Origin of the sequence: Bacillus sp. FSL R5-0576, assembly GCF_038004765.1 — a bacterium.
Lineage (GTDB): Bacteria > Bacillota > Bacilli > Bacillales > Bacillaceae > Bacillus > Bacillus subtilis.
Window position 1 is genome coordinate 1 of the sequence record NZ_JBBORU010000001.1, and the last position, 55,637, is coordinate 55,637.

At 42.4% G+C, this 55,637-nt stretch carries 71 protein-coding genes, 1 pseudogene and 2 other annotated features (1 of these 74 running past the window's edge); all 72 genes and pseudogenes read left to right on the top strand.

Going from position 1 to position 55,637, the window contains the following annotated elements:
• The first annotated feature begins 238 nt into the window (after positions 1 to 238).
• Complete coding sequence (ctsR, locus tag NX903_RS00005) at positions 239 to 703, top strand: transcriptional regulator CtsR (RefSeq protein WP_003225724.1); 465 nt, start codon at positions 239 to 241, stop codon at positions 701 to 703.
• 13 nt (positions 704 to 716) lie between these two features.
• Positions 717 to 1,274, top strand: a complete 558-nt coding sequence (gene mcsA / locus NX903_RS00010) for a protein-arginine kinase activator protein McsA (protein ID WP_014475591.1) — start codon at positions 717 to 719, stop codon at positions 1,272 to 1,274.
• On the top strand, positions 1,274 to 2,365 hold the full coding sequence (locus NX903_RS00015) for a protein arginine kinase (RefSeq protein WP_003235007.1): 1,092 nt from the start codon (positions 1,274 to 1,276) through the stop codon (positions 2,363 to 2,365). Before mcsA ends, NX903_RS00015 begins: the two co-directional genes overlap by 1 nt.
• Positions 2,362 to 4,794 (top strand): ATP-dependent protease ATP-binding subunit ClpC, encoded by a 2,433-nt coding sequence (gene clpC, locus NX903_RS00020; protein ID WP_014475592.1) that lies wholly within the window; start codon positions 2,362 to 2,364, stop codon positions 4,792 to 4,794. The genes NX903_RS00015 and clpC overlap by 4 nt, the downstream gene beginning before the upstream one ends.
• Before the next feature lie 91 nt (positions 4,795 to 4,885).
• Positions 4,886 to 6,262: a DNA repair protein RadA gene (gene radA / locus NX903_RS00025; protein WP_015252992.1), complete on the top strand. Its 1,377-nt coding sequence runs from the start codon at positions 4,886 to 4,888 to the stop codon at positions 6,260 to 6,262.
• A 3-nt stretch (positions 6,263 to 6,265) separates the two neighbouring features.
• On the top strand, positions 6,266 to 7,348 hold the full coding sequence (gene disA, locus NX903_RS00030; RefSeq protein WP_003225736.1) for a DNA integrity scanning diadenylate cyclase DisA: 1,083 nt from the start codon (positions 6,266 to 6,268) through the stop codon (positions 7,346 to 7,348).
• Between the two features lie 115 nt (positions 7,349 to 7,463).
• Positions 7,464 to 8,564, top strand: coding sequence for a PIN/TRAM domain-containing protein (locus NX903_RS00035; RefSeq protein ID WP_003235014.1), 1,101 nt, complete (start codon positions 7,464 to 7,466; stop codon positions 8,562 to 8,564).
• 14 nt (positions 8,565 to 8,578) lie between these two features.
• A complete protein-coding gene (gene ispD, locus NX903_RS00040; protein ID WP_014478616.1) occupies positions 8,579 to 9,277 on the top strand; it encodes a 2-C-methyl-D-erythritol 4-phosphate cytidylyltransferase in 699 nt (232 codons plus the stop codon).
• Entirely contained in the window at positions 9,270 to 9,746 is a 477-nt protein-coding gene (ispF, locus tag NX903_RS00045) for a 2-C-methyl-D-erythritol 2,4-cyclodiphosphate synthase (RefSeq protein ID WP_003225745.1), read from the top strand. The genes ispD and ispF overlap by 8 nt, the downstream gene beginning before the upstream one ends.
• 90 nt (positions 9,747 to 9,836) lie before the next feature.
• The gene (gene gltX, locus NX903_RS00050; RefSeq protein ID WP_014478617.1) at positions 9,837 to 11,288 is read left to right on the top strand and encodes a glutamate--tRNA ligase; all 1,452 of its coding nucleotides are present in this window, start codon (positions 9,837 to 9,839) and stop codon (positions 11,286 to 11,288) included.
• Between the two features lie 2 nt (positions 11,289 to 11,290).
• Positions 11,291 to 11,521, top strand: a binding site (T-box leader).
• 68 nt (positions 11,522 to 11,589) lie between these two features.
• Entirely contained in the window at positions 11,590 to 12,243 is a 654-nt protein-coding gene (gene cysE, locus NX903_RS00055) for a serine O-acetyltransferase (protein ID WP_003225749.1), read from the top strand.
• Positions 12,240 to 13,640 (top strand): cysteine--tRNA ligase, encoded by a 1,401-nt coding sequence (gene cysS / locus NX903_RS00060; RefSeq protein WP_086343359.1) that lies wholly within the window; start codon positions 12,240 to 12,242, stop codon positions 13,638 to 13,640. The genes cysE and cysS overlap by 4 nt, the downstream gene beginning before the upstream one ends.
• A gap of 3 nt (positions 13,641 to 13,643) precedes the next feature.
• Positions 13,644 to 14,075, top strand: a complete 432-nt coding sequence (locus tag NX903_RS00065; protein WP_086343360.1) for a mini-ribonuclease 3 — start codon at positions 13,644 to 13,646, stop codon at positions 14,073 to 14,075.
• Complete coding sequence (gene rlmB, locus NX903_RS00070) at positions 14,059 to 14,808, top strand: 23S rRNA (guanosine(2251)-2'-O)-methyltransferase RlmB (protein ID WP_014475598.1); 750 nt, start codon at positions 14,059 to 14,061, stop codon at positions 14,806 to 14,808. The genes NX903_RS00065 and rlmB overlap by 17 nt, the downstream gene beginning before the upstream one ends.
• A 6-nt stretch (positions 14,809 to 14,814) precedes the next feature.
• Complete coding sequence (gene rae1, locus NX903_RS00075) at positions 14,815 to 15,327, top strand: ribosome-dependent mRNA decay endonuclease Rae1/YacP (RefSeq protein WP_003235032.1); 513 nt, start codon at positions 14,815 to 14,817, stop codon at positions 15,325 to 15,327.
• A 62-nt stretch (positions 15,328 to 15,389) separates the two neighbouring features.
• Positions 15,390 to 16,046, top strand: coding sequence for an RNA polymerase sporulation sigma factor SigH (gene sigH, locus NX903_RS00080; protein WP_003225758.1), 657 nt, complete (start codon positions 15,390 to 15,392; stop codon positions 16,044 to 16,046).
• A 92-nt stretch (positions 16,047 to 16,138) separates the two neighbouring features.
• Positions 16,139 to 16,288 (top strand): 50S ribosomal protein L33, encoded by a 150-nt coding sequence (rpmG, locus tag NX903_RS00085; protein ID WP_003156421.1) that lies wholly within the window; start codon positions 16,139 to 16,141, stop codon positions 16,286 to 16,288.
• Between the two features lie 33 nt (positions 16,289 to 16,321).
• On the top strand, positions 16,322 to 16,501 hold the full coding sequence (gene secE / locus NX903_RS00090; protein ID WP_004399676.1) for a preprotein translocase subunit SecE: 180 nt from the start codon (positions 16,322 to 16,324) through the stop codon (positions 16,499 to 16,501).
• A 178-nt stretch (positions 16,502 to 16,679) separates the two neighbouring features.
• Entirely contained in the window at positions 16,680 to 17,213 is a 534-nt protein-coding gene (gene nusG, locus NX903_RS00095) for a transcription termination/antitermination protein NusG (RefSeq protein ID WP_003225764.1), read from the top strand.
• A 167-nt stretch (positions 17,214 to 17,380) separates the two neighbouring features.
• Complete coding sequence (gene rplK, locus NX903_RS00100) at positions 17,381 to 17,806, top strand: 50S ribosomal protein L11 (RefSeq protein ID WP_003156430.1); 426 nt, start codon at positions 17,381 to 17,383, stop codon at positions 17,804 to 17,806.
• A 94-nt stretch (positions 17,807 to 17,900) separates the two neighbouring features.
• A complete protein-coding gene (rplA, locus tag NX903_RS00105; RefSeq protein WP_003235040.1) occupies positions 17,901 to 18,599 on the top strand; it encodes a 50S ribosomal protein L1 in 699 nt (232 codons plus the stop codon).
• A 45-nt stretch (positions 18,600 to 18,644) separates the two neighbouring features.
• Positions 18,645 to 18,785 (top strand) — a sequence feature (ribosomal protein L10 leader region).
• Between the two features lie 65 nt (positions 18,786 to 18,850).
• Entirely contained in the window at positions 18,851 to 19,351 is a 501-nt protein-coding gene (gene rplJ / locus NX903_RS00110; RefSeq protein ID WP_003235042.1) for a 50S ribosomal protein L10, read from the top strand.
• 45 nt (positions 19,352 to 19,396) lie between these two features.
• On the top strand, positions 19,397 to 19,768 hold the full coding sequence (rplL, locus tag NX903_RS00115) for a 50S ribosomal protein L7/L12 (RefSeq protein WP_003156436.1): 372 nt from the start codon (positions 19,397 to 19,399) through the stop codon (positions 19,766 to 19,768).
• Positions 19,769 to 19,857: 89 nt separating this feature from the next.
• Positions 19,858 to 20,463 carry a class I SAM-dependent methyltransferase gene (locus NX903_RS00120; protein WP_003235045.1) on the top strand — a complete coding sequence of 202 codons (606 nt, stop codon included), beginning with the start codon at positions 19,858 to 19,860 and terminating at the stop codon, positions 20,461 to 20,463.
• Between the two features lie 245 nt (positions 20,464 to 20,708).
• The gene (gene rpoB / locus NX903_RS00125) at positions 20,709 to 24,290 is read left to right on the top strand and encodes a DNA-directed RNA polymerase subunit beta (RefSeq protein ID WP_009966326.1); all 3,582 of its coding nucleotides are present in this window, start codon (positions 20,709 to 20,711) and stop codon (positions 24,288 to 24,290) included.
• Between the two features lie 61 nt (positions 24,291 to 24,351).
• A complete protein-coding gene (gene rpoC / locus NX903_RS00130; RefSeq protein WP_004399688.1) occupies positions 24,352 to 27,951 on the top strand; it encodes a DNA-directed RNA polymerase subunit beta' in 3,600 nt (1,199 codons plus the stop codon).
• A gap of 178 nt (positions 27,952 to 28,129) precedes the next feature.
• Entirely contained in the window at positions 28,130 to 28,378 is a 249-nt protein-coding gene (locus tag NX903_RS00135; RefSeq protein WP_003225778.1) for a 50S ribosomal protein L7ae-like protein, read from the top strand.
• Between the two features lie 113 nt (positions 28,379 to 28,491).
• Positions 28,492 to 28,908: a 30S ribosomal protein S12 gene (gene rpsL / locus NX903_RS00140; protein WP_003225781.1), complete on the top strand. Its 417-nt coding sequence runs from the start codon at positions 28,492 to 28,494 to the stop codon at positions 28,906 to 28,908.
• Positions 28,909 to 28,949: 41 nt separating this feature from the next.
• A complete protein-coding gene (gene rpsG, locus NX903_RS00145) occupies positions 28,950 to 29,420 on the top strand; it encodes a 30S ribosomal protein S7 (RefSeq protein ID WP_003225784.1) in 471 nt (156 codons plus the stop codon).
• Between the two features lie 53 nt (positions 29,421 to 29,473).
• Positions 29,474 to 31,552: an elongation factor G gene (fusA, locus tag NX903_RS00150; protein ID WP_003235056.1), complete on the top strand. Its 2,079-nt coding sequence runs from the start codon at positions 29,474 to 29,476 to the stop codon at positions 31,550 to 31,552.
• Between the two features lie 119 nt (positions 31,553 to 31,671).
• Complete coding sequence (tuf, locus tag NX903_RS00155) at positions 31,672 to 32,862, top strand: elongation factor Tu (RefSeq protein WP_017695827.1); 1,191 nt, start codon at positions 31,672 to 31,674, stop codon at positions 32,860 to 32,862.
• Positions 32,863 to 32,960: 98 nt separating this feature from the next.
• The gene (locus NX903_RS00160; protein ID WP_086343361.1) at positions 32,961 to 33,917 is read left to right on the top strand and encodes an alpha/beta fold hydrolase; all 957 of its coding nucleotides are present in this window, start codon (positions 32,961 to 32,963) and stop codon (positions 33,915 to 33,917) included.
• Positions 33,918 to 34,153: 236 nt separating this feature from the next.
• A complete protein-coding gene (gene rpsJ / locus NX903_RS00165; RefSeq protein WP_003156464.1) occupies positions 34,154 to 34,462 on the top strand; it encodes a 30S ribosomal protein S10 in 309 nt (102 codons plus the stop codon).
• A gap of 39 nt (positions 34,463 to 34,501) precedes the next feature.
• On the top strand, positions 34,502 to 35,131 hold the full coding sequence (gene rplC, locus NX903_RS00170; protein ID WP_004399671.1) for a 50S ribosomal protein L3: 630 nt from the start codon (positions 34,502 to 34,504) through the stop codon (positions 35,129 to 35,131).
• A gap of 27 nt (positions 35,132 to 35,158) precedes the next feature.
• The gene (rplD, locus tag NX903_RS00175) at positions 35,159 to 35,782 is read left to right on the top strand and encodes a 50S ribosomal protein L4 (protein WP_004399658.1); all 624 of its coding nucleotides are present in this window, start codon (positions 35,159 to 35,161) and stop codon (positions 35,780 to 35,782) included.
• The gene (gene rplW, locus NX903_RS00180) at positions 35,782 to 36,069 is read left to right on the top strand and encodes a 50S ribosomal protein L23 (RefSeq protein WP_003156467.1); all 288 of its coding nucleotides are present in this window, start codon (positions 35,782 to 35,784) and stop codon (positions 36,067 to 36,069) included. The genes rplD and rplW overlap by 1 nt, the downstream gene beginning before the upstream one ends.
• Positions 36,070 to 36,100: 31 nt before the next feature.
• A complete protein-coding gene (gene rplB / locus NX903_RS00185) occupies positions 36,101 to 36,934 on the top strand; it encodes a 50S ribosomal protein L2 (RefSeq protein WP_003225795.1) in 834 nt (277 codons plus the stop codon).
• Between the two features lie 57 nt (positions 36,935 to 36,991).
• Positions 36,992 to 37,270, top strand: coding sequence for a 30S ribosomal protein S19 (gene rpsS, locus NX903_RS00190; RefSeq protein WP_003156472.1), 279 nt, complete (start codon positions 36,992 to 36,994; stop codon positions 37,268 to 37,270).
• A gap of 16 nt (positions 37,271 to 37,286) precedes the next feature.
• Positions 37,287 to 37,628, top strand: a complete 342-nt coding sequence (gene rplV / locus NX903_RS00195; RefSeq protein WP_003156475.1) for a 50S ribosomal protein L22 — start codon at positions 37,287 to 37,289, stop codon at positions 37,626 to 37,628.
• Positions 37,629 to 37,631: 3 nt separating this feature from the next.
• Complete coding sequence (gene rpsC, locus NX903_RS00200; RefSeq protein WP_003242001.1) at positions 37,632 to 38,288, top strand: 30S ribosomal protein S3; 657 nt, start codon at positions 37,632 to 37,634, stop codon at positions 38,286 to 38,288.
• Between the two features lies 1 nt (position 38,289).
• Positions 38,290 to 38,724, top strand: coding sequence for a 50S ribosomal protein L16 (gene rplP / locus NX903_RS00205; RefSeq protein WP_003225801.1), 435 nt, complete (start codon positions 38,290 to 38,292; stop codon positions 38,722 to 38,724).
• Positions 38,714 to 38,914: a 50S ribosomal protein L29 gene (gene rpmC / locus NX903_RS00210; RefSeq protein ID WP_003156482.1), complete on the top strand. Its 201-nt coding sequence runs from the start codon at positions 38,714 to 38,716 to the stop codon at positions 38,912 to 38,914. Before rplP ends, rpmC begins: the two co-directional genes overlap by 11 nt.
• A 22-nt stretch (positions 38,915 to 38,936) precedes the next feature.
• Entirely contained in the window at positions 38,937 to 39,200 is a 264-nt protein-coding gene (gene rpsQ / locus NX903_RS00215) for a 30S ribosomal protein S17 (protein ID WP_003225804.1), read from the top strand.
• A 40-nt stretch (positions 39,201 to 39,240) separates the two neighbouring features.
• Positions 39,241 to 39,609: a 50S ribosomal protein L14 gene (rplN, locus tag NX903_RS00220; protein ID WP_003225805.1), complete on the top strand. Its 369-nt coding sequence runs from the start codon at positions 39,241 to 39,243 to the stop codon at positions 39,607 to 39,609.
• A gap of 36 nt (positions 39,610 to 39,645) precedes the next feature.
• Entirely contained in the window at positions 39,646 to 39,957 is a 312-nt protein-coding gene (gene rplX, locus NX903_RS00225) for a 50S ribosomal protein L24 (protein WP_003156486.1), read from the top strand.
• Positions 39,958 to 39,983: 26 nt separating this feature from the next.
• On the top strand, positions 39,984 to 40,523 hold the full coding sequence (rplE, locus tag NX903_RS00230) for a 50S ribosomal protein L5 (RefSeq protein WP_003225809.1): 540 nt from the start codon (positions 39,984 to 39,986) through the stop codon (positions 40,521 to 40,523).
• A 22-nt stretch (positions 40,524 to 40,545) separates the two neighbouring features.
• The gene (rpsN, locus tag NX903_RS00235; protein ID WP_003156488.1) at positions 40,546 to 40,731 is read left to right on the top strand and encodes a 30S ribosomal protein S14; all 186 of its coding nucleotides are present in this window, start codon (positions 40,546 to 40,548) and stop codon (positions 40,729 to 40,731) included.
• Between the two features lie 31 nt (positions 40,732 to 40,762).
• Positions 40,763 to 41,161 carry a 30S ribosomal protein S8 gene (gene rpsH / locus NX903_RS00240; RefSeq protein WP_003241998.1) on the top strand — a complete coding sequence of 133 codons (399 nt, stop codon included), beginning with the start codon at positions 40,763 to 40,765 and terminating at the stop codon, positions 41,159 to 41,161.
• A gap of 29 nt (positions 41,162 to 41,190) precedes the next feature.
• A complete protein-coding gene (gene rplF, locus NX903_RS00245; RefSeq protein WP_004399690.1) occupies positions 41,191 to 41,730 on the top strand; it encodes a 50S ribosomal protein L6 in 540 nt (179 codons plus the stop codon).
• 32 nt (positions 41,731 to 41,762) lie between these two features.
• Entirely contained in the window at positions 41,763 to 42,125 is a 363-nt protein-coding gene (gene rplR, locus NX903_RS00250) for a 50S ribosomal protein L18 (protein ID WP_003225816.1), read from the top strand.
• Positions 42,126 to 42,149: 24 nt separating this feature from the next.
• The gene (gene rpsE / locus NX903_RS00255) at positions 42,150 to 42,650 is read left to right on the top strand and encodes a 30S ribosomal protein S5 (protein WP_003328273.1); all 501 of its coding nucleotides are present in this window, start codon (positions 42,150 to 42,152) and stop codon (positions 42,648 to 42,650) included.
• Positions 42,651 to 42,663: 13 nt separating this feature from the next.
• Positions 42,664 to 42,843: a 50S ribosomal protein L30 gene (rpmD, locus tag NX903_RS00260; protein WP_003156497.1), complete on the top strand. Its 180-nt coding sequence runs from the start codon at positions 42,664 to 42,666 to the stop codon at positions 42,841 to 42,843.
• Positions 42,844 to 42,873: 30 nt separating this feature from the next.
• A complete protein-coding gene (rplO, locus tag NX903_RS00265; RefSeq protein ID WP_003225819.1) occupies positions 42,874 to 43,314 on the top strand; it encodes a 50S ribosomal protein L15 in 441 nt (146 codons plus the stop codon).
• Between the two features lies 1 nt (position 43,315).
• Positions 43,316 to 44,611 carry a preprotein translocase subunit SecY gene (gene secY, locus NX903_RS00270; protein ID WP_144486940.1) on the top strand — a complete coding sequence of 432 codons (1,296 nt, stop codon included), beginning with the start codon at positions 43,316 to 43,318 and terminating at the stop codon, positions 44,609 to 44,611.
• Between the two features lie 55 nt (positions 44,612 to 44,666).
• Positions 44,667 to 45,320: an adenylate kinase gene (locus tag NX903_RS00275; protein ID WP_003241987.1), complete on the top strand. Its 654-nt coding sequence runs from the start codon at positions 44,667 to 44,669 to the stop codon at positions 45,318 to 45,320.
• Positions 45,317 to 46,063: a type I methionyl aminopeptidase gene (map, locus tag NX903_RS00280; protein ID WP_003225828.1), complete on the top strand. Its 747-nt coding sequence runs from the start codon at positions 45,317 to 45,319 to the stop codon at positions 46,061 to 46,063. Before NX903_RS00275 ends, map begins: the two co-directional genes overlap by 4 nt.
• A 65-nt stretch (positions 46,064 to 46,128) precedes the next feature.
• Positions 46,129 to 46,397: pseudogene (locus NX903_RS00285) on the top strand (ribosome-binding protein ybzG).
• Positions 46,375 to 46,593: a translation initiation factor IF-1 gene (infA, locus tag NX903_RS00290; protein ID WP_003156508.1), complete on the top strand. Its 219-nt coding sequence runs from the start codon at positions 46,375 to 46,377 to the stop codon at positions 46,591 to 46,593. Before NX903_RS00285 ends, infA begins: the two are co-directional and overlap by 23 nt.
• Positions 46,594 to 46,626: 33 nt before the next feature.
• On the top strand, positions 46,627 to 46,740 hold the full coding sequence (gene rpmJ, locus NX903_RS00295; RefSeq protein ID WP_003156543.1) for a 50S ribosomal protein L36: 114 nt from the start codon (positions 46,627 to 46,629) through the stop codon (positions 46,738 to 46,740).
• A 22-nt stretch (positions 46,741 to 46,762) separates the two neighbouring features.
• A complete protein-coding gene (rpsM, locus tag NX903_RS00300) occupies positions 46,763 to 47,128 on the top strand; it encodes a 30S ribosomal protein S13 (RefSeq protein WP_003235095.1) in 366 nt (121 codons plus the stop codon).
• Between the two features lie 20 nt (positions 47,129 to 47,148).
• A complete protein-coding gene (gene rpsK, locus NX903_RS00305; protein ID WP_009966385.1) occupies positions 47,149 to 47,544 on the top strand; it encodes a 30S ribosomal protein S11 in 396 nt (131 codons plus the stop codon).
• A 176-nt stretch (positions 47,545 to 47,720) separates the two neighbouring features.
• Positions 47,721 to 48,665, top strand: coding sequence for a DNA-directed RNA polymerase subunit alpha (locus tag NX903_RS00310; RefSeq protein ID WP_003225835.1), 945 nt, complete (start codon positions 47,721 to 47,723; stop codon positions 48,663 to 48,665).
• A 77-nt stretch (positions 48,666 to 48,742) separates the two neighbouring features.
• Positions 48,743 to 49,105 carry a 50S ribosomal protein L17 gene (rplQ, locus tag NX903_RS00315; RefSeq protein ID WP_003225836.1) on the top strand — a complete coding sequence of 121 codons (363 nt, stop codon included), beginning with the start codon at positions 48,743 to 48,745 and terminating at the stop codon, positions 49,103 to 49,105.
• 129 nt (positions 49,106 to 49,234) lie between these two features.
• Positions 49,235 to 50,080: an energy-coupling factor ABC transporter ATP-binding protein gene (locus tag NX903_RS00320; RefSeq protein ID WP_046159978.1), complete on the top strand. Its 846-nt coding sequence runs from the start codon at positions 49,235 to 49,237 to the stop codon at positions 50,078 to 50,080.
• A complete protein-coding gene (locus NX903_RS00325; protein ID WP_086343363.1) occupies positions 50,056 to 50,925 on the top strand; it encodes an energy-coupling factor ABC transporter ATP-binding protein in 870 nt (289 codons plus the stop codon). The genes NX903_RS00320 and NX903_RS00325 overlap by 25 nt, the downstream gene beginning before the upstream one ends.
• The gene (locus NX903_RS00330) at positions 50,922 to 51,719 is read left to right on the top strand and encodes an energy-coupling factor transporter transmembrane component T family protein (protein ID WP_086343364.1); all 798 of its coding nucleotides are present in this window, start codon (positions 50,922 to 50,924) and stop codon (positions 51,717 to 51,719) included. The genes NX903_RS00325 and NX903_RS00330 overlap by 4 nt, the downstream gene beginning before the upstream one ends.
• Positions 51,720 to 51,728: 9 nt before the next feature.
• Positions 51,729 to 52,472 (top strand): tRNA pseudouridine(38-40) synthase TruA, encoded by a 744-nt coding sequence (truA, locus tag NX903_RS00335; protein ID WP_086343365.1) that lies wholly within the window; start codon positions 51,729 to 51,731, stop codon positions 52,470 to 52,472.
• Between the two features lie 161 nt (positions 52,473 to 52,633).
• Positions 52,634 to 53,071, top strand: a complete 438-nt coding sequence (gene rplM / locus NX903_RS00340; protein WP_003241966.1) for a 50S ribosomal protein L13 — start codon at positions 52,634 to 52,636, stop codon at positions 53,069 to 53,071.
• A 20-nt stretch (positions 53,072 to 53,091) separates the two neighbouring features.
• Positions 53,092 to 53,484: a 30S ribosomal protein S9 gene (gene rpsI, locus NX903_RS00345; RefSeq protein WP_004399691.1), complete on the top strand. Its 393-nt coding sequence runs from the start codon at positions 53,092 to 53,094 to the stop codon at positions 53,482 to 53,484.
• A gap of 462 nt (positions 53,485 to 53,946) precedes the next feature.
• On the top strand, positions 53,947 to 54,714 hold the full coding sequence (locus tag NX903_RS00350; RefSeq protein WP_086343366.1) for a class I SAM-dependent methyltransferase: 768 nt from the start codon (positions 53,947 to 53,949) through the stop codon (positions 54,712 to 54,714).
• A gap of 185 nt (positions 54,715 to 54,899) precedes the next feature.
• Entirely contained in the window at positions 54,900 to 55,343 is a 444-nt protein-coding gene (locus NX903_RS00355) for a YbaK family protein (protein WP_003235118.1), read from the top strand.
• Positions 55,344 to 55,402: 59 nt separating this feature from the next.
• On the top strand, positions 55,403 to 55,637 hold the 5' portion of the coding sequence (cwlD, locus tag NX903_RS00360; protein WP_004399672.1) for an N-acetylmuramoyl-L-alanine amidase CwlD. It continues 479 nt past the right edge of the window; 235 of the gene's 714 nt are visible here — the first part of the coding sequence; its start codon is at positions 55,403 to 55,405; the stop codon falls past the right edge of the window.

Sequence of the window (55,637 nt, forward strand, 5' to 3'; positions counted from 1 at the left end):
AGCTAAACCCAGCTCATTGAGCTGGGTTTTTTGTATTTTGGTTTATTGGTATCATAAAATTCCACTTAACTGTATAATATAATAACTTTATACCGAATTTTAAATCAGCTATCAGGTTTTGTGGACCGGGAAAATGGAAATAATAAAGGATAGAGCGAGAAAGTTGAAAATTCTCGAGAAACGGCTTATAGTAAGATTAAAGTCAAATATAGTCAAAGTCAGTAAAGGAGGGGGTTGAGTGGGACATAATATTTCTGACATCATTGAACAATATTTAAAACGAGTGTTAGATCAAAATGGCAAGGAAATTTTAGAGATTAAACGAAGTGAAATTGCAGATAAATTTCAATGCGTTCCTTCCCAAATAAATTATGTCATCAACACCAGATTTACAAGCGAAAGAGGATATATTGTTGAGAGCAAACGCGGGGGCGGCGGTTATATCAGAATCATTAAAATTAAAATGAACAATGAAGTTGTCCTGATCAATAATATTATTTCTCAAATTAATACCCATTTGTCTCAAGCAGCCTCTGATGACATTATTTTAAGGCTATTAGAAGACAAGGTAATTTCAGAAAGAGAAGCAAAAATGATGGTCAGCGTAATGGACCGCTCAGTTTTACACATTGACTTGCCTGAACGTGATGAATTAAGAGCGAGAATGATGAAGGCAATGCTGACTTCTTTAAAATTAAAATAAGCGGGTGAAAAGATTGATTTGTCAAGAGTGCCACGAGAGACCAGCCACTTTTCACTTTACAAAGGTTGTTAACGGAGAAAAAATAGAAGTTCATATTTGTGAACAATGTGCCAAAGAAAATAGTGATTCATATGGTATAAGTGCAAATCAGGGTTTCTCTATTCATAATTTACTTTCGGGTTTACTGAACATGGATTCTTCATTTCAAAATGCAGGAACTCAAATGTTCAGTCACTCGGAGCAAATATCTGCTTGTCCGAAATGCGGAATGACTTTTCAGCAATTCAGAAAAATTGGCCGTTTTGGATGTTCTGAATGTTACAAAACATTTCATAGCAACATTACACCAATCCTACGTAAAGTGCACAGCGGAAACACTGTGCATGCAGGTAAGATACCGAAACGAATAGGCGGCAATCTTCATGTCAGACGGCAGATTGATATGCTAAAAAAGGAATTAGAATCCTTAATCCATCAAGAAGAATTTGAAAATGCAGCTCATGTAAGAGATCAAATTCGTTCATTAGAACAATCACTCAAAAGTACAGATAGTGAGGAGGAACAGGGGTAATGTCGCTAAAGCATTTTATTCAGGACGCACTAAGCAGTTGGATGAAGCAGAAAGGACCTGAAAGTGACATTGTACTCAGCAGCCGCATACGTTTAGCAAGGAACTTTGAGCATATTCGGTTCCCTACGCGGTATTCCAATGAAGAAGCCTCATCCATCATACAGCAATTTGAAGATCAGTTTTCAGAGCAAGAAATTCCCGGAATCGGCAAATTTGTTTTGATTAGAATGAATGATGCACAGCCTTTAGAAAAGCGTGTACTTGTTGAAAAACATCTAATCAGTCCTAATCTGACAGAGTCTCCTTTTGGCGGCTGTTTGCTTTCTGAAAATGAGGAAGTAAGCGTCATGCTAAATGAAGAGGACCATATTAGAATTCAGTGTCTTTTCCCTGGATTTCAGCTTTTAGAAGCAATGAAAGCCGCAAACCAGGTCGACGACTGGATTGAAGAAAAAGTTGATTATGCATTCAATGAGCAAAGAGGATACTTAACCAGCTGTCCTACAAACGTAGGTACAGGTTTAAGGGCTTCGGTCATGATGCATCTGCCGGCACTGGTTTTAACTAGGCAAATAAATCGAATTATACCGGCAATTAATCAATTAGGCTTAGTTGTTAGAGGAATTTATGGGGAAGGCAGCGAAGCAGTAGGGAATATCTTTCAAATTTCAAATCAGATCACGCTTGGTAAGTCAGAGCAGGATATTGTAGAGGATCTTAACAGTGTTGCTGCTCAGTTGATTGAACAAGAACGATCTGCCCGAGAAGCGATTTATCAAACTTCTAAAATCGAACTTGAGGATCGGGTATATCGGTCTTATGGGGTCTTGTCTAATTGCCGGATGATAGAATCGAAAGAAACTGCAAAGTGCCTTTCAGATGTTCGGTTAGGCATAGACCTAGGTATTATAAAAGGACTTTCAAGCAACATACTTAACGAACTTATGATTTTGACGCAGCCAGGGTTTTTACAGCAATACTCGGGAGGCGCTTTGCGTCCGAACGAAAGGGACATTCGAAGAGCGGCTCTCATCAGAGAACGGCTTCACTTAGAAATGAATGGGAAAAGACAGGAGGATGAATCGATATGATGTTTGGAAGATTTACAGAACGAGCTCAAAAAGTACTGGCGCTAGCACAGGAAGAAGCACTTCGGTTAGGTCATAATAACATTGGCACTGAGCATATTTTATTAGGACTGGTAAGAGAAGGAGAGGGCATTGCTGCTAAAGCTCTTCAAGCGCTTGGACTCGGTTCAGATAAAATTCAGAAAGAAGTAGAAAGTTTGATCGGGCGCGGGCAGGAAATGTCTCAAACGATTCATTATACTCCTAGAGCTAAAAAAGTCATTGAGCTTTCAATGGATGAGGCAAGAAAACTCGGTCATTCTTATGTCGGAACAGAACATATTCTTCTTGGTCTGATTCGTGAAGGAGAAGGCGTTGCTGCGAGAGTTCTGAATAATCTCGGTGTCAGCTTAAATAAAGCAAGACAGCAGGTGCTCCAGCTTCTAGGAAGTAATGAAACAGGATCATCAGCGGCAGGAACAAACAGCAATGCGAATACGCCTACGCTTGACAGCTTGGCAAGAGACTTAACTGCTATTGCGAAGGAAGACAGCCTTGACCCTGTAATCGGCAGAAGCAAGGAGATCCAGCGTGTGATTGAAGTATTAAGCCGCAGAACGAAAAACAACCCTGTTCTCATTGGGGAACCAGGTGTAGGTAAAACGGCTATCGCAGAAGGTTTGGCACAGCAAATTATCAATAATGAAGTACCCGAAATTTTGCGTGATAAACGTGTGATGACATTAGACATGGGAACAGTTGTTGCCGGCACAAAATACCGCGGAGAATTTGAGGATCGCCTGAAGAAGGTCATGGATGAAATTCGCCAGGCAGGAAATATCATTCTATTCATCGATGAGCTCCATACATTAATCGGGGCAGGCGGAGCAGAAGGTGCTATTGATGCATCTAATATTTTAAAACCTTCACTTGCTCGCGGCGAACTCCAATGTATTGGTGCAACGACTCTTGATGAGTACCGTAAATATATTGAAAAAGATGCAGCACTGGAACGCCGTTTTCAGCCGATTCAGGTTGATCAGCCATCTGTAGATGAAAGTATTCAAATTTTACAAGGTCTGCGTGACAGATACGAAGCCCACCACCGCGTTTCTATCACTGATGATGCCATTGAAGCTGCGGTTAAGCTTTCTGACAGATATATTTCTGACCGCTTCCTTCCGGATAAAGCAATTGACTTGATCGATGAAGCAGGTTCAAAGGTGAGACTGCGCTCATTTACAACGCCTCCTAACTTAAAAGAGCTTGAGCAGAAGCTTGATGAGGTTCGTAAAGAGAAAGATGCGGCAGTGCAAAGCCAAGAGTTTGAAAAAGCTGCTTCCTTGCGTGATACTGAACAACGCCTGCGCGAGCAAGTAGAGGATACGAAGAAATCATGGAAAGAGAAGCAAGGGCAGGAAAACTCAGAGGTTACTGTGGATGATATCGCGATGGTTGTATCCAGCTGGACCGGTGTGCCTGTATCTAAAATTGCCCAAACTGAAACTGATAAGCTTCTCAATATGGAAAACATTCTTCACTCCCGCGTCATCGGCCAGGATGAGGCAGTTGTAGCTGTTGCAAAAGCCGTCAGACGTGCGAGAGCAGGATTAAAAGATCCTAAACGCCCAATCGGCTCATTCATTTTCTTAGGCCCTACAGGTGTAGGTAAAACAGAACTTGCACGAGCACTTGCTGAATCCATTTTTGGCGATGAAGAATCCATGATCAGAATTGATATGTCTGAATACATGGAAAAACACTCAACTTCAAGACTTGTTGGTTCACCTCCGGGATATGTGGGATATGATGAAGGCGGTCAATTGACAGAGAAAGTCAGAAGAAAACCTTACTCTGTCGTGCTTCTTGATGAGATCGAGAAAGCGCACCCTGATGTCTTCAATATCCTTCTGCAAGTTCTTGAAGACGGGCGATTGACTGATTCTAAAGGACGCACAGTCGATTTCCGCAATACCATTCTGATCATGACATCAAACGTCGGAGCAAGTGAGCTGAAACGCAATAAATATGTCGGCTTTAACGTTCAGGATGAAACTCAAAATCATAAAGACATGAAAGATAAAGTGATGGGTGAATTGAAACGAGCGTTCAGACCTGAGTTCATCAACCGTATTGATGAAATCATTGTCTTCCATTCACTTGAGAAAAAACATCTTACTGAAATTGTGTCATTAATGTCTGATCAATTAACGAAACGCCTGAAAGAACAAGATCTTTCTATCGAATTGACAGATGCTGCAAAAGCGAAAGTCGCGGAAGAGGGCGTTGACCTGGAATACGGTGCCCGTCCGTTAAGAAGAGCGATCCAAAAACATGTCGAGGATCGTTTATCTGAAGAACTCCTCAGAGGAAATATTCATAAAGGACAGCATATTGTTCTTGATGTAGAAGATGGCGAATTTGTCGTAAAAACGACTGCTAAAACGAATTAATATAGAAGACGGAAATGAGGCATACAGCATGTAAGTGTATGCCTCACTTTCATATCAAGAAATAGAACAAGGGAGAGGTCTTACACTATATATGGCTAAAACAAAATCGAAATTCATCTGCCAATCCTGCGGCTACGAGTCTCCAAAATGGATGGGGAAATGTCCGGGCTGCGGTGCTTGGAATACAATGGTGGAAGAAATGATTAAAAAAGCACCGGCCAATCGGAGAGCGGCTTTTTCTCATTCTGTTCAAACTGTACAGAAACCTTCACCTATTACATCAATCGAAACATCAGAAGAACCCCGCGTCAAAACCCAGCTTGGCGAGTTTAACAGAGTACTCGGCGGAGGTGTCGTTAAAGGCTCCCTCGTTTTAATTGGCGGTGATCCTGGTATCGGAAAGTCAACGCTATTACTGCAGGTTTCCGCTCAATTATCAGGCTCATCAAACAGTGTCCTGTATATTTCGGGAGAAGAATCTGTAAAGCAAACGAAGCTGCGAGCAGACCGTCTCGGCATTAATAATCCGTCACTGCATGTTTTATCTGAAACCGATATGGAGTATATTTCGTCTGCTATACAAGAGATGAATCCAGCGTTTGTCGTTGTTGACTCTATTCAAACGGTTTACCAAAGCGATATTACATCGGCTCCAGGCAGTGTGTCACAGGTCAGAGAATGTACCGCTGAGCTGATGAAAATTGCAAAAACAAAAGGTATTCCGATTTTTATCGTAGGGCACGTGACGAAAGAAGGGTCTATTGCAGGTCCGAGACTGTTGGAGCATATGGTTGACACTGTTTTATATTTTGAAGGAGAACGCCACCATACTTTCCGTATTTTGCGGGCTGTAAAAAACCGTTTCGGATCTACAAACGAAATGGGCATTTTCGAAATGCGGGAAGAGGGGCTCACTGAGGTTTTGAATCCTTCGGAAATTTTCTTAGAAGAACGCTCTGCTGGTTCCGCAGGCTCGAGTATCACTGCCTCTATGGAGGGCACTAGACCGATTCTCGTTGAAATTCAGGCGCTCATCTCGCCAACAAGTTTTGGCAACCCAAGGCGTATGGCAACGGGAATAGACCATAACAGGGTTTCTCTGTTAATGGCTGTGTTAGAAAAAAGAGTAGGGCTGCTGCTGCAAAATCAGGATGCTTATTTGAAAGTGGCTGGCGGCGTTAAGCTTGATGAACCGGCAATTGATCTTGCCATTGCGATTAGTATCGCATCAAGCTTTAGAGACACACCTCCAAATCCTGCAGATTGTTTTATTGGAGAAGTGGGATTAACCGGAGAAGTCCGGCGGGTTTCAAGAATTGAACAGCGTGTGAAAGAAGCGGCAAAGCTTGGTTTTAAACGCATGATCATACCCGCGGCAAATCTGGATGGATGGACAAAACCAAAAGGGATTGAGGTTATCGGAGTAGCAAATGTTGCAGAAGCGCTTCGTACTTCATTAGGAGGATAATAGATGGAAAAAGAGAAAAAAGGGGCGAAACACGAGTTAGACCTGTCATCTATATTGCAGTTTGTTGCTCCGGGTACACCGCTCAGAGCGGGGATGGAAAACGTCTTGAGAGCAAATACAGGCGGTCTGATTGTTGTTGGATATAATGATAAAGTAAAAGAAGTAGTGGACGGCGGCTTTCACATAAACACGGCTTTTTCTCCGGCGCATTTATATGAGCTGGCTAAAATGGATGGAGCGATCATTTTAAGTGATTCTGGTCAAAAGATCCTCTACGCGAATACTCAGCTGATGCCGGATGCCACAATTTCTTCATCAGAAACAGGAATGCGGCACAGAACTGCCGAAAGAGTAGCTAAGCAAACTGGCTGTCTTGTAATCGCTATTTCTGAAAGAAGAAATGTCATAACGTTATATCAGGAAAACATGAAGTATACACTAAAAGACATAGGATTTATTTTAACCAAGGCGAACCAAGCCATTCAAACACTTGAAAAATATAAGACAATCCTCGATAAAACGATTAATGCACTGAACGCGTTAGAGTTTGAGGAACTTGTTACCTTCAGTGATGTCTTGTCTGTCATGCATCGTTATGAAATGGTACTGAGAATCAAAAACGAAATTAATATGTATATCAAAGAGCTGGGGACAGAAGGACATTTGATCAAACTGCAAGTCATTGAATTGATTACGGATATGGAAGAAGAGGCCGCTTTATTTATTAAGGACTATGTAAAAGAAAAGATTAAAGATCCGTTTGTTCTCTTGAAGGAGCTGCAGGATATGTCCAGTTATGATCTGCTGGATGATTCCATTGTGTATAAGCTTCTCGGTTACCCTGCTTCTACTAATCTTGATGATTATGTATTGCCGAGAGGATACAGGCTGTTAAATAAGATACCGCGTCTTCCGATGCCGATTGTTGAAAATGTTGTAGAAGCATTTGGAGTCCTACCAAGGATTATTGAGGCGAGTGCAGAAGAATTAGATGAAGTAGAGGGAATCGGTGAAGTACGAGCCCAAAAAATCAAAAAAGGATTAAAACGCCTGCAAGAGAAGCATTATTTAGACAGACAACTGTGATTTCGGTTAAAACCTTATGAATACGGGTATATTAATGTTGGTTTTTGTTTATTCTGATATTCGTAGGATGCATAAGACTTTGTGAAATTAAAATGTTAAAAAAGGAGGTGGGGGTATGTTAAAACGAATAGTTCAGGCGTTCTTCATTATTTTTGGCGGCGTTGTTGGTATATTTTTGATACCTGAATTGTTTGTACTGTTAAATATACAGGACATACCTTTAATAACAAACGCATATACGTCTGCGGCAATAGGAGCAATTATCTTTTTTCTCATCAGTATATGGGGTACAGAATACGTTGTGAACTGGGTGAAGTGGATAGAGGATTCATTGTTAAAAGCGCCGGTTCCAGATTTGTTATTTGGAAGTCTTGGCTTAGTTTTTGGACTTATAATTGCTTATCTTATCGTAAATGTTATTCCTTTAGACAATATACCTTACCGCATATTCAGCACAATAATTCCTGTATTTTTGGCTTTCTTCCTCGGTTATCTCGGCTTCCAGGTGGGCTTTAAGAAAAAGGATGAATTGATCAGCCTGTTTTCCATTTCCGCCAGAATGCAAAAGAAAAAAGGAACAGCTGATGAAGAACATGAGGTTCAAGACAAGAAGCTGAAAATTTTGGACACTAGTGTTATTATTGATGGGAGAATAGCAGATATTTGTCAGACTGGTTTTTTAGAGGGAGTTATCGTGATTCCGCAGTTTGTCCTTGAGGAATTGCAGCATATTGCAGACTCTTCAGATGTTTTAAAACGAAACAGAGGACGCCGCGGTCTTGATATCCTGAACCGCATTCAGAAAGAATTAGACATTGAAGTTGAAATTTACGAAGGCGACTTTGAAGATATTCAGGAGGTTGACAGCAAGCTCGTCAAACTTGCTAAGCTGACATCCGGGGTCGTCGTGACGAATGATTTTAATTTAAATAAAGTGTGCGAGCTTCAGAAGGTAGCAGTATTAAACATTAATGACCTTGCCAATGCGGTCAAGCCTGTTGTGCTTCCTGGCGAGGAAATGAATGTTCAGGTCATTAAGGACGGGAAAGAGCATAATCAGGGAGTTGCCTACTTGGATGACGGTACGATGATTGTCGTTGAAGAAGGACGGAATTATATCGGCAAGCATATTGATGTACTTGTCACAAGTGTGCTGCAGACAGCAGCGGGACGAATGATTTTTGCGAAGCCTAAGCTGTTGGAGAAGGCGCTCTAAAGGGAGAAGAAACAATGAGTTATGATGTGGTGATTCCTGCAGCCGGACAGGGAAAGCGGATGAAGGCAGGGAGAAATAAACTGTTCATTGAGCTGAAAGGAGACCCGGTGATCATACACACGTTAAGAGTGTTTGACAGCCACCGGCAGTGCGATAAAATCATTTTGGTGATTAACGAACAGGAGCGGGAGCACTTTCAGCAATTGCTGTGCGATTACCCGTTTCAAACTTCAATTGAGCTTGTTGCAGGCGGAGAAGAGCGTCAGCACAGTGTGTATAAGGGGCTGAAAGCCGTAAAGCAAGAAAAGATTGTCCTTGTACATGACGGTGCCCGCCCATTTATAAAACATGAACAAATTGACGAACTGATCGCAGAGGCGGAACAGACAGGAGCGGCCATCCTTGCTGTTCCGGTAAAAGATACGATTAAACGCGTTCAAGATTTACAAGTCAGTGAGACGATTGAACGTTCAAGCTTGTGGGCTGTCCAAACGCCACAAGCTTTTCGTCTTTCTTTATTGATGAAGGCTCACGCTGAGGCCGAGCGCAAGGGATTTTTAGGGACGGATGACGCCAGCCTCGTTGAACAGATGGAGGGCGGTTCGGTCCGTGTTGTAGAAGGCAGCTATACAAATATTAAGCTGACGACGCCAGACGATTTGACGTCAGCTGAAGCTATCATGGAATCAGAAAGTGGGAATAAACATGTTTAGAATTGGACAAGGATTTGATGTGCATCAATTAGTGGAGGGCCGTCCTCTCATTATTGGCGGAATTGAAATCCCGTACGAAAAAGGGCTGCTTGGCCATTCTGATGCAGACGTATTGCTGCATACTGTCGCTGACGCCTGCCTGGGAGCTGTGGGTGAAGGAGACATCGGCAAGCATTTTCCTGACACAGATCCCGAGTTCAAGGACGCAGATTCTTTCAAATTACTTCAGCATGTCTGGGGAATCGTGAAACAGAAGGGGTATGTCCTTGGGAACATTGATTGCACCATCATAGCGCAAAAGCCGAAGATGCTGCCGTACATAGAAGATATGAGAAAAAGAATTGCTGAAGGCCTTGAGGCAGATGTTTCTCAAGTAAATGTAAAAGCAACAACGACAGAAAAGCTTGGATTTACAGGCCGGGCGGAAGGAATAGCGGCACAGGCGACAGTACTGATACAAAAAGGCTAACTTGTTTTGATGCCGGGTCTATTTGGTGGTAGAATAGATTCATACATTTTTGCCTGAGGCCATACATGACATGAAAGGAAGTATTTGAAAATGGGAAACGAAGTACGCGTCCGTTATGCACCGAGTCCAACCGGACATTTGCATATTGGAAATGCCAGAACGGCGCTTTTTAATTATTTATTTGCCCGCAATCAAGGCGGAAAGTTTATCATTCGAGTTGAGGATACAGATAAAAAGCGCAATATTGAGGGCGGAGAACAAAGCCAGCTGAATTATCTGAAGTGGCTAGGTATTGACTGGGATGAGAGTGTGGATGTCGGAGGAGAGTACGGCCCATACCGTCAGTCAGAGCGTAACGATATCTATAAAGTGTACTATGAAGAGCTTCTTGAAAAAGGGCTTGCTTATAAATGTTACTGTACGGAAGAAGAGCTTGAAAAAGAGCGTGAAGAACAGATTGCCCGCGGAGAAATGCCTCGTTATTCCGGAAAACACAGAGACCTGACTCAGGAAGAACAGGAGAAATTTATCGCTGAAGGCAGAAAACCAAGTATTCGTTTCCGCGTGCCGGAAGGAAAAATTATCGCCTTCAATGATATCGTAAAAGGCGAAATTTCTTTTGAATCAGATGGCATCGGCGACTTCGTTATTGTTAAAAAGGACGGAACGCCTACTTATAACTTCGCGGTAGCGATTGATGACTACTTAATGAAAATGACACACGTGCTGCGCGGTGAGGATCATATTTCTAACACACCGAAACAGATTATGATCTATCAAGCATTCGGGTGGGATATTCCTCAGTTCGGACACATGACGCTGATCGTAAACGAAAGCCGTAAAAAGCTCAGCAAACGTGATGAATCCATTATTCAATTCATCGAGCAGTACAAAGAGCTTGGCTACTTGCCAGAAGCGCTGTTCAACTTTATCGGACTGCTAGGCTGGTCACCGGTTGGAGAAGAAGAGCTTTTCACAAAAGAGCAGTTTATTGAAATTTTTGATGTAAATCGTTTATCTAAATCACCAGCTTTGTTTGATATGCATAAGCTAAAATGGGTTAACAACCAATATGTGAAGAAGCTGGATCTTGATCAGGTTGTTGAACTGACGCTTCCGCATTTGCAAAAAGCGGGCAAAGTTGGCACTGAGCTTTCTGCTGAAGAACAAGAGTGGGTTCGTAAACTGATTTCCCTGTATCATGAGCAATTAAGCTACGGTGCGGAAATTGTTGAGCTGACTGATTTGTTCTTTACGGATGAGATCGAGTATAATCAAGAAGCGAAAGCTGTTCTGGAAGAAGAACAGGTTCCTGAAGTGCTCAGTACATTCGCAGCGAAGCTTGAAGAGCTTGAGGAGTTCACTCCGGATAACATCAAAGCATCGATCAAAGCAGTGCAGAAAGAAACTGGCCATAAAGGGAAAAAACTGTTTATGCCGATTCGTGTTGCTGTAACAGGGCAAACTCACGGTCCGGAACTGCCGCAATCAATTGAATTGATCGGTAAAGAGACTGCAATTCAGCGTTTAAAAAATATCTAAATAAATGATTGTTGACAGGGAAGAGTATAAAGCTTTAGGCCATTACAGAAAGGATCTCCATTGGCTGAGAGAGATCCATGAGCCGGGTTTTAGAAGTGCGCCCTTAAGACCTTTGAAGAACGTTTTTTGAAACCAGTATTCAAAGGCGGCCGCCGCCGTTACAGGCTGAAGTTGGGAGAGCAGAAGTCTGCTTTTCAAACAGAGTGGAACCGCGCGGTTAAAGCGTCTCTGTCATGTTTACATGCAGAGGCGCTTTTTTTATTGGGTAGAGGAAATCAGATAGAGAAACGGGGGGAAGCATGTGTTTTTTAGAATGCTCAAAGAAGACATTGATACTGTGTTCGATCAAGATCCCGCAGCAAGAAGCTATTTTGAAGTGATTTTAACTTATTCCGGTTTACATGCTATATGGGCGCATCGGATTGCACATGCTTTATATAAACGAAAATTTTATTTCCTTGCACGCCTTATATCTCAAGTAAGCCGATTTTTTACCGGGATAGAAATCCACCCCGGCGCTACAATCGGGAGAAGATTTTTCATAGACCACGGCATGGGGGTTGTCATTGGGGAGACATGTGAAATCGGCAATAACGTAACCGTTTTTCAGGGGGTTACCCTCGGGGGAACGGGGAAAGAAAAGGGAAAAAGGCACCCAACGATTAAAGATGACGCATTGATAGCCACAGGTGCTAAAGTGCTCGGTTCTATTACGGTCGGTGAAGGCTCAAAGATTGGGGCTGGTTCAGTAGTGCTGCATGATGTTCCTGATTTTTCAACAGTTGTCGGTATCCCTGGACGGGTCGTTGTACAAAATGGCAAAAAAGTAAGACGCGATTTAAACCATCAGGATTTGCCCGATCCAGTTGCTGACCGCTTTAAGTCTTTGGAACAGCAGATTTTAGAGCTGAAGGCAGAACTTGAAGACAGAAAAGAAAGGATCAACCAAAAATGACAATCACACTTTATAATACATTGACTAGACAGAAGGAAACATTTGTTCCTCTTGAAGAGGGAAAAGTGAAAATGTATGTATGCGGACCCACGGTTTACAATTATATTCATATCGGGAACGCGCGTCCGGCAATCGTTTACGATACGGTTCGAAACTATTTAGAGTATAAAGGCTATGATGTGCAGTATGTCTCTAACTTCACAGACGTAGACGATAAATTAATTAAAGCGGCAAATGAACTCGGTGAGGATGTACCCACCATTTCAGAGCGTTTTATTAAAGCATACTTTGAAGACGTGGGTGCGCTCGGCTGCCGAAAAGCCGACCTTCATCCGCGAGTAATGGAGAACATGGATGCCATTATCGAATTCGTAGATCAGCTCGTGAAAAAGGGCTACGCATATGAATCAGAAGGTGACGTATATTTCAAAACCAGAGCGTTTGAAGGGTACGGAAAGCTTTCTCAGCAATCAATCGATGAACTTAGATCAGGTGCACGCATCCGAGTCGGCGAGAAAAAAGAAGATGCTCTTGATTTCGCACTGTGGAAAGCGGCAAAAGAAGGAGAAATCTCTTGGGATAGCCCTTGGGGGAAAGGACGTCCGGGCTGGCACATTGAGTGCTCAGCAATGGTGAAAAAGTATCTCGGTGACCAGATTGATATCCATGCGGGCGGACAGGATTTAACATTCCCTCACCATGAAAACGAAATTGCGCAATCTGAGGCGCTGACAGGCAAAACGTTTGCGAAGTACTGGCTTCATAATGGTTATATCAATATTGATAATGAAAAAATGTCAAAATCACTAGGCAACTTTGTGCTTGTGCATGACATCATTAAACAGCATGATCCTCAGCTTTTGAGATTCTTTATGCTATCTGTTCATTATCGCCATCCGATTAACTATTCGGAAGAGCTTCTGGAGAATACGAAAAGCGCGTTCAACCGTTTAAAAACAGCGTACAGCAATCTTCAGCACCGTCTGAACAGCAGTACGAATTTAACCGAAGATGACGATCAATGGCTTGAAAAAGTTGAAGAACACCGCAAAGCATTCGAAGAAGCGATGGACGATGATTTTAATACGGCGAATGCCATTTCAGTCTTGTTTGACTTAGCGAAACACGCCAATTATTATCTTCAGAAAGATCATACGGCTGATCATGTGATTACGGCGTTTATTGAGATGTTTGACCGCATTGTTTCTGTCCTCGGTTTTTCGTTGGGTGAGCAGGAACTTCTCGATCAAGAGATTGAAGACTTAATCGAAAAGCGAAATGAAGCGCGCCGGAATCGCGATTTTGGATTGTCAGACCAGATCCGCGACCAGCTGAAAAGCATGAATATCATTCTTGAAGATACGGCTCAAGGCACTCGCTGGAAACGGGGAGAATAACAGATGCTTGAATTTGATACGATAAAAGATTCTAAGCACCTTAACGGTCTTGCGCTTGCTTATATAGGTGATGCCATTTTTGAAGTGTATGTCAGGCATCACCTGCTTAAGCAGGGCTTTACCAAACCAAATGATCTTCATAAGAAATCAAGCCGGATTGTTTCAGCAAAGTCACAGGCTGAGATCCTATTTTTTCTGCAGAATCAATCATTTTTTACGGAAGAAGAGGAAGCGGTGCTGAAAAGAGGCAGAAATGCCAAGTCAGGGACAACACCTAAAAATACAGATGTTCAGACGTACCGCTACAGTACAGCATTTGAAGCGCTTCTGGGCTACCTTTTTCTAGAGAAAAAAGAGGAACGACTTAGTCAGCTCGTAGCCGAAGCTATACAATTCGGGACGTCAGGGAGGAAAACAAATGAGTCAGCAACATGATTACGTCATAGGGAAAAATGCAGTGATCGAGACGTTAAAATCTGATCGGAAGCTGTATAAGCTGTGGATGGCGGAAAACACCGTAAAGGGACAAGCACAGCAAGTGATTGAGCTTGCCAAAAAGCAGGGAATCACGATTCAATACGTCCCGAGAAAAAAACTCGATCAAATGGTGACAGGACAGCATCAGGGCGTAGTGGCACAGGTTGCAGCGTATGAATATGCAGAACTGGACGATTTATATAAAGCAGCCGAAGAAAAAAATGAACAGCCTTTCTTCCTCATTCTGGACGAGCTTGAAGACCCTCATAATCTTGGTTCCATTATGAGGACAGCAGATGCGGTCGGCGCTCATGGCATCGTCATTCCAAAACGGAGAGCTGTCGGGCTGACAACAACAGTGGCAAAAGCTTCAACAGGAGCAATTGAGCACATTCCTGTAGCAAGAGTCACCAATTTGGCACGGACGTTAGAAGAGATGAAAGAGCGGGGAATCTGGGTTGTCGGAACGGATGCGTCCGCGCGTGAGGATTACCGCAATATGGACGGCAATATGCCTTTGGCTCTAGTCATCGGAAGTGAAGGAAAAGGGATGGGCCGTCTTGTAAAGGAAAAGTGCGATTTTCTCATTAAACTCCCGATGGCCGGAAAGGTAACTTCACTAAATGCATCTGTCGCGGCTGGTCTTTTGATGTATGAAGTCTACCGGAAACGAAACCCTCTGGGAGAATAAAGACCCATGGATATCCTGTTAGTAGACGGGTACAACATGATTGGAGCCTGGCCGCAGCTGAAGGATTTAAAAGCGAACAGTTTTGAAGAGGCGAGAGACGTACTGATTCAGAAAATGGCGGAATATCAATCGTATACAGGAAACAGGGTTATTGTTGTTTTTGACGCGCATCTCGTAAAAGGGCTTGAGAAAAAACAGACCAACCATAGAGTTGAAGTAATTTTTACAAAAGAAAATGAGACGGCTGATGAGCGGATAGAAAAGCTCGCTCAGGCTTTGAATAATATTGCGACTCAAATTCACGTTGCGACCTCTGACTATACTGAGCAGTGGGCGATTTTCGGACAGGGGGCATTGCGGAAATCGGCCCGGGAGCTTTTGAGAGAGGTAGAAACGATTGAAAGGCGAATAGAGAGACGGGTAAGAAAAATCACTTCCGAAAAGCCGGCGGGTAAAATTGCTTTATCGGAAGAGGTTTTGAAAACGTTTGAAAAGTGGAGGCGGGGAGACTTAGATTAAGTTGACGCTTTTTTGCCCAATACTGTATAATATTTCTATCTACGTGCGCCGGGGGGATCGGAGTGAATCTACAGAACAACAAGGGAAAATTCAACAAAGAGCAGTTTTGCCAGTTGGAGGACGAGCAGGTCATTGAAAAGGTTCATGTTGGGGACAGTGATGCGTTAGATTACTTGATTACGAAGTACCGAAACTTTGTTCGGGCAAAAGCAAGATCCTATTTCTTAATAGGGGCGGACAGAGAGGATATTGTTCAGGAAGGCATGATAGGCCTCTATAAGTCTATTCGTGACTTCAAAGAGGACAAGCTTACCTCATTCAAAGCTTTCGCAGAATTATGTATTACCCGCCAAATTATTACCGCAATAAAGACAGCTACTCGCCAGAAACACATTCCTTTGAATTCCTACGTCTCATTAGATAAACCGATTTTTGATGAAGAATCAGACCGAACACTGCTGGATGTCATTTCAGGAGCGAAAACCTTAAATCCTGAGGAAATGATCATTAATCAGGAAGAATTTGATGATATTGAAATGAAAATGGGAGAACTTTTAAGTGATTTAGAGAGAAAAGTACTCGTCTTATATCTCGATGGGAGAAGTTACCAAGAGATTTCTGATGAACTGAACCGACATGTGAAATCGATCGACAATGCCCTTCAGCGTGTGAAACGCAAGCTGGAGAAGTACTTGGAAATTCGCGAAATCAGTTTGTAATAGCAATTTATGCTATATTGACAGTATTTTTCTGACTATGATATGTTACTAAAGATAAGAACTAATGTCTATTTAGAAAAAGGTGTAATGACATGAGAAAAAAGATTACGTTAGCATGCAAGACATGCGGAAACCGTAATTATACGACTATGAAGAGCTCTGCATCAGCGGCTGAGCGATTAGAAGTAAAGAAATACTGCAGTACTTGCAATTCACATACAGCTCATCTTGAAACAAAATAGTTTTTGCGCTTTTAAATTGTGGAGGTCTTTTACATGCGTATTATGAAATTCTTTAAAGATGTTGGGAAAGAAATGAAAAAGGTAAGCTGGCCTAAAGGAAAAGAGTTAACGCGTTATACCATTACGGTAATTTCAACAGTTATCTTTTTTGTTATCTTTTTTGCCCTCCTTGACACAGGAATTTCTCAATTAATTCGTTTAATAGTTGAATAATGATCAGCAATACGTGCTATAATAGATCATAATATTACTTGCCAAAACCCGTTCAGCGGGTTTTTTATTGTGGCTTAAAATGATAGTTATCATAGGCTTGCCGCCTATTTTTTGAAGCGTTATGGTAATTCACTAAAACCAAATGCGGGGAGGGAAGGACTGGACAGTCCTGAATAGAATGGAAAAGAATTGGTATGTTGTTCACACGTACTCTGGTTATGAGAATAAAGTAAAAGCCAACTTGGAAAAACGTGTTGAATCAATGGGGATGCAGGATAAAATTTTCCGTGTAGTCGTACCCGAAGAAGAAGAAACAGATATCAAAAACGGCAAGAAAAAAGTCGTGAAAAAGAAAGTATTCCCTGGTTATGTGCTTGTTGAAATTGTAATGACAGACGACTCTTGGTATGTTGTCCGCAACACGCCGGGCGTTACTGGATTCGTAGGATCTGCCGGGTCAGGTTCAAAACCGACGCCGCTTCTTCCGGGCGAAGCAGAAACCATTCTGAAGAGAATGGGCATGGATGAACGAAAAACTGATATTGACTTTGAACTGAAAGAGACAGTGAAAGTAATAGACGGACCTTTTGCTAACTTTACAGGATCAATTGAAGAGATTGATTATGATAAAAGCAAGGTCAAAGTTTTCGTTAATATGTTTGGCCGTGAAACGCCAGTTGAGCTGGAATTTACCCAAATCGATAAATTGTAATGTGAAAAAACTTGAAATTGCTATATATAAATGATAATATAGCAAAGGTACGTCTTGGACTTATCCAAGGCAACTAGCATGATATTTCGTCATTCATATAAAGAATGAAACCTTGAGTGGGAGGGTTTACCCTATTACCACATCACGGACTTAAGGAGGTGTGTCTCGTGGCTAAAAAAGTAGTTAAAGTTGTAAAATTGCAAATTCCTGCTGGAAAAGCTAACCCAGCACCACCAGTTGGACCTGCACTTGGTCAAGCCGGTGTTAACATCATGGGATTCTGTAAGGAGTTTAACGCTCGTACAGCTGACCAAGCTGGTTTAATCATTCCTGTTGAAATTTCGGTTTACGAAGACCGTTCATTTACATTTATTACAAAAACTCCACCTGCTGCAGTATTGCTTAAAAAAGCAGCTGGAATTGAGTCTGGTTCTGGTGAACCAAACCGTAATAAAGTGGCAACCGTTAAGCGCGATAAAGTACGCGAAATCGCTGAAACGAAAATGCCTGACTTAAACGCAGCAGACGTTGAAGCGGCAATGCGCATGGTTGAAGGTACTGCCCGCAGTATGGGTATTGTAATCGAGGATTAATTTGTTTCTTGTCGGGTTGCGAGTTTTAACAAGTTCGCAACCCTTATTCGTGGGAGGTTATTCCGCTATAACCACATAAGGAGGAAATTTTAAAATGGCTAAAAAAGGTAAAAAGTACGTTGAAGCTGCTAAGCTTGTAGACCGTTCTAAAGCTTACGACGTCTCTGAAGCAGTAGCTCTCGTTAAAAAAACAAACACAGCTAAATTCGACGCTACAGTTGAAGTGGCTTTCCGTTTAGGGGTTGACCCTCGTAAAAACGACCAGCAAATCCGTGGAGCAGTTGTGCTTCCAAACGGAACTGGTAAAACTCAGCGCGTTCTCGTTTTCGCAAAAGGCGAAAAAGCGAAAGAAGCTGAAGCTGCTGGTGCAGATTTCGTAGGCGATACTGACTACATCAACAAAATTCAACAAGGCTGGTTCGATTTCGATGTTATCGTAGCTACACCTGACATGATGGGTGAAGTTGGTAAAATCGGTCGTGTACTTGGACCAAAAGGTTTAATGCCAAACCCTAAAACTGGTACAGTTACTTTCGAAGTTGAAAAAGCGATCGGCGAAATCAAAGCTGGTAAAGTTGAATACCGTGTTGATAAAGCTGGAAACATTCATGTTCCTATCGGTAAAGTTTCTTTCGAGGATGAAAAACTTGTTGAGAACTTCACAACAATGTACGATACAATCCTTAAAGCTAAACCTGCTGCAGCTAAAGGCGTTTACGTGAAAAACGTTGCTGTAACTTCTACTATGGGACCTGGTGTCAAAGTAGACTCTTCAACTTTTAACGTAAAATAATATTGACATGACATCAACATTCTGATATTATTCAAAATGTTGTAAAATAGAATATCATTTATACCGTAGACAGTAGGGGCCTAACCGCTTAATTATCCTACCGAGGTGTATATTATCACAGCTATTACGTTACGTATGCTTGTATATACAGCCTCCATGTCTCATGGAGGCTTTTTATATGGAATCCGTCGTCTCAGTCGTGATCACCTAACGGTATAAGTGTTACACAAGAATCTACAGGAGGTGTAACCATGAGCAGCGCAATTGAAACAAAAAAAGTTGTTGTTGAAGAAATTGCTTCTAAACTGAAAGAAAGTAAATCAACGATCATCGTTGACTATCGCGGACTTAACGTTTCTGAAGTAACTGAACTTCGTAAACAGCTTCGCGAAGCTAACGTTGAGTTCAAAGTTTACAAAAATACGATGACTCGCCGTGCGGTTGAACAAGCTGAGCTTAATGGTTTGAATGATTTCTTAACTGGACCGAACGCGATCGCATTCAGCACTGAAGATGTTGTCGCTCCGGCTAAAGTTCTTAATGACTTCGCTAAAAATCACGAAGCTCTTGAAATCAAAGCTGGCGTTATCGAAGGTAAAGTTTCTACTGTTGAAGAAGTGAAAGCTCTTGCTGAACTTCCATCACGCGAAGGCTTGCTTTCTATGTTGCTTAGCGTACTTCAAGCTCCAGTTCGCAACCTTGCTCTTGCTGCAAAAGCTGTGGCAGAACAAAAGGAAGAACAAGGCGCTTAATCTAATCAGTTTTTCATAAATTAAAACAAAATGGAGGAATTACAAATGGCTTTAAATATCGAAGAAATCATTGCTTCCGTTAAAGAAGCAACTGTACTTGAATTGAACGACCTAGTAAAAGCAATCGAAGAAGAATTTGGCGTAACTGCTGCTGCTCCTGTAGCTGTAGCTGGCGGAGCTGCTGCTGGCGGAGCTGCTGAAGAGCAAAGCGAATTCGATCTTATCCTTGCTGGTGCAGGATCTCAAAAAATCAAAGTTATCAAAGTTGTACGTGAAATCACTGGTCTTGGCTTGAAAGAAGCTAAAGAGCTTGTTGACAACACTCCAAAACCACTTAAAGAAGGTATTGCTAAAGAAGAAGCTGAAGAGCTTAAAGCTAAACTTGAAGAAGTTGGCGCTTCTGTAGAAGTTAAGTAATCTTCACTTACCTGTAGGGGAAGCTCGCTTTTATGAGGCGAGCTTTTTCTTTGCCATTCTTTAAGCCATGAAAAAAGGAGGTTCTAATAATGAGTGAGCACTATTATTCAGAAAAACCTTCAGTAAAAAGCAACAAGCAAACCTGGTCTTTTAGGCTTCGGAATAAAGATTTCACGTTTACCAGCGACAGCGGGGTTTTTTCTAAAAAAGAAGTTGATTTCGGCTCCCGCCTGCTGATTGATTCTTTTGAAGAGCCTGAGGTTGAGGGCGGCATTTTAGATGTAGGCTGCGGATACGGCCCGATTGGTTTATCGCTCGCCAGCGACTTTAAAGACCGGACTATCCACATGATTGACGTTAATGAGAGAGCCGTAGAACTATCAAATGAAAATGCGGAACAAAACGGAATAACAAACGTTAAGATTTATCAAAGCGATTTGTTTTCAAACGTTGATTCTGCTCAAACATTTGCTTCTATTCTTACAAATCCCCCAATCCGAGCCGGAAAAAAAGTTGTCCATGCTATCTTTGAGAAAAGCGCTGAACACTTAAAAGCTTCAGGTGAGTTGTGGATCGTCATACAGAAAAAGCAGGGCGCGCCTTCTGCCATTGAAAAGCTCGAGGAACTGTTCGATGAAGTTTCCGTCGTTCAAAAAAAGAAAGGCTATTATATCATAAAAGCAAAAAAAGTTTGACTCGGTATTTTAACTATGTTAATATTGTAAAATGCCAATGTATATATTTTGCTTGATATGATGAATTGTCAATATCTATGTATAAATTATACAAGTATGGAAATGCTAATAAAATCGGTATTTGTTTTTGGATGTGGTTTTCTTAATTAGAAACCCTTTTTTCTTTTGTCTTGTAAAAGTATTTTCTTTCTTTGGAAGAAATGCTTATTACACATATAATACGCATGATTTGAGGGGTGAATCAGTTGACAGGTCAACTAGTTCAGTATGGACGACACCGCCAGCGCAGAAGCTATGCTCGCATTAGCGAAGTGTTAGAATTACCAAATCTCATTGAAATTCAAACCTCTTCTTATCAGTGGTTTCTTGATGAGGGTCTTAGAGAGATGTTTCAAGACATATCACCAATTGAGGATTTCACTGGTAACCTCTCTCTTGAGTTCATTGATTATAGTTTAGGTGAGCCTAAATATCCTGTAGAGGAATCAAAAGAACGTGATGTGACTTACTCAGCTCCGCTAAGAGTGAAGGTTCGTTTAATTAACAAAGAAACTGGAGAGGTAAAAGACCAAGATGTCTTCATGGGTGATTTCCCTATTATGACAGATACAGGTACTTTTATCATTAACGGTGCGGAACGCGTTATCGTTTCCCAGCTTGTTCGGTCTCCAAGTGTATATTTCAGTGGTAAAGTAGACAAAAACGGTAAAAAAGGTTTTACCGCAACTGTCATTCCAAACCGTGGCGCATGGTTAGAATACGAAACTGATGCGAAAGATGTTGTTTATGTCCGCATTGATCGCACACGTAAGTTGCCGGTTACGGTTCTTTTGCGTGCTCTCGGCTTCGGCTCCGATCAAGAGATTCTTGATCTCATAGGAGAAAACGAATACCTGCGAAATACGCTTGATAAAGATAACACAGAAAACAGCGACAAAGCGTTGCTGGAAATTTACGAGCGTCTCCGTCCTGGAGAGCCGCCTACAGTAGAAAATGCGAAAAGCTTGCTTGATTCTCGTTTCTTTGATCCGAAACGATACGATCTTGCCAATGTAGGACGCTATAAAATTAATAAAAAACTTCATATTAAGAATCGCCTCTTCAATCAGAGACTTGCTGAAACGCTTGTTGATCCTGAAACAGGAGAAATCCTTGCTGAAAAAGGTCAGATTCTTGATAGAAGAACACTTGATAAAGTACTGCCATACTTAGAAAACGGAATCGGTTTCAGAAAGCTGTATCCGAATGGCGGCGTTGTTGAAGATGAAGTGACTCTTCAATCAATTAAAATCTTTGCTCCGACTGATCAAGAAGGAGAACAGGTTATTAATGTAATCGGCAATGCTTACATCGAAGAAGAGATTAAAAACATCACGCCTGCTGATATTATTTCTTCAATCAGCTACTTCTTCAACCTGCTGCACGGAGTAGGCGACACAGATGATATCGATCATCTTGGGAACCGCCGTTTACGTTCTGTAGGCGAGCTTCTCCAGAATCAATTCCGTATCGGTTTAAGCCGTATGGAGCGTGTGGTTCGTGAGAGAATGTCAATTCAAGATACGAATACAATTACGCCTCAGCAGCTGATCAATATTCGTCCTGTTATTGCGTCCATTAAAGAGTTCTTTGGAAGCTCACAGCTTTCTCAATTCATGGATCAGACGAACCCGCTTGCTGAATTAACGCACAAGCGTCGTCTGTCAGCATTAGGACCGGGCGGATTGACACGTGAGCGTGCCGGAATGGAAGTGCGTGACGTTCACTACTCCCACTATGGCCGTATGTGTCCGATTGAAACGCCTGAGGGCCCGAACATCGGTTTGATCAACTCACTATCATCTTATGCAAAAGTAAACCGTTTTGGCTTTATTGAAACGCCATATCGCCGCGTTGACCCTGAAACAGGGAAGGTAACGGGCAGAATCGATTACTTAACTGCTGATGAAGAGGATAACTATGTTGTCGCTCAAGCGAATGCTCGTCTTGATGACGAAGGCGCCTTTATTGATGACAGCATCGTAGCTCGTTTCCGCGGGGAGAACACCGTTGTTTCCAGAAATCGTGTAGACTACATGGATGTATCGCCTAAGCAGGTTGTATCTGCTGCGACAGCATGTATCCCGTTCTTAGAAAACGATGACTCCAACCGTGCCCTCATGGGAGCGAACATGCAGCGTCAGGCTGTGCCTTTGATGCAGCCGGAAGCGCCATTTGTTGGAACTGGTATGGAATACGTATCAGGAAAAGACTCTGGTGCCGCTGTTATTTGTAAACACCCTGGTATCGTTGAACGCGTAGAAGCGAAAAACGTTTGGGTTCGCCGTTATGAAGAAGTAGACGGTCAAAAAGTAAAAGGAAACCTGGATAAATACAGCCTGCTGAAATTTGTCCGCTCTAACCAAGGTACGTGCTACAACCAGCGTCCGATCGTAAGTGTCGGCGATGAAGTGGTAAAAGGAGAAATCCTTGCTGACGGTCCTTCTATGGAGCTTGGTGAACTTGCACTTGGCCGTAACGTAATGGTCGGCTTCATGACATGGGATGGCTACAACTATGAGGATGCCATCATCATGAGTGAACGCCTAGTGAAGGATGATGTTTATACATCTATCCACATTGAAGAATACGAATCAGAAGCACGTGATACGAAACTTGGACCTGAAGAAATCACTCGCGATATTCCAAACGTCGGTGAAGATGCGCTTCGCAACCTTGATGACCGCGGAATCATCCGTATTGGGGCAGAAGTAAAAGACGGAGATCTTCTTGTTGGTAAAGTAACGCCTAAAGGCGTAACTGAACTGACTGCAGAAGAACGCCTTCTTCACGCCATTTTTGGCGAGAAAGCCCGCGAGGTTCGTGATACTTCTCTTCGTGTGCCTCACGGCGGCGGCGGAATTATCCATGACGTTAAAGTCTTCAACCGTGAAGACGGAGACGAACTTCCTCCAGGTGTTAACCAGTTAGTACGCGTATATATCGTTCAGAAACGTAAGATTTCTGAAGGGGATAAAATGGCCGGTCGTCACGGTAACAAAGGTGTTATCTCTAAGATTCTTCCTGAAGAGGATATGCCTTACCTTCCTGACGGCACACCAATTGATATCATGCTTAACCCGCTGGGCGTACCATCACGTATGAACATCGGGCAGGTATTGGAACTTCACATGGGTATGGCCGCTCGTTACCTTGGCATTCACATTGCATCTCCTGTATTTGACGGAGCGCGAGAAGAGGATGTCTGGGAAACACTTGAAGAAGCCGGCATGTCTCGTGACGCCAAAACAGTGCTTTACGACGGACGTACTGGAGAGCCGTTTGATAACCGTGTATCTGTCGGTATCATGTACATGATCAAACTAGCTCACATGGTTGACGATAAACTTCATGCACGCTCTACAGGTCCTTACTCACTTGTTACGCAGCAGCCTCTTGGCGGTAAAGCGCAATTTGGCGGACAGCGTTTTGGTGAGATGGAGGTTTGGGCACTTGAAGCTTACGGTGCGGCTTATACTCTTCAAGAAATTCTGACTGTTAAGTCTGATGACGTGGTTGGACGTGTGAAAACATACGAAGCCATCGTTAAAGGCGACAATGTTCCTGAACCAGGTGTTCCGGAATCATTCAAAGTATTAATCAAAGAACTTCAAAGCTTAGGTATGGATGTCAAAATCCTTTCTGGTGATGAAGAAGAAATAGAAATGAGAGATTTAGAAGACGAAGAAGATGCGAAACAAGCTGACGGCCTGGCATTATCAGGTGATGAAGAGCCGGAAGAAACAGCATCTGCAGACGTTGAACGCGATGTAGTAACAAAAGAATAATCTCTAGTTATAAAGGCAAGTGACATCGGTTAATCCGAAGATAAAAAGGGAGGTAGGCCCCTTGCTAGATGTGAACAATTTTGAGTATATGAACATCGGTCTTGCTTCACCGGATAAAATCCGTTCATGGTCTTTTGGTGAAGTGAAAAAGCCTGAAACGATAAACTATCGTACGTTAAAACCTGAAAAGGACGGTCTATTCTGCGAACGCATTTTCGGACCGACTAAGGACTGGGAATGTCATTGCGGGAAGTACAAGCGAGTTCGTTATAAAGGCGTAGTTTGTGACCGCTGCGGAGTCGAAGTAACACGGGCTAAAGTCCGTCGTGAGAGAATGGGGCACATTGAACTGGCTGCCCCAGTTTCCCACATTTGGTATTTCAAAGGTATTCCAAGCCGTATGGGTCTTGTGCTGGATATGTCACCTCGTGCTTTAGAAGAAGTCATTTACTTTGCTTCTTACGTTGTAACTGATCCGGCGAATACACCGCTTGAAAAGAAACAGCTTCTGTCTGAGAAAGAATATCGTGCTTATCTTGATAAATACGGTAATAAATTCCAAGCATCTATGGGTGCTGAAGCAATTCATAAACTTCTTCAAGATATCGATCTTGTCAAAGAAGTTGATATGTTAAAAGAAGAGCTGAAAACTTCACAAGGACAACGCCGTACTCGTGCGATCAAACGTCTTGAAGTTTTAGAAGCCTTCCGTAACTCAGGAAACAAGCCTTCTTGGATGATCCTTGATGTGCTTCCTGTTATTCCTCCGGAGCTTAGACCGATGGTTCAGCTAGATGGCGGACGTTTTGCGACTTCTGATTTGAATGACCTTTATCGTCGTGTCATCAACCGTAACAATCGTTTGAAACGCCTTTTGGACCTTGGTGCGCCTAGCATCATCGTTCAAAACGAAAAGCGTATGCTTCAAGAGGCTGTCGATGCCCTAATTGACAACGGCCGCCGCGGACGCCCTGTAACAGGTCCTGGTAACAGACCGTTAAAATCTCTTTCTCACATGCTGAAAGGGAAGCAAGGCCGTTTCCGTCAAAACCTTCTTGGTAAACGTGTCGATTACTCCGGACGTTCTGTAATCGTTGTTGGTCCTCATTTGAAAATGTACCAATGCGGATTACCGAAGGAAATGGCGCTTGAACTTTTCAAGCCTTTCGTTATGAAAGAACTTGTTGAAAAAGGTCTTGCTCACAACATTAAGAGTGCGAAACGCAAAATTGAGCGCGTACAGCCTGAAGTTTGGGATGTACTAGAATCAGTTATTAAGGAGCATCCGGTACTGCTGAACCGTGCCCCTACACTTCACAGATTAGGTATCCAGGCGTTTGAACCAACGCTTGTTGAAGGACGCGCAATCCGTCTTCACCCGCTCGTATGTACAGCTTACAACGCTGACTTTGACGGTGACCAAATGGCGGTTCACGTACCATTATCTGCTGAAGCACAAGCTGAAGCACGCATCTTGATGCTTGCTGCTCAAAACATCTTGAACCCTAAAGATGGTAAACCGGTTGTAACACCGTCTCAGGATATGGTACTAGGTAACTATTACCTGACACTTGAGCGTGCCGGTGCTGTCGGTGAAGGTATGGTCTTCAAGAATACAGACGAAGCGCTTCTTGCTTATCAAAACGGATATGTTCACCTTCATACGAGAGTAGCTGTTGCAGCTAACTCACTTAAGAATGTGACATTTACCGAAGAACAGCGCTCAAAATTGTTAATTACAACTGTCGGTAAGCTTGTCTTCAATGAAATTCTTCCGGAATCATTCCCTTACATGAATGAACCAACGAAGAGCAACATTGAAGAGAAAACACCTGACCGTTTCTTCTTAGAAAAAGGTGCTGACGTTAAAGCTGTTATCGCACAGCAGCCAATCAATGCGCCGTTTAAAAAAGGCATTCTGGGTAAAATCATCGCGGAAATCTTTAAACGATTCCATATTACGGAAACGTCTAAAATGCTTGACCGCATGAAAAACCTAGGCTTCAAATATTCAACTAAAGCTGGTATTACAGTTGGGGTTTCTGACATCGTCGTACTCGATGATAAACAAGAAATTCTTGAGGAAGCGCAAAGCAAAGTTGACAACGTTATGAAGCAGTTCCGCCGCGGTCTTATCACTGAAGAAGAACGCTATGAGAGAGTCATCTCTATCTGGAGTGCTGCAAAAGACGTTATCCAAGGCAAACTGATGAAATCACTTGATGAACTCAACCCGATCTACATGATGAGTGACTCTGGTGCCCGTGGTAACGCATCTAACTTTACGCAGCTTGCCGGAATGCGCGGCCTGATGGCCAACCCGGCTGGACGTATCATTGAGTTGCCGATCAAATCAAGTTTCCGTGAAGGTCTGACAGTATTGGAGTACTTTATCTCCACACACGGTGCGCGTAAAGGTCTTGCCGATACCGCTCTTAAAACTGCTGACTCAGGTTACCTTACACGCCGTCTCGTTGACGTTGCGCAGGATGTTATCATCCGTGAAACTGATTGCGGAACTGACCGAGGCATTCTTGCTAAGCCTCTTAAAGAAGGAACTGAAACAATTGAGCGCTTAGAAGAACGCTTAATCGGACGTTTTGCAAGAAAACAAGTGAAGCACCCTGAAACAGGTGAAGTGCTTGTGAATGAAAACGAACTGATCGATGAAGATAAAGCACTGGAGATTGTCGAAGCCGGCATTGAAGAAGTGTGGATCCGTTCTGCCTTCACATGTAATACGCCTCATGGTGTATGTAAACGATGCTATGGCCGAAATCTTGCAACTGGCTCCGATGTTGAAGTCGGTGAAGCTGTCGGAATCATTGCTGCCCAATCAATCGGTGAGCCTGGTACACAGTTAACAATGCGTACATTCCATACAGGCGGGGTTGCTGGAGACGACATCACACAGGGTCTTCCGCGTATCCAAGAGCTTTTCGAAGCGCGTAATCCGAAAGGTCAGGCAACAATTACAGAAATCGACGGTACAGTCGTTGAGATCAATGAAGTTCGTGACAAGCAACAGGAAATTGTGGTTCAAGGCGCAGTGGAAACACGTTCTTATACGGCACCTTACAACTCCCGCCTGAAAGTAGCGGAAGGAGATAAAATTACTCGAGGCCAAGTACTGACAGAAGGTTCAATCGATCCGAAAGAACTTCTTAAAGTGACTGACCTGACAACTGTTCAAGAGTATCTTCTCCATGAGGTTCAAAAGGTTTACCGTATGCAGGGTGTTGAAATCGGTGATAAACACGTAGAAGTAATGGTTCGCCAGATGCTTCGCAAAGTACGCGTAATTGATGCCGGTGACACTGATGTGCTTCCAGGTACATTGCTTGATATTCACCAATTTACTGAAGCGAACAAAAAGGTATTGCTTGAAGGCAATCGACCTGCTACAGGCCGTCCTGTCTTACTCGGTATTACAAAAGCATCTCTTGAAACTGATTCATTCTTATCTGCTGCTTCCTTCCAGGAAACAACACGTGTCCTTACAGATGCAGCGATCAAAGGTAAGCGTGACGAGCTTCTCGGCTTGAAAGAGAATGTTATCATCGGTAAGCTTGTTCCAGCTGGTACAGGAATGATGAAATACCGTAAAGTAAAACCAGTATCAAATGTTCAGCCGACTGACGATATGGTCCCGGTTGAATAACTGATTTAATGCTGCTGAAAGACTGCAAAAACAGTCTTTCAGCAGATATATTTATGAAAAAGTCACTCTATGAGAAGAACGAAACTAAAAAATGTCATACCTTGTTGACATTCGTCTCCTAGAATGATAATATAACCAAGGTGCTCGAAATTAACCTGTTACTTTGGAGGATATGTTTATGTCTTATGATAAAGTATCACAGGCCAAATCAATTATTATTGGTACGAAGCAAACAGTGAAAGCTCTAAAGCGAGGTTCAGTAAAGGAAGTAGTCGTTGCAAAAGACGCAGATCCGATACTCACGTCAAGTGTTGTTTCACTTGCTGAAGATCAAGGTATCTCTGTCTCAATGGTTGAATCCATGAAAAAGCTCGGCAAAGCCTGCGGAATTGAGGTAGGAGCAGCCGCTGTTGCCATTATTTTATAACGTACTTTTGTTTTTGCGTAAGATTCCATCTTGTGTAAAGACATTGTTTTTTGCCTTTTGATGAACCACCTGGGTATGTGGGTTATAAAACGTAATGAAGGGAGGAAAAATTCATGCCTACAATTAATCAGCTAATTCGCAAAGGACGCGTGAGTAAAGTAGAAAACTCAAAGTCTCCTGCACTTAACAAAGGATACAACAGCTTTAAAAAAGAGCACACTAACGTATCTTCTCCACAAAAACGCGGGGTATGTACTCGTGTTGGTACAATGACACCGAAAAAACCGAACTCAGCACTTCGTAAATATGCTCGTGTTCGTTTGACTAACGGAATCGAGGTTACTGCTTACATTCCTGGTATCGGTCACAACCTACAAGAGCACAGTGTTGTACTTATCCGCGGCGGACGTGTAAAAGACTTACCAGGGGTACGTTACCACATCGTTCGTGGTGCGCTTGATACTGCTGGAGTTGAAAACCGTGCACAAGGCCGTTCTAAATACGGTACGAAAAAACCTAAAGCAAAATAATATACGAAAATACGCATAATTGATGAAGGGAGGATATTCAGATGCCACGTAAAGGTCCTGTAGCAAAAAGAGATGTTTTACCTGATCCGATTTACAACTCTAAGCTTGTATCTCGTCTAATCAACAAAATGATGATCGATGGTAAAAAAGGTAAGTCTCAAACAATCCTATACAAGTCATTCGATATCATTAAAGAACGTACTGGCAATGATGCAATGGAGGTTTTCGAACAAGCATTGAAAAACATCATGCCTGTACTTGAAGTAAAAGCACGCCGTGTAGGTGGTGCGAACTACCAAGTTCCTGTAGAAGTTCGTCCTGAACGTCGTACGACTCTTGGACTTCGCTGGTTAGTTAACTACGCTCGTCTTCGCGGAGAAAAAACGATGGAAGAGCGTTTAGCTAACGAAATCCTTGACGCAGCTAACAACACTGGTGCTGCTGTTAAGAAACGTGAAGACACTCATAAGATGGCTGAAGCAAACAAAGCATTTGCTCACTATCGCTGGTAGGATTTATAGATTAACAAAACACAATTTCCTAATAAGGAAGGAGAAATTACCCAATGGCAAGAGAGTTCTCCTTAGAAAAAACTCGTAATATCGGTATCATGGCTCACATCGATGCCGGTAAAACGACAACTACAGAACGTATCTTGTTCTATACTGGTCGTATCCACAAAATTGGTGAAACTCATGAAGGAGCTTCACAAATGGACTGGATGGAGCAGGAACAAGAACGTGGTATCACAATCACTTCCGCTGCAACAACTGCACAGTGGAAAGGATATCGCGTAAACATCATCGATACTCCAGGACACGTAGACTTCACAGTTGAAGTTGAACGTTCTCTTCGTGTACTTGATGGTGCTGTTGCTGTACTTGACGCGCAATCAGGCGTTGAGCCTCAAACAGAAACTGTTTGGCGTCAGGCAACAACTTATGGAGTACCGCGTATCGTTTTTGTTAACAAAATGGACAAAATCGGTGCAGACTTCCTTTACTCTGTAGGAACTTTAAGAGACCGTCTTCAAGCAAACGCTCATGCAATTCAATTGCCGATCGGTGCTGAAGATAACTTCGAAGGTATCATCGACCTTGTAGAAAACGTTGCGTATTTCTACGAAGATGACCTCGGAACTCGTTCTGATGCAAAAGAAATCCCTGAAGAGTACAAAGAGCAAGCTGAAGAGCTTCGCAACAGCCTTATTGAAGCTGTATGTGAGCTTGATGAAGAGCTTATGGATAAGTACCTTGAGGGTGAAGAAATTACAATTGACGAGTTAAAAGCAGGAATTCGTAAAGGTACATTAAATGTTGAATTCTACCCTGTTCTTGTTGGTTCTGCTTTCAAAAACAAAGGTGTTCAACTAGTACTTGATGCTGTTCTTGACTACCTTCCTGCACCAACTGACGTTGCTGCAATCAAAGGTACACGTCCTGATACAAATGAAGAGATTGAGCGTCATTCTTCTGACGAAGAGCCATTCTCTGCATTAGCATTTAAAGTTATGACTGACCCTTACGTTGGTAAGTTGACGTTCTTCCGTGTGTACTCTGGAACACTTGATTCTGGTTCATACGTGAAAAACTCTACTAAAGGCAAACGTGAGCGTGTTGGACGTATTCTTCAAATGCACGCTAACAGCCGTGAAGAAATCTCTACTGTATACGCAGGGGATATCGCAGCTGCTGTAGGTCTAAAAGATACAACTACTGGAGATACTCTATGTGATGAGAAGGATCTTGTTATCCTTGAGTCAATGGAATTCCCAGAACCAGTTATCGACGTTGCTATTGAGCCTAAATCAAAAGCTGACCAAGATAAAATGGGTATCGCTTTAGCGAAACTTGCTGAAGAAGATCCTACATTCCGTACTCAAACAAACCCAGAAACTGGCCAAACGATCATCTCTGGTATGGGTGAACTTCACCTTGATATCATTGTTGACCGTATGAAACGCGAATTTAAAGTAGAAGCCAACGTTGGTGCTCCTCAAGTTGCGTACCGTGAAACATTCCGTACCGGTGCAAAAGTTGAAGGTAAATTCGTACGTCAGTCTGGTGGACGCGGTCAGTTCGGACACGTTTGGATCGAATTCGAACCAAACGAAGAAGGCGCTGGCTTTGAATTTGAAAATGCGATTGTCGGTGGGGTCGTTCCTCGTGAATATATCCCAGCTGTTCAAGCAGGTCTGGAAGATGCACTTGAAAATGGTGTACTAGCAGGCTTCCCGCTTATCGACATTAAAGCTAAACTTTTCGACGGTTCTTACCATGATGTTGACTCAAACGAAATGGCATTTAAAGTTGCTGCTTCTATGGCATTGAAAAATGCAGTCAGCAAATGTAACCCAGTTCTTCTTGAACCAATCATGAAAGTAGAAGTGGTTATTCCAGAAGAATACATGGGAGATATCATGGGTGATATCACTTCACGTCGCGGACGCGTAGAAGGTATGGAAGCACGCGGTAACGCTCAAGTTGTTCGCGCTATGGTTCCTCTTGCTGAAATGTTCGGTTACGCTACTGCACTTCGTTCTAATACGCAAGGTCGCGGTACGTTCACTATGCACATGGATCACTACGAAGAAGTGCCGAAGAGCGTCGCAGAAGAAATTATCAAAAAAAATAAAGGCGAATAATTGATTTTGCCTCTTAACTCAAGTATAACTACTATTGTAAGATGAGGAAGTGAAAGCTTTCTTTCACTTCCTATCACTCTATACATTACTAATTAAAAGCTCTTAAGGAGGATTTTAGAATGGCTAAAGAAAAATTCGACCGTTCCAAATCACATGCCAATATTGGTACAATTGGACACGTTGACCATGGTAAAACAACTTTAACTGCTGCTATCACAACAGTACTTCATAAGAAATCTGGTAAAGGTACAGCTATGGCGTACGATCAAATTGATGGTGCTCCAGAAGAACGTGAGCGCGGTATCACAATCTCTACTGCACACGTTGAGTACGAAACTGAAACTCGTCACTATGCACACGTTGACTGCCCAGGACACGCTGACTATGTTAAAAACATGATCACTGGTGCTGCGCAAATGGACGGAGCTATCCTTGTAGTATCTGCTGCTGATGGCCCAATGCCACAAACTCGTGAGCACATCCTTCTTTCTAAAAACGTTGGTGTACCATACATCGTTGTATTCTTAAACAAATGCGACATGGTAGACGACGAAGAGCTTCTTGAACTAGTTGAAATGGAAGTTCGCGATCTTCTTAGCGAATACGACTTCCCTGGTGATGATGTACCAGTAATCAAAGGCTCTGCTCTTAAAGCTCTTGAAGGTGACGCTGAGTACGAAGCGAAAATCTTCGAACTTATGGATGCGGTTGATGAGTACATCCCAACTCCAGAACGCGACACTGAAAAACCATTCATGATGCCAGTTGAGGACGTATTCTCAATCACTGGTCGTGGTACAGTTGCTACTGGCCGTGTAGAACGCGGACAAGTTAAAGTCGGTGACGAAGTTGAAATCATCGGTCTTCAAGATGAGAACAAGAAAACAACTGTTACAGGTGTTGAAATGTTCCGTAAGCTTCTTGATTACGCTGAAGCTGGTGACAACATTGGTGCCCTTCTTCGCGGTGTATCTCGTGAAGAAATCCAACGTGGTCAAGTACTTGCTAAACCAGGTACAATCACTCCACACAGCAAATTCAAAGCTGAAGTTTACGTTCTTTCTAAAGAAGAGGGTGGACGTCATACTCCATTCTTCTCTAACTACCGTCCTCAGTTCTACTTCCGTACAACTGACGTAACTGGTATCATCCATCTTCCAGAAGGCGTAGAAATGGTTATGCCTGGAGATAACACTGAAATGAACGTTGAACTTATTTCTACAATCGCTATCGAAGAAGGAACTCGTTTCTCTATTCGTGAAGGCGGACGTACTGTTGGTTCAGGCGTTGTTTCTACAATCACTGAGTAATAGTATGATTTTAAACGAGACCCCTGCGGGTCTCGTTTTTTGTTTGCTTATCTTTTTCTTGTATAATAGGATCTATCATATTCGAGGGGTTAATATTTATGATTCCTGAAAAGAAATCAATCGCAATCATGAAAGAACTAAGCATTGGAAATACAAAGCAAATGCTGATGATTAATGGAGTTGACGTGAAAAAACCATTGCTGCTTTTTTTACATGGCGGGCCGGGAACGTCGCAAATCGGATATGTTAGACATTATCAAAAAGAGCTGGAACAGTATTTTACAGTAGTTCATTGGGATCAGAGAGGATCGGGGCTTTCTTATTCTAAGCGAATTTCGCATCACTCTATGACAATAAATCTCTTCATTAAAGATACAATCCAAGTCACTCAATGGCTTTTAGCTCATTTTTCAAAATCAAAACTTTACCTAGCCGGTCATTCTTGGGGATCAATAGTGGCGCTTCATGTGCTGCAGCAGCGTCCTGATTTATTTTACACGTATTATGGAATCAGCCAGGTTGTTAACCCGCAAGATGAAGAATCAACTGCTTATCAACATATTCGTGAAATTTCCGAATCAAAAAAAGCCAGCATATTATCTTTCCTCACACGTTTCATTGGTGCTCCGCCTTGGAAGCAGGATATCCAGCACCTTATCTATCGGTTTTGTGTTGAGCTGAGCAGGGGAGGATTCACTCACCGTCATCGTCAATCTCTAGCTGTATTATTTCAAATGCTTACTGGCAATGAGTATGGAGTACGGAACATGCACAGCTTCCTCAATGGATTGCGCTTCAGTAAAAAACATTTAACTGATGAGTTGTACCGGTTTAATGCTTTTACATCAGTTCCTTCTATTAAAGTACCGTGTGTTTTCATTTCAGGGAAACATGACTTAATTGTTCCTGCAGAAATATCGAAACAGTATTATCAAGAACTTGAGGCACCTGAAAAGCGCTGGTTTCAATTTGAGAATTCAGCTCACACCCCGCATATTGAGGAGCCATCATTATTCGCGAACACATTAAGTCGGCATGCACGACACCATTTATGATAGATCCTTGATAAATAAGAAAAACCCCTGTATAATAAAAAAAGTGTGCAAACCATGCATATTTTAAATAAGTCTTGCAACATGCGCCTATTTTCTGTATAATGGTGTATGTTGGTCTTTGACTGCGATGAAGTGAGAGGTTGCTGACACACCCGGCCGCTTTGCCATGGCAAGGTGTTCAGGTTTTTCTCACGGAGAACTGTCTAACGTGATGTAGGCGAAAAGGAGGGAAAATAATGGCAAAACAAAAAATTCGTATTCGTTTGAAAGCATATGATCATAGAATCCTTGATCAATCTGCAGAGAAGATTGTTGAAACGGCAAAACGTTCTGGTGCCAGCGTATCTGGTCCGATTCCGTTGCCAACTGAAAAATCAGTTTACACAATCCTTCGTGCGGTGCACAAATACAAAGATTCTCGTGAGCAATTTGAAATGCGTACACATAAACGTTTAATCGACATTGTGAACCCAACACCACAAACTGTTGATGCTCTTATGCGATTAGACTTACCATCTGGTGTCGATATCGAAATTAAACTTTAATTCTAAAATATAGAATGATCTTAATAGGAGGTGTGACGAATGACCAAAGGAATCTTAGGAAGAAAAATTGGTATGACGCAAGTATTCGCTGAGAATGGTGATCTTATTCCGGTAACTGTTATCGAGGCTGCTCCAAACGTTGTTCTTCAAAAGAAAACAGCTGAAAACGACGGTTACGAAGCAATCCAGCTTGGTTTTGACGACAAGCGTGAAAAGCTTTCTAACAAACCTGAAAAAGGGCACGTTGCAAAAGCGGAAACTGCTCCTAAGCGCTTCGTTAAAGAATTACGCGGAGTGGAAATGGATGCGTATGAAGTTGGTCAGGAAGTCAAGGTTGAAATTTTCTCTGCTGGAGAAATCGTAGATGTAACAGGAGTATCTAAAGGTAAAGGTTTCCAAGGTGCGATCAAGCGCCACGGACAATCTCGCGGACCTATGTCTCACGGTTCACGCTACCACCGTCGTCCTGGTTCAATGGGACCTGTAGATCCTAACCGTGTATTCAAAGGTAAATTATTACCTGGACGTATGGGCGGAGAGCAAATCACTGTTCAAAACCTTGAAATCGTAAAAGTTGATGCAGAACGCAATCTTCTTTTGATCAAAGGTAACGTACCTGGTGCGAAGAAATCTTTAATCACTGTTAAAAGTGCTGTTAAATCTAAATAATTCTCTTAGGAAAGGAGGAAATTGATTATGCCAAAAGTAGCATTATACAACCAAAACGGTTCTACTGCTGGTGACATCGAATTAAACGCTTCTGTATTTGGTATCGAACCAAATGAGAGTGTTGTATTCGACGCTATTCTTATGCAAAGAGCTTCCTTACGTCAAGGAACTCACAAAGTAAAAAATCGTTCTGAAGTACGCGGCGGAGGTCGTAAACCATGGCGTCAAAAAGGTACTGGACGTGCCCGTCAAGGTTCAATCCGTTCACCGCAATGGCGCGGAGGTGGTGTCGTATTCGGCCCAACACCACGCAGCTATTCTTATAAATTACCTAAAAAAGTTCGCCGCTTGGCAATCAAATCAGTATTGTCTTCTAAAGTGATCGACAACAACATCATCGTTCTTGAAGATCTTACTCTTGATACGGCTAAAACAAAAGAAATGGCAGCTATCCTTAAAGGATTATCTGTTGAGAAAAAAGCTTTAATCGTAACTGCGGATGCAAACGAAGCAGTAGCATTATCTGCTCGTAACATTCCTGGAGTTACTGTTGTTGAAGCTAACGGAATCAACGTTTTAGACGTTGTCAACCACGAGAAGCTTCTGATTACAAAAGCAGCGGTTGAAAAAGTAGAGGAGGTGCTTGCATAATGAAAGATCCTCGTGATGTTCTAAAGCGCCCCGTCATTACTGAACGTTCTGCTGATTTAATGACTGAAAAAAAATATACTTTTGAAGTTGATGTAAGAGCTAACAAAACAGAAGTGAAAGACGCGGTTGAAAGCATCTTTGGAGTGAAAGTTGATAAAGTCAACATCATGAACTACAAAGGCAAATCAAAACGTGTCGGACGCTACACTGGTATGACTAGCCGTCGCAGAAAAGCGATCGTAAAACTTACTGCAGACAGCAAAGAAATCGAAATTTTTGAAGCTTAATTATCTGTAAAAAGAAGGAGGGAAATTCAAAATGGCGATTAAAAAGTATAAACCGACCTCTAATGGACGTCGTGGCATGACAACTTCAGATTTTGCTGAAATCACGACTGACAAGCCGGAAAAATCCTTGCTTGCTCCCCTTCACAAAAAAGGCGGACGTAACAACCAAGGTAAATTGACTGTACGTCACCAAGGTGGCGGACATAAACGCCAATACCGTGTTATCGACTTCAAACGCGATAAAGATGGTATACCTGGACGCGTTGCTACAGTTGAATACGATCCAAACCGTTCAGCTAACATCGCTCTAATCAACTATGCAGACGGAGAAAAACGTTACATTCTTGCTCCTAAAGGAATTCAAGTAGGTACTGAAATCATGTCAGGTCCTGAAGCTGACATTAAAGTAGGTAATGCACTTCCACTTATCAACATCCCTGTTGGTACAGTTGTGCATAACATTGAATTAAAACCTGGTAAAGGCGGACAGCTTGTACGTTCGGCTGGTACATCTGCTCAGGTTCTTGGTAAAGAAGGTAAATACGTTCTTGTACGTCTTAACTCTGGTGAAGTTCGCATGATCCTTTCTGCTTGCCGTGCTTCTATCGGTCAAGTAGGTAACGAACAGCACGAACTTATCAACATTGGTAAAGCTGGACGTTCTCGCTGGAAAGGCATCCGTCCTACAGTTCGTGGTTCTGTAATGAACCCTAACGATCACCCACACGGTGGTGGTGAAGGACGTGCGCCAATCGGACGTAAATCACCAATGTCTCCATGGGGCAAACCAACTCTTGGATTCAAGACTCGTAAGAAAAAGAACAAATCCGATAAATTTATCGTACGTCGTCGTAAAAATAAATAACGGGGTTGTCTACGGTTCTTTTCGGACCGTAGTGCAATCACGAAGGGAGGTTCCAAAATGGCTCGCAGCTTAAAAAAAGGACCATTTGTCGATGGACACTTGATGACTAAAATCGAGAAATTAAATGAAACAGACAAGAAACAAGTCGTAAAAACTTGGTCTCGTCGTTCTACTATTTTCCCACAGTTTATTGGTCACACAATCGCAGTCTATGACGGACGTAAACACGTGCCTGTATTCATCTCTGAAGATATGGTAGGGCACAAGTTGGGTGAATTCGCTCCAACTCGTACGTACAAAGGTCATGCTAGTGATGACAAAAAAACAAGACGCTAAGAGAGGAGGCTTTTAAATGCAAGCTAAAGCTGTTGCAAGAACAGTCCGTATTGCTCCTCGTAAAGCACGTCTAGTAATGGACCTGATTCGAGGCAAGCAAGTAGGTGAGGCAGTATCAATCTTGAACCTTACACCAAGAGCTGCTTCTCCAATTATCGAGAAAGTATTAAAATCCGCTATTGCAAATGCTGAGCATAACTATGAAATGGACGCTAACAACCTGGTTATTTCTCAAGCATTCGTTGACGAAGGCCCTACGTTAAAAAGATTTCGCCCACGTGCTATGGGACGTGCGAGCCAAATCAACAAACGTACGAGCCACATTACAATCGTTGTATCAGAAAAGAAGGAGGGATAAGTAGTGGGTCAAAAGGTAAATCCAGTCGGTCTTCGTATCGGAGTCATTCGTGATTGGGAATCTAAGTGGTACGCTGGTAAAGATTACGCTGACTTCCTGCACGAAGATTTAAAAATTCGTGAATACATTAGCAAACGCCTTTCTGACGCTTCTGTTTCTAAAGTAGAAATTGAGCGTGCAGCAAACCGCGTTAACATTACGATCCACACAGCTAAGCCTGGTATGGTTATCGGTAAAGGCGGTTCTGAAGTCGAAGCACTTCGCAAAGCCCTTAACAGCCTTACTGGCAAGCGTGTACACATTAACATTCTTGAAATCAAAAGAGCAGATCTTGATGCACAGCTAGTTGCTGACAACATCGCTCGTCAATTAGAAAACCGTGTTTCTTTCCGCCGTGCGCAGAAACAACAAATCCAACGTACTATGCGTGCTGGAGCACAAGGTGTGAAAACAATGGTTTCTGGTCGTCTTGGCGGTGCAGATATCGCTCGTTCTGAATACTACAGTGAAGGAACTGTTCCATTGCACACATTGCGTGCGGACATTGACTATGCAACATCTGAAGCTGATACTACTTACGGTAAGCTTGGTGTAAAAGTCTGGATCTATCGTGGAGAGGTTCTTCCTACTAAGAAGAAAACTGAGGAAGGAGGAAAATAATATGTTATTACCAAAACGCGTTAAATATCGCAGAGAGCATCGCGGAAAAATGCGTGGCCGTGCGAAAGGCGGTACTGAAGTACATTTCGGAGAATTCGGTATCCAAGCTCTTGAAGCTTCTTGGATTACTAACCGTCAAATCGAAGCTGCACGTATTGCGATGACTCGTTACATGAAACGTGGCGGTAAAGTTTGGATCAAAATTTTCCCTTCTAAACCTTACACTGCTAAACCACTTGAGGTACGTATGGGATCCGGTAAAGGGGCTCCAGAAGGTTGGGTAGCTGTTGTAAAACCGGGCAAAGTTTTATTTGAAATTTCTGGTGTGTCTGAAGAGGTTGCTCGTGAAGCGCTTCGCCTTGCATCTCACAAATTGCCAATTAAAACGAAGTTCGTAAAACGTGAAGAAATTGGTGGTGAATCAAATGAAAGCTAATGAAATTCGTGACCTTACCACTGCTGAAATTGAACAAAAAGTAAAGTCTCTTAAAGAAGAACTTTTCAATCTTCGCTTTCAATTAGCGACAGGACAACTTGAAAATACTGCTCGCATTCGTGAAGTGCGCAAAGCTATCGCGCGCATGAAAACTGTGATTCGTGAAAGAGAAATTGCTGCTAATAAATAATCACTGAGGGGAGGTCGTGAGCATGAGCGAACGTAACCAACGCAAAGTTTACCAAGGCCGTGTTGTTTCTGACAAAATGGATAAAACCATTACTGTTGTTGTTGAGACATACAAAAAACATACACTTTACGGTAAACGCGTAAAATACTCAAAAAAATTCAAAGCACATGATGAAAATAATCAAGCTAAAATCGGTGACATCGTTAAGATTATGGAAACTCGTCCTTTGTCTGCAACTAAGCGTTTCCGTCTAGTTGAAGTTGTCGAAGAAGCTGTTATTATCTAATAAAGTTCGGAATTCTTTTTCCGAAGGGAGGTAACAAATAATGATTCAACAAGAGACTCGTTTAAAAGTAGCTGACAACTCTGGCGCACGTGAAGTACTTACTATTAAAGTTCTTGGTGGTTCTGGACGTAAAACAGCTAACATTGGTGATGTAATTGTTTGCACGGTTAAACAAGCAACACCAGGAGGCGTTGTCAAAAAAGGTGAAGTCGTAAAAGCTGTTATCGTTCGCACTAAAAGCGGAGCGCGCAGAAGTGACGGTTCATACATCAGCTTCGATGAGAATGCATGTGTTATCATCCGTGACGACAAGAGCCCACGCGGAACTCGTATCTTCGGACCAGTTGCTCGTGAATTGCGTGAAAACAACTTTATGAAAATTGTTTCTCTAGCTCCAGAAGTTATCTAATGAAATAAATGCCTTACTCAAGGAGGTGCGATCAGGATGCATGTAAAAAAAGGCGATAAAGTTATGGTTATCTCTGGTAAAGATAAAGGCAAACAAGGAACAATCCTTGCTGCTTTCCCTAAAAAGGACCGCGTTTTAGTTGAAGGTGTTAACATGGTAAAGAAACACTCTAAACCAACTCAAGCTAACCCTCAAGGCGGTATTTCTAATCAAGAGGCGCCAATTCATGTATCAAACGTTATGCCGCTCGATCCTAAAACAGGTGAAGTGACTCGCGTAGGATACAAAGTGGAAGATGGCAAAAAAGTTCGTGTAGCAAAAAAATCTGGGCAAGTTCTAGATAAATAGTATTAAAAGGAAGGGAGGTCTATCTCATGAACCGCCTTAAAGAAAAGTACAATAAAGAAATTGCACCTGCTTTAATGACTAAGTTCAACTACGATTCAGTCATGCAAGTGCCTAAAATCGAAAAAATCGTAATCAACATGGGTGTTGGTGACGCTGTTCAAAACGCCAAAGCAATCGACAGTGCTGTTGAAGAATTAACGTTTATCGCAGGTCAAAAACCTGTCGTTACTCGTGCGAAGAAATCAATTGCTGGATTCCGTCTTCGTGAGGGAATGCCTATCGGTGCGAAAGTAACTCTTCGCGGAGAGCGCATGTATGATTTCCTTGATAAACTTATTTCTGTATCTTTACCGCGTGTACGTGACTTCCGCGGGGTTTCTAAAAAATCTTTCGACGGTCGCGGTAACTACACACTTGGTATCAAAGAACAGTTAATCTTCCCTGAAATTGACTACGATAAAGTAACAAAGGTTCGCGGAATGGACATCGTTATCGTAACAACAGCTAATACTGACGAAGAAGCTCGTGAGCTATTAACTCAAGTAGGTATGCCGTTCCAGAAATAATCAATGAAAGGGAGGCGAAATCGTGGCTAAAAAGTCTATGATTGCGAAACAACAACGTACACCAAAGTTTAAAGTACAAGAGTACACACGCTGTGAACGCTGCGGACGTCCGCATTCAGTCATTCGTAAATTTAAACTTTGCCGTATTTGTTTCCGTGAGCTTGCATATAAAGGACAAATTCCTGGCGTGAAAAAAGCCAGCTGGTAATCCCCAAGAAAGGGAAGGAGGTAATTATATAATGGTTATGACAGATCCAATTGCAGATATGCTAACTCGTATTCGCAATGCAAACATGGTACGTCATGAGAAGCTTGAAATTCCTGCTTCTAAATTGAAAAGAGAAATTGCTGAAATTTTAAAGCGTGAAGGTTTCATTCGTGACGTTGAGTTCGTAGAAGACAGCAAACAAGGTATCATCCGCGTTTTCTTGAAATACGGACAAAACAACGAGCGCGTTATCACTGGTCTTAAAAGAATCAGCAAGCCTGGTTTGCGTGTTTATGCTAAATCTAATGAAGTACCTCGCGTACTTAACGGTCTTGGAATCGCGATTATTTCTACATCACAAGGTGTTTTAACGGACAAAGAAGCCCGTGCAAAACAAGCTGGTGGAGAAGTTCTAGCATACGTTTGGTAAGAAGTTTAACATGAATGGAGGTGTTTGGTATGTCTCGTGTAGGTAAGAAGCTACTTGAGATTCCTTCTGATGTTACAGTAACGTTAAATGATAACAACACTGTAGCTGTGAAAGGACCAAAAGGAGAATTAACTCGTACGTTTCACCCTGATATGGAGATTAAAGTAGAGGACAATGTGCTTACAGTTGCTCGTCCTTCTGATCAAAAAGAGCACCGTGCCCTGCATGGTACGACTCGCAGTCTGCTTGGCAACATGGTTGAAGGTGTATCTAAAGGATTTGAAAGAGGTTTGGAATTAGTCGGTGTCGGTTACCGTGCTTCTAAATCCGGAAATAAACTTGTTTTAAACGTTGGATACTCTCATCCTGTTGAGATCGTTCCTGAAGAAGGCATCGAAATCGAAGTTCCTTCTCAAACAAAAGTAGTTGTAAAAGGTACAGACAAAGAACGCGTAGGAGCTATTGCTGCTAACATCCGCGCTGTACGTTCTCCAGAGCCTTACAAAGGTAAAGGAATCCGCTACGAAGGTGAAGTTGTTCGCCGTAAAGAAGGTAAATCTGCTAAGTAAGATCGCTTAAAGTGAAGAAAGGAGTGACCTAGATGATTACGAAAACTAGCAAAAATGCTGCTCGTCTTAAAAGACACGCTCGTGTTCGCGCTAAACTTTCCGGTACTGCTGAAAGACCGCGCCTGAACGTTTTCCGTTCTAACAAGCACATTTACGCTCAAATCATCGATGATGTAAATGGTGTAACACTTGCTAGTGCATCTACTCTCGATAAAGACTTGAACGTTGAAAGCACTGGAGATACTTCTGCTGCTACTAAAGTTGGAGAATTAGTTGCAAAACGCGCTGCTGAAAAAGGCATTTCTGACGTAGTATTTGACCGTGGCGGATACTTATACCATGGACGTGTAAAAGCTTTGGCTGATGCCGCTCGTGAAGCTGGACTTAAATTTTAATAAAAGAAGGAGGGACACATGATTATGCGTCGTATTGACCCAAGCAAATTAGAGTTAGAAGAACGCTTAGTTACGGTTAACCGCGTAGCGAAAGTTGTTAAAGGTGGTCGTCGTTTCCGCTTCGCAGCTCTAGTCGTTGTCGGTGACAAAAACGGACACGTAGGATTCGGTACTGGTAAAGCACAAGAAGTACCAGAAGCGATCCGCAAAGCTGTTGAAGATGCGAAAAAGAATTTGATTGAAGTACCAATGGTTGGAACTACAATTCCACACGAAATCATCGGACGTTTCGGTGCAGGTAACATCTTGTTAAAACCTGCTTCTGAAGGTACTGGAGTTATCGCTGGAGGCCCTGTACGTGCGGTACTTGAGCTAGCTGGTGTAGCTGATATCCTTTCTAAGTCTTTAGGTTCTAACACACCGATCAACATGATTCGTGCAACACTTCAAGGTTTAAGTGAACTTAAACGTGCTGAAGACGTTGCGAAGCTTCGTGGAAAATCTGTAGAAGAACTGTTAGGATAAGGAGGGAACATTAATGGCTAAATTAGAAATTACCCTCAAACGAAGTGTAATCGGTCGCCCGGAAGACCAACGCGTTACTGTAAGAACACTTGGTTTAAAGAAAACAAACCAAACTGTTGTTCATGAAGACAACGCTGCGATCCGTGGTATGATTAATAAAGTATCTCATTTAGTTTCTGTTAAAGAACAATAAAAATATTTGATCGGATAAGGAGGTGTCCTAATGAAACTTCATGAATTAAAACCTTCAGAAGGTTCACGCAAAACGCGTAATCGCGTAGGTCGTGGTATTGGTTCTGGCAACGGTAAAACAGCTGGTAAAGGTCACAAAGGTCAAAACGCTCGTTCTGGCGGCGGTGTACGCCCTGGATTCGAGGGGGGACAAATGCCTTTATTCCAACGTCTTCCTAAACGCGGTTTCACTAACATCAACCGCAAGGAATACGCTGTAGTCAACCTAGACAAATTGAACGGTTTTGCAGAAGGAACGGAAGTCACTCCTGAACTTCTTCTAGAGACTGGTGTTATTAGCAAACTTAATGCAGGAGTAAAGATTCTTGGCAACGGTAAATTAGAGAAAAAATTAACTGTAAAAGCCAATAAATTCTCTGCTTCTGCGAAAGAAGCTGTTGAAGCTGCTGGCGGTACAGCTGAGGTGATCTAACTTGTTTAAAACAATCTCCAACTTTATGCGTGTGAGTGATATCAGGAATAAAATCATATTCACTTTACTCATGCTTATCGTCTTTCGCATAGGTGCGTTTATTCCTGTGCCTTACGTTAACGCTGAAGCGTTACAGACGCAGTCTCAAATGGGTGTTTTTGATCTCCTTAATACATTTGGCGGCGGTGCGCTTTACCAATTTTCCATTTTCGCAATGGGAATTACTCCTTATATCACGGCTTCGATCATCATTCAGCTGCTTCAGATGGATGTTGTACCGAAGTTTACCGAGTGGTCTAAGCAAGGTGAAGTTGGCCGCCGTAAATTAGCTCAGTTCACAAGGTACTTTACGATTGTGCTTGGTTTCATCCAAGCATTAGGTATGTCATATGGATTTAACAATCTGGCAAACGGTATGCTGATCGAAAAATCCGGTGTATCGACATATATTATCATTGCTTTAGTACTCACTGGCGGAACTGCCTTTTTAATGTGGCTTGGGGAACAAATTACTTCTCATGGAGTAGGCAACGGAATATCGATCATTATCTTCGCGGGGATTGTGTCTAGTATTCCAAAAACAATTGGGCAAATATATGAGACTCAATTTGTCGGTAGCAACGATCAGTTGTTTATTCATATTGTGAAAATCGCACTTCTTGTGATTGCGATTTTAGCAGTTATTGTTGGAGTTATTTTCATTCAGCAAGCCGTACGGAAAATTGCGATTCAATATGCTAAAGGCACAGGTCGTTCACCTGCTGGCGGAGGTCAGTCTACACACCTTCCATTGAAAGTGAATCCTGCAGGGGTTATTCCGGTAATCTTTGCGGTTGCGTTTTTGATAACGCCGCGGACGATCGCGTCATTCTTTGGAACAAACGATGTGACAAAGTGGATTCAAAACAACTTTGATAATACGCATCCGGTGGGTATGGCGATATATGTTGCGTTGATTATTGCCTTTACGTACTTTTATGCTTTTGTACAGGTAAACCCTGAACAAATGGCTGATAACCTTAAAAAACAGGGTGGCTATATCCCGGGGGTTCGTCCAGGGAAAATGACTCAAGATAGAATTACGAGCATTTTGTATCGACTTACGTTTGTGGGTTCTATATTCTTAGCCGTGATTTCCATTCTTCCTATCTTTTTCATTCAATTCGCTGGATTGCCTCAAAGTGCACAAATTGGCGGAACATCTTTGTTAATTGTTGTCGGGGTAGCCTTGGAGACAATGAAACAACTAGAAAGCCAGTTGGTGAAACGAAACTACCGTGGATTTATGAAAAACTAGAGGAAATGGATTTATCCATTCCCTCTTAATAAAGAGAGGACGGGGGGAAATCCGAATGAACTTAGTCTTAATGGGGCTTCCTGGTGCCGGTAAAGGCACACAGGGCGAACGAATTGTTGAGGATTATGGGATTCCTCATATCTCAACAGGAGATATGTTCCGTGCTGCTATGAAAGAAGAAACACCACTCGGACTCGAAGCAAAATCTTATATTGATAAGGGAGAGCTCGTACCTGACGAAGTCACAATCGGAATTGTAAAAGAGAGACTTGGCAAAGATGATTGTGAAAGAGGTTTTCTTCTGGACGGATTTCCGCGAACAGTCGCTCAAGCCGAAGCTCTTGAAGAAATTCTTGAGGAATACGGCAAGCCGATTGATTATGTCATTAACATTGAAGTCGACAAAGACGCTCTTATGGAACGTCTGACTGGACGCAGAATTTGCAGTGTTTGCGGCACAACCTATCATTTAGTCTTTAATCCGCCGAAAACGCCGGGTATTTGTGATAAAGACGGAGGCGAACTCTATCAACGGGCAGATGATAATGAGGAAACAGTCTCTAAACGGCTTGAGGTAAACATGAAGCAAACTCAGCCTTTACTCGATTTCTATTCAGAGAAAGGTTATCTTGCAAACGTGAATGGCCAGCAGGACATTCAAGACGTTTATGCAGATGTGAAGGATCTTCTTGGAGGATTAAAAAAATGATTATCTGTAAAACCCCACGTGAACTTGGTATCATGCGGGAAGCAGGGCGAATCGTGGCTTTAACTCATGAAGAGTTAAAAAAGCACATTAAACCAGGAATCTCGACAAAAGAATTGGATCAAATTGCCGAACGTTTTATTAAGAAGCAGGGTGCAATCCCATCTTTTAAGGGGTATAATGGGTTTCGCGGGAGCATTTGCGTATCAGTTAATGAAGAACTCGTTCACGGCATACCTGGCAGCAGGGTGCTGAAGGACGGTGACATCATCAGTATTGATATCGGTGCTAAATTAAATGGTTATCATGGTGACTCTGCATGGACATATCCGGTAGGAAACATCAGCGATGATGACAAAAAACTTCTGGAAGTGACAGAGGAGTCTTTATATAAAGGCTTGCAGGAAGCAAAACCAGGTGAACGTTTGTCGAATATTTCCCACGCAATACAAACGTATGTCGAAAATGAGCAGTTTTCAGTTGTTAGGGAGTATGTCGGACATGGTGTTGGTCAAGACTTGCATGAGGACCCGCAAATTCCTCATTACGGTCCGCCCAACAAAGGACCACGGCTTAAACCTGGCATGGTTCTCGCTATTGAACCTATGGTGAACGCTGGCAGCCGCTACGTGAAAACATTGGCTGATAACTGGACGGTTGTAACGGTAGATGGGAAAAAGTGTGCTCATTTTGAACATACGATTGCGATTACGGAAACGGGTTTTGATATACTGACGAGAGTCTAGATGATGAAAATAATTCCGAAGACAGATGTTTTTCAAGCTTGATAGGGCAGAAAGCTTGGGTGAACATTGGCAAGACCGAATTCATCTTGCTGCTTGTCGTTGGAATTTTAACCATCATCAATGTACTAACAGCAGACGGAGAAAAGCGTACATTTCATTCTCCTAAGAAAAAGAATATCAATCATTTAACCCTTTATGATTGCGTATCTCCGGAAGTTCAGAACAGTATAAACGAAACAGGGCGTGTGACAAACTTCTTTTGAAATTTGTCAGAAAGCAAGTTACTGATTTGAAGAAGGGAGAACACTTGAATGGCGAAAGACGATGTAATTGAAGTGGAAGGTACTATAGTCGAAACACTGCCAAACGCGATGTTCAAAGTTGAACTTGAAAATGGCCACACTGTTTTGGCTCATGTATCTGGTAAAATCCGCATGCACTTCATTCGCATTTTACCTGGAGACAAAGTTACGGTAGAATTATCTCCATATGACTTAACTCGTGGCAGGATTACGTACCGTTACAAATAAAGCACTCCGGAAACTGAAGGAGGTTGGAAACACATGAAAGTGAGACCATCAGTTAAACCAATCTGCGAAAAATGTAAAGTTATTCGCAGAAAAGGAAAAGTAATGGTGATCTGTGAAAATCCAAAGCATAAACAAAAACAAGGATAATTTATAAGGAGGTGCCCAGAGAATGGCTCGTATTGCTGGTGTAGATATCCCACGTGACAAACGTGTTGTTATTTCTTTAACATACATCTTCGGAATTGGCCGCACAACGGCTCAGCAAGTTTTAAAAGAAGCTGGAGTTTCAGAAGATACTCGTGTGCGCGATCTTACTGAAGAAGAACTTGGTAAAATCCGTGATATTATTGACAAACTGAAAGTAGAAGGTGACCTTCGCCGTGAAGTTTCTCTTAATATCAAACGTCTGATCGAAATCGGAAGCTACCGCGGAATCCGTCATCGCAGAGGATTACCTGTTCGCGGACAAAACTCTAAAAACAACGCGCGTACTCGTAAAGGTCCGCGTCGTACTGTAGCTAACAAGAAAAAATAAGTAAGGGAGGTTCTTAAACAATGGCTGCTGCTCGTAAATCTAACACGCGTAAACGTCGCGTGAAAAAGAATATTGAGTCTGGAATTGCTCATATTCGTTCAACTTTCAATAACACGATCGTTACGATCACTGACACTCATGGTAATGCTATTTCTTGGTCTAGTGCCGGAGCTTTAGGATTCAGAGGTTCTCGTAAATCTACTCCTTTTGCTGCGCAAATGGCTGCAGAAACAGCTGCTAAAGGTTCAATCGAACATGGTCTTAAAACTCTAGAGGTTACTGTTAAAGGACCTGGTTCAGGCCGTGAAGCTGCAATCCGTGCACTTCAAGCTGCTGGACTAGAAGTCACTGCTATCAGAGACGTAACTCCTGTTCCTCATAACGGATGCCGTCCACCAAAACGTCGCCGCGTGTAATTTGTTTGTATAGATTTTGTGTCCCTGTCAATAATGGGTTATGATACAGTTATTTATGAAACGAATGCACCGACTCGTTGCCTGAGCACATACGGGACTAAACAATGGGGAATTTCGGATGGAATCTCATATGATTCTATTCGAGGTTTCGACGTTTTGAAGGAGGGTTTTAAGTAATGATCGAGATTGAAAAACCAAAAATCGAAACGGTTGAAATCAGCGACGATGCCAAATTTGGTAAGTTTGTCGTAGAGCCACTTGAGCGTGGATATGGTACAACTCTGGGTAACTCCTTACGTCGTATCCTCTTATCCTCACTCCCTGGTGCCGCTGTAACATCAATCCAGATAGATGGTGTACTGCACGAATTCTCGACAATTGAAGGCGTTGTGGAAGATGTTACAACGATTATCTTACACATTAAAAAGCTTGCATTGAAAATCTACTCTGATGAAGAGAAGACGCTAGAAATTGATGTACAGGGTGAAGGAACTGTAACGGCAGCTGATATTACACACGATAGTGATGTAGAGATCTTAAATCCTGATCTTCATATCGCGACTCTTGGTGAGAATGCGAGTTTCCGAGTTCGCCTTACTGCTCAAAGAGGACGTGGGTATACGCCTGCTGACGCAAACAAGAGAGACGATCAGCCAATCGGCGTGATTCCGATCGATTCTATCTATACGCCAGTTTCTCGTGTATCTTATCAGGTAGAGAACACTCGTGTAGGCCAAGTTGCAAACTATGATAAACTTACACTTGATGTTTGGACTGATGGAAGCACTGGACCGAAAGAAGCAATTGCGCTTGGTTCAAAGATTTTAACTGAACACCTTAATATATTCGTTGGTTTAACTGACGAAGCTCAACATGCTGAAATCATGGTTGAAAAAGAAGAAGATCAAAAAGAGAAAGTTCTTGAAATGACAATTGAAGAATTGGATCTTTCTGTTCGTTCTTACAACTGCTTAAAGCGTGCGGGTATTAACACGGTTCAAGAGCTTGCGAACAAGACGGAAGAAGATATGATGAAAGTTCGAAATCTAGGACGCAAATCACTTGAAGAAGTGAAAGCGAAACTAGAAGAACTTGGACTCGGACTTCGCAAAGACGATTGACTAGTTTCCCTTGTGAACTAGGATTTTCGTGTGTTTATTATTCAGAAACAGCATTCCAATAAAGGAGGGGACATCACATGTCATACAGAAAACTAGGACGTACGAGTGCACAGCGTAAAGCTATGCTTCGTGATCTTACAACTGATTTGATCATCAACGAAAGAATCGAAACAACTGAAACACGTGCGAAAGAACTTCGCTCTGTAGTTGAAAAAATGATCACGCTTGGCAAACGCGGTGATCTTCACGCTCGCCGTCAAGCTGCTGCATACATCCGCAACGAGGTTGCAAACGAAGAAAATAACCAAGATGCACTTCAAAAATTATTCTCTGACATTGCAACTCGTTACGAGGAGCGCCAAGGCGGATACACACGTATTATGAAGCTTGGTCCTCGCCGTGGTGACGGAGCACCAATGGCAATTATCGAATTGGTTTAATCACATATTTTTGTGTATCTAAAGAAGGGCGGGACAGTTTCTAACTGGATCTATGCCCTTTTTTTAGATACTGCAACTTTTAATATAGAGAGAAAAGCAGAGCATTAGCTGAGAGGAGGCCGGTTTTCCATGAATCAAAATCAGTTGATATCGGTAGAGGATATCGTATTTCGATATCGGAAGGACGCAGAAAGACGAGCACTAGACGGCGTCTCCCTGCAGGTGTATGAGGGTGAATGGCTTGCAATCGTAGGTCATAACGGTTCAGGGAAATCAACACTGGCCCGGGCATTGAATGGTTTAATTCTTCCTGAATCAGGCGACATTGAGGTTGCCGGGATTCAATTAACAGAGGAATCTGTTTGGGAAGTGCGTAAGAAGATAGGTATGGTCTTTCAAAATCCGGATAACCAATTTGTCGGAACGACTGTTCGCGATGATGTGGCTTTTGGTTTAGAAAACAATGGTGTACCGCGGGAAGAAATGATTGAGAGAGTAGACTGGGCAGTAAAACAGGTGAATATGCAAGATTTTCTCGATCAAGAGCCGCACCATCTCTCCGGAGGCCAAAAGCAGAGAGTTGCGATTGCGGGGGTTATTGCCGCACGTCCTGATATTATTATCTTAGATGAAGCAACATCCATGCTTGATCCGATCGGGCGAGAAGAAGTGCTTGAAACGGTAAGACATTTAAAAGAGCAGGGAATGGCGACTGTCATATCCATTACACATGATCTGGATGAGGCAGCAAAAGCAGACAGGATCATTGTCATGAATGGCGGTAAAAAATATGCTGAAGGGCCGCCTAAAGAGATTTTTAAATTGAATAAAGAACTTGTTCGAATCGGGCTTGATTTACCCTTCTCATTCCAGCTTAGCCAGCTTTTAAGAGAAAATGGACTGGCTTTGGAAGAAAACCATTTGACTCAGGAAGGGCTGGTGAAAGAGCTGTGGACATTACAATCAAAGATGTAGAGCATCGCTATCAGATGAAGACGCCGTTTGAGCGCCTAGCACTGTATGATATCAATGCATCGATTAAAGAAGGAAGCTACGTAGCAGTTATCGGGCATACAGGCTCTGGCAAGTCCACTCTTCTTCAGCACCTAAATGGTCTCCTAAAGCCGACGAAGGGACAGATATCACTAGGCAGCACTGTCATTCAGGCAGGGAGAAAGAATAAAGATCTGAAAAAACTTCGTAAAAAAGTCGGAATCGTTTTCCAATTTCCTGAGCATCAATTATTCGAAGAAACAGTTCTTAAAGATATTTCATTCGGACCGATGAACTTTGGTGTTAAAAAAGAAGATGCTGAACAAAAAGCGAGAGAGATGCTGCAGCTTGTAGGTTTATCAGAAGAGCTTTTGGACAGGTCACCCTTTGAATTAAGCGGGGGACAAATGCGCAGAGTTGCAATTGCCGGCGTACTTGCAATGGACCCTGAAGTGCTTGTTCTGGATGAACCGACTGCAGGATTGGACCCAAGAGGGCGAAAAGAGATTATGGACATGTTTTATGAGCTTCATCAACGTGGGAACTTGACGACGATCCTTGTGACACACAGCATGGAGGATGCAGCTGCATACGCTGATGAAATGATTGTTATGCATAAAGGAACGATACAAGCATCAGGCAGTCCGCGTGATCTGTTTTTAAAGGGTGAAGAGATGGCCGGCTGGGGGCTGGATCTTCCTGAAACAATAAAATTCCAAAGACACCTTGAAGCTGCACTGGGTGTGAGATTTAATGAGCCTATGCTCACAATCGAAGATGCCGCTGCCGAAATCCGTGCTCTTTTTCAGGGAGAGAAGACTTTATGATGGACAGCATGATTATCGGCAAGTATGTACCGGGGACTTCACTTGTGCACCGGCTTGACCCCAGAACAAAACTGATCACGATCTTTTTATTTGTCTGCATTGTATTCTTAGCCAATAATGTTCAGACATATGCGTTGCTTGGTTTATTTACAATTGGCGTCGTTTCTTTAACAAGAGTTCCTTTCTCTTTTTTAATGAAAGGGCTGAAGCCAATCATCTGGATTGTCCTTTTTACGTTCCTTCTTCACATTCTTATGACACATGAAGGACCGATTATCTTTCAAATAAGTTTTTTCAAAGTCTATGAGGGCGGTCTGGTTCAGGGGATATTCATTTCTCTTAGATTCGTCTATTTGATTTTAATCACAACCTTATTAACGCTTACGACTACACCGATTGAGATTACCGATGGAATGGAGCAGCTGCTGAACCCATTGAAAAAATTAAAGCTTCCTGTTCATGAGCTGGCTCTTATGATGTCAATTTCTTTACGGTTTATTCCGACACTGATGGAGGAGACAGATAAGATCATGAAGGCTCAGATGGCGCGAGGCGTTGATTTTACAAGCGGGCCTGTCAAAGAAAGAGTGAAGGCTATTGTCCCGCTTCTTGTCCCGCTCTTCGTCAGCGCATTTAAACGCGCCGAAGAGCTTGCGGTGGCAATGGAAGCAAGAGGCTATCAAGGCGGAGAAGGACGTACGAAATATAGAAAGCTTGTATGGACAGGAAAAGACACTTCTGTCATTGTCAGCTTAATTGTATTAGCTGCTTTGTTATTTTTCTTAAGGGCTTAGAGGTGCTGTATGAGACTGAAATGCACGATTTCTTATGACGGACATTTGTTTAACGGTTATCAGGTTCAGCCGGGCAAAAGAACGGTTCAGGATGAACTGGAGAAAGCTTTGGCTGTCCTGCATAAGTCAAAAGACAGAATTCCGGTCGTTTCGTCTGGAAGAACAGACAGCGGGGTTCACGCAGCCGGACAGGTGATTCATTTTGACACTCCGCTGTCTATCCCGGCTGAGAGATGGCCATATGCCTTAAATGCACTGCTTCCGGACGATATCGCAGTCAAACAGGCAGAAATTGCGGATGATGGGTTCCATGCACGATTTAGCGCAGTCAAAAAAGAATATCGCTACTTTGTATACACGGAGAAACACCCGGACGTATTTAAACGGCATTACGCTTACCATTTTTCATATCGCCTTAATGTGCAGGACATGAGAGAAGCGGCAAAGCATCTTATAGGGACACATGATTTTACGAGCTTTTGCGCGGCTAAAACAGAAGTGCAGGACAAGGTAAGAACGATATACGAACTTGATTGGACTGAGACGGCTGACGGCCTGCAAATGCGGATCACAGGCAGCGGTTTCTTATATAATATGGTCAGAATTATTGCGGGTACTTTGCTTGATGCAGGTATTGGAAAAATTTCTCACGATGAGGTGAAATCCATGCTGGAAGCGAAGGATCGCGAAGCGGCAGGGCGCACAGCGCCGGGACACGGGCTATATTTATGGAACGTTTACTATGACAACTAAACCAGGTGTATAATATTTTCTTGACAGAGTCTGCATAAAGTTATAAGATATCATATGGTATGTATTTCAACCCCACGATAAGCCCCGGAACTTATTGTGTTGTGAAATAGAACGTAATCGAAGTTTATTGAAAATGACAGATCATTTAGGAGGGAAATTCAATGCGTACAACACCTATGGCTAACGCAAGTACTATTGAACGCAAGTGGTTAGTTGTTGATGCTGCTGGCAAGACTTTAGGTCGTCTTTCTTCAGAAGTTGCAGCTATCCTTCGCGGAAAACACAAACCAACTTACACACCACACGTTGATACTGGAGATCATGTGATCATCATCAACGCTGAAAAAATCGAGTTAACTGGTAAAAAGTTAACTGACAAAATCTACTACCGTCACACTCAACATCCAGGCGGATTAAAATCAAGAACTGCTCTTGAAATGCGTACAAACTACCCTGAGAAAATGCTTGAGCTTGCTATCAAAGGCATGCTTCCAAAAGGTTCTCTAGGTCGTCAAATGTTCAAAAAATTGAACGTATACCGTGGTTCTGAGCATCCACACGAAGCACAAAAACCTGAAGTTTACGAACTTCGCGGTTAATTAAAAAGGAGGTTACCAATTTGGCACAGGTTCAATATTACGGTACTGGCCGTCGTAAAAGCTCTGTAGCGCGTGTGCGTTTAGTTCCAGGAGAAGGCCGTATCGTCGTAAATAATCGTGAAATCAGCGAACACATCCCATCTGCAGCTTTAATCGAAGATATCAAACAACCATTAACTTTGACTGAAACAGCTGGCACTTATGATGTTTTAGTAAACGTACATGGAGGCGGCTTATCTGGTCAAGCTGGAGCAATCCGTCACGGTATCGCTCGTGCTTTGCTTGAAGCAGATCCAGAATACCGTACAACTCTTAAACGTGCAGGTCTTCTGACTCGTGACGCTCGTATGAAAGAACGTAAAAAATACGGTCTTAAAGGCGCTCGTCGTGCACCTCAGTTCTCAAAACGTTAATTTTACGTTTTCAAAAAGCTCTCGACCTTGGGTTGGGAGCTTTTTTCTTTCAATAAAACGTGGCAGCTTCGCATAAAAATAACAACTGAATGGACGCTTGACGGGGTTAAGCAAATTGTTTGTTTATAAACGGTCTTACTGTAATAATCATGATAGCTTTCATTCTTATTCAATTGGAAATTCGGTCAATGTTTATTATCGTTATGTGATCAGCCCAGCTCCATCTAACCACTGTATCTCATCCGTTAAAGTTCACTGCTGATTCTTAACCCGGAGAACAATAGCTCTCATTGCTAATGGCTTTATGTAACGAAGTAAAAGTAAATCTGATGATATAAATCACATATCTCCTTTGTGATTTTTTTGCGTTTTTATGAACTTTTTTCTAAATATGCAAAGGGAAAGCGATATCAATCTAGAAATATTTGTTATACTCTATACATTAAAGTAAGGAGAAGATTCATGAATGCGTTAGTAGCTCATAATAGCAAAGCCTGGGATAAAAAAGTAGAAACAGGCAATGAATGGACTGTTGCTGTTGAGCAGCAGGTTATCGAACAAGCAAAAAAAGGAAATTGGGATATAAGGGTAACACCAATGAAAGATGTACCGAAGGATTGGTTTCCGCCTGTCAAAGGACTGAAAGTACTCTGTTTAGCATCAGGCGGCGGCCAGCAGGGTCCAGTTTTGGCAGCCGCAGGCGCGGATGTCACCGTACTAGATAACTCAGAAAAACAGCTGAATCAGGATAGAATGATTGCTGAGCGAGATGGTCTCACGATACACACTGTCAAAGGAAGCATGGACGATTTAAGTGTATTTAATGATGAATCATTTGATGTCATTGTACATCCTGTTGCCAATGTTTTTGTTGAGAATGTCCTCCCGGTATGGAAGGAAGCGCACCGTGTGTTGAAAAGGAACGGCGTTCTAATCTCGGGTTTTGTCAATCCTGTTGTATTTCTGTTTGATACAGAATTAGAACAGCAAGGTGTTTTAAAAGTAAAACACTCCATTCCATATGCTGACCCAGAAGATCTTCCGAAACATAAAGTGAAAAAACTGATCGAAAATAATGAGGCTCTGGAATTCGGCCATTCCTTAGAAGACCAAATCAAAGGCCAAATTGATGCCGGTTTTATCGTTACTGGTTTTTATGAAGATAAAGGCGGGTTTGTATTAGACCAATATATCCATACATATTCTGCAACAAGAAGCATGAAAGTATGAAAAGCAGCGACCTGTTAGAGGGGCTGCTTTTTTCATAACTACTTACAGAACATTTGTTCCGGATCCTGCGGAAAGCTGATTTTTTATCGATTTTACACCTTCATTTGGGCGAATTTCCAACCGAATTCGGGCATTGTTTCATCATCCAAACCTCAAAATAATCGGTAAAAGGAGAGTGAATTTATATGGCAGAAGTACTGTCTTTTATGGATGTGAAACGCCAAAAGGATTTTGAATTAGAAAAGAACTTGCTCAAAGAACTCTCTCTGAGACAAATTATCCAGTCTGTTAAGGATTGTTTGGAACCATTATTTCCATTTTTACATGATGAACGAGATATTATTACCGAAGGCTGTATTGATTTTGCTATAGAAGCCTATTTGTTAGGCGGGCGTTTTGGGATATTCGGCTATTACGGAGAATCCATGCAGAGTATCAGTGCCCGCTCTGCAAGAGAAGAAGAAGAGCTGCGTATGGAGTTTTTTGATTATCTCTATAATTGGATACACGAGCAATACGCAACATTTGATAAAAACACTGTTTATGAAGCGGCACGCAAGTTCATTAAAGATTGGTGGACAGCAGGGTTTGTTCAAAGAGAAAAACAGTGTAAGCTTCGCATGCGGTAATCATATTTCCCGGCCCTGTCCCATAGTTATGTAATAACGGACAAGCGGGAGGGGAAGGGATGAGGAAAAAGCTTAAATGGCTCAGTTTTTTGCTAGGCTTCATCATATTACTATTTCTGTTCAAGTATCAGTTCAGCAATAACGACTCTTGGAAGCCGTGGAGCCTGCCCTTGAGCGGTAAAATTATTTATCTAGATCCAGGTCATGGCGGGCCTGACGGCGGAGCAGTCGGCGGAAAGCTGTTAGAGAAGGATGTTACCCTGGAAGTGGCTTTTAGAGTCAGGGATTATCTTC

Coding starts and splice junctions, on each gene's coding strand:
- NX903_RS00015 (WP_003235007.1), top strand. CDS start 1,274: ATGTCGCTAAAGCATTTTATTCAGGACGCACTAAGCAGTTGGATGAAG.
- clpC (WP_014475592.1), top strand. CDS start 2,362: ATGATGTTTGGAAGATTTACAGAACGAGCTCAAAAAGTACTGGCGCTA.
- radA (WP_015252992.1), top strand. CDS start 4,886: ATGGCTAAAACAAAATCGAAATTCATCTGCCAATCCTGCGGCTACGAG.
- disA (WP_003225736.1), top strand. CDS start 6,266: ATGGAAAAAGAGAAAAAAGGGGCGAAACACGAGTTAGACCTGTCATCT.
- NX903_RS00035 (WP_003235014.1), top strand. CDS start 7,464: ATGTTAAAACGAATAGTTCAGGCGTTCTTCATTATTTTTGGCGGCGTT.
- ispD (WP_014478616.1), top strand. CDS start 8,579: ATGAGTTATGATGTGGTGATTCCTGCAGCCGGACAGGGAAAGCGGATG.
- ispF (WP_003225745.1), top strand. CDS start 9,270: ATGTTTAGAATTGGACAAGGATTTGATGTGCATCAATTAGTGGAGGGC.
- gltX (WP_014478617.1), top strand. CDS start 9,837: ATGGGAAACGAAGTACGCGTCCGTTATGCACCGAGTCCAACCGGACAT.
- cysS (WP_086343359.1), top strand. CDS start 12,240: ATGACAATCACACTTTATAATACATTGACTAGACAGAAGGAAACATTT.
- NX903_RS00065 (WP_086343360.1), top strand. CDS start 13,644: ATGCTTGAATTTGATACGATAAAAGATTCTAAGCACCTTAACGGTCTT.
- rlmB (WP_014475598.1), top strand. CDS start 14,059: ATGAGTCAGCAACATGATTACGTCATAGGGAAAAATGCAGTGATCGAG.
- rae1 (WP_003235032.1), top strand. CDS start 14,815: ATGGATATCCTGTTAGTAGACGGGTACAACATGATTGGAGCCTGGCCG.
- rpmG (WP_003156421.1), top strand. CDS start 16,139: ATGAGAAAAAAGATTACGTTAGCATGCAAGACATGCGGAAACCGTAAT.
- secE (WP_004399676.1), top strand. CDS start 16,322: ATGCGTATTATGAAATTCTTTAAAGATGTTGGGAAAGAAATGAAAAAG.
- nusG (WP_003225764.1), top strand. CDS start 16,680: ATGGAAAAGAATTGGTATGTTGTTCACACGTACTCTGGTTATGAGAAT.
- rplA (WP_003235040.1), top strand. CDS start 17,901: ATGGCTAAAAAAGGTAAAAAGTACGTTGAAGCTGCTAAGCTTGTAGAC.
- rplJ (WP_003235042.1), top strand. CDS start 18,851: ATGAGCAGCGCAATTGAAACAAAAAAAGTTGTTGTTGAAGAAATTGCT.
- rplL (WP_003156436.1), top strand. CDS start 19,397: ATGGCTTTAAATATCGAAGAAATCATTGCTTCCGTTAAAGAAGCAACT.
- NX903_RS00120 (WP_003235045.1), top strand. CDS start 19,858: ATGAGTGAGCACTATTATTCAGAAAAACCTTCAGTAAAAAGCAACAAG.
- NX903_RS00135 (WP_003225778.1), top strand. CDS start 28,130: ATGTCTTATGATAAAGTATCACAGGCCAAATCAATTATTATTGGTACG.
- rpsL (WP_003225781.1), top strand. CDS start 28,492: ATGCCTACAATTAATCAGCTAATTCGCAAAGGACGCGTGAGTAAAGTA.
- rpsG (WP_003225784.1), top strand. CDS start 28,950: ATGCCACGTAAAGGTCCTGTAGCAAAAAGAGATGTTTTACCTGATCCG.
- fusA (WP_003235056.1), top strand. CDS start 29,474: ATGGCAAGAGAGTTCTCCTTAGAAAAAACTCGTAATATCGGTATCATG.
- tuf (WP_017695827.1), top strand. CDS start 31,672: ATGGCTAAAGAAAAATTCGACCGTTCCAAATCACATGCCAATATTGGT.
- NX903_RS00160 (WP_086343361.1), top strand. CDS start 32,961: ATGATTCCTGAAAAGAAATCAATCGCAATCATGAAAGAACTAAGCATT.
- rpsJ (WP_003156464.1), top strand. CDS start 34,154: ATGGCAAAACAAAAAATTCGTATTCGTTTGAAAGCATATGATCATAGA.
- rplC (WP_004399671.1), top strand. CDS start 34,502: ATGACCAAAGGAATCTTAGGAAGAAAAATTGGTATGACGCAAGTATTC.
- rplD (WP_004399658.1), top strand. CDS start 35,159: ATGCCAAAAGTAGCATTATACAACCAAAACGGTTCTACTGCTGGTGAC.
- rplW (WP_003156467.1), top strand. CDS start 35,782: ATGAAAGATCCTCGTGATGTTCTAAAGCGCCCCGTCATTACTGAACGT.
- rplB (WP_003225795.1), top strand. CDS start 36,101: ATGGCGATTAAAAAGTATAAACCGACCTCTAATGGACGTCGTGGCATG.
- rpsS (WP_003156472.1), top strand. CDS start 36,992: ATGGCTCGCAGCTTAAAAAAAGGACCATTTGTCGATGGACACTTGATG.
- rplV (WP_003156475.1), top strand. CDS start 37,287: ATGCAAGCTAAAGCTGTTGCAAGAACAGTCCGTATTGCTCCTCGTAAA.
- rplP (WP_003225801.1), top strand. CDS start 38,290: ATGTTATTACCAAAACGCGTTAAATATCGCAGAGAGCATCGCGGAAAA.
- rpmC (WP_003156482.1), top strand. CDS start 38,714: ATGAAAGCTAATGAAATTCGTGACCTTACCACTGCTGAAATTGAACAA.
- rpsQ (WP_003225804.1), top strand. CDS start 38,937: ATGAGCGAACGTAACCAACGCAAAGTTTACCAAGGCCGTGTTGTTTCT.
- rplN (WP_003225805.1), top strand. CDS start 39,241: ATGATTCAACAAGAGACTCGTTTAAAAGTAGCTGACAACTCTGGCGCA.
- rplX (WP_003156486.1), top strand. CDS start 39,646: ATGCATGTAAAAAAAGGCGATAAAGTTATGGTTATCTCTGGTAAAGAT.
- rplE (WP_003225809.1), top strand. CDS start 39,984: ATGAACCGCCTTAAAGAAAAGTACAATAAAGAAATTGCACCTGCTTTA.
- rpsH (WP_003241998.1), top strand. CDS start 40,763: ATGGTTATGACAGATCCAATTGCAGATATGCTAACTCGTATTCGCAAT.
- rplF (WP_004399690.1), top strand. CDS start 41,191: ATGTCTCGTGTAGGTAAGAAGCTACTTGAGATTCCTTCTGATGTTACA.
- rplR (WP_003225816.1), top strand. CDS start 41,763: ATGATTACGAAAACTAGCAAAAATGCTGCTCGTCTTAAAAGACACGCT.
- rpsE (WP_003328273.1), top strand. CDS start 42,150: ATGCGTCGTATTGACCCAAGCAAATTAGAGTTAGAAGAACGCTTAGTT.
- rpmD (WP_003156497.1), top strand. CDS start 42,664: ATGGCTAAATTAGAAATTACCCTCAAACGAAGTGTAATCGGTCGCCCG.
- rplO (WP_003225819.1), top strand. CDS start 42,874: ATGAAACTTCATGAATTAAAACCTTCAGAAGGTTCACGCAAAACGCGT.
- NX903_RS00275 (WP_003241987.1), top strand. CDS start 44,667: ATGAACTTAGTCTTAATGGGGCTTCCTGGTGCCGGTAAAGGCACACAG.
- map (WP_003225828.1), top strand. CDS start 45,317: ATGATTATCTGTAAAACCCCACGTGAACTTGGTATCATGCGGGAAGCA.
- infA (WP_003156508.1), top strand. CDS start 46,375: ATGGCGAAAGACGATGTAATTGAAGTGGAAGGTACTATAGTCGAAACA.
- rpmJ (WP_003156543.1), top strand. CDS start 46,627: ATGAAAGTGAGACCATCAGTTAAACCAATCTGCGAAAAATGTAAAGTT.
- rpsM (WP_003235095.1), top strand. CDS start 46,763: ATGGCTCGTATTGCTGGTGTAGATATCCCACGTGACAAACGTGTTGTT.
- rpsK (WP_009966385.1), top strand. CDS start 47,149: ATGGCTGCTGCTCGTAAATCTAACACGCGTAAACGTCGCGTGAAAAAG.
- NX903_RS00310 (WP_003225835.1), top strand. CDS start 47,721: ATGATCGAGATTGAAAAACCAAAAATCGAAACGGTTGAAATCAGCGAC.
- rplQ (WP_003225836.1), top strand. CDS start 48,743: ATGTCATACAGAAAACTAGGACGTACGAGTGCACAGCGTAAAGCTATG.
- NX903_RS00320 (WP_046159978.1), top strand. CDS start 49,235: ATGAATCAAAATCAGTTGATATCGGTAGAGGATATCGTATTTCGATAT.
- NX903_RS00330 (WP_086343364.1), top strand. CDS start 50,922: ATGATGGACAGCATGATTATCGGCAAGTATGTACCGGGGACTTCACTT.
- truA (WP_086343365.1), top strand. CDS start 51,729: ATGAGACTGAAATGCACGATTTCTTATGACGGACATTTGTTTAACGGT.
- rplM (WP_003241966.1), top strand. CDS start 52,634: ATGCGTACAACACCTATGGCTAACGCAAGTACTATTGAACGCAAGTGG.
- NX903_RS00350 (WP_086343366.1), top strand. CDS start 53,947: ATGAATGCGTTAGTAGCTCATAATAGCAAAGCCTGGGATAAAAAAGTA.
- NX903_RS00355 (WP_003235118.1), top strand. CDS start 54,900: ATGGCAGAAGTACTGTCTTTTATGGATGTGAAACGCCAAAAGGATTTT.